49 protein-coding genes (1 of these 49 running past the window's edge) are annotated in these 54,155 nt (G+C 37.4%); 30 read left to right on the top strand and 19 right to left on the bottom strand.

What is annotated here, in order from left to right; all coding sequences use genetic code 11:
- The first annotated feature begins 422 nt into the window (after positions 1–422).
- The 13 genes from GJU39_RS04265 to GJU39_RS04205 all read left to right on the top strand — a co-directional run bounded on the left by GJU39_RS04265 (position 423) and on the right by GJU39_RS04205 (position 12,264).
- The gene (locus GJU39_RS04265; RefSeq protein WP_154279454.1) at positions 423–1,058 is read left to right on the top strand and encodes a hypothetical protein; all 636 of its coding nucleotides are present in this window, start codon (positions 423–425) and stop codon (positions 1,056–1,058) included.
- Positions 1,059–1,697: 639 nt separating this feature from the next.
- Positions 1,698–2,483 (top strand): sensor histidine kinase, encoded by a 786-nt coding sequence (locus GJU39_RS04260; RefSeq protein ID WP_154279453.1) that lies wholly within the window; start codon positions 1,698–1,700, stop codon positions 2,481–2,483.
- Complete coding sequence (locus GJU39_RS04255; RefSeq protein WP_154279452.1) at positions 2,480–3,112, top strand: response regulator transcription factor; 633 nt, start codon at positions 2,480–2,482, stop codon at positions 3,110–3,112. The genes GJU39_RS04260 and GJU39_RS04255 overlap by 4 nt, the downstream gene beginning before the upstream one ends.
- Positions 3,113–3,253: 141 nt before the next feature.
- Entirely contained in the window at positions 3,254–4,171 is a 918-nt protein-coding gene (locus tag GJU39_RS04250) for a glycerophosphodiester phosphodiesterase family protein (RefSeq protein ID WP_154279451.1), read from the top strand.
- Between the two features lie 97 nt (positions 4,172–4,268).
- On the top strand, positions 4,269–4,976 hold the full coding sequence (locus GJU39_RS04245; RefSeq protein ID WP_154279450.1) for an ATP-binding cassette domain-containing protein: 708 nt from the start codon (positions 4,269–4,271) through the stop codon (positions 4,974–4,976).
- Between the two features lie 3 nt (positions 4,977–4,979).
- The gene (locus GJU39_RS04240) at positions 4,980–5,513 is read left to right on the top strand and encodes a hypothetical protein (RefSeq protein WP_154279449.1); all 534 of its coding nucleotides are present in this window, start codon (positions 4,980–4,982) and stop codon (positions 5,511–5,513) included.
- A gap of 89 nt (positions 5,514–5,602) precedes the next feature.
- On the top strand, positions 5,603–6,301 hold the full coding sequence (locus GJU39_RS04235) for an outer membrane beta-barrel protein (protein WP_154279448.1): 699 nt from the start codon (positions 5,603–5,605) through the stop codon (positions 6,299–6,301).
- Between the two features lie 126 nt (positions 6,302–6,427).
- The gene (gene gldF, locus GJU39_RS04230) at positions 6,428–7,153 is read left to right on the top strand and encodes a gliding motility-associated ABC transporter permease subunit GldF (protein WP_154279447.1); all 726 of its coding nucleotides are present in this window, start codon (positions 6,428–6,430) and stop codon (positions 7,151–7,153) included.
- Positions 7,154–7,173: 20 nt separating this feature from the next.
- On the top strand, positions 7,174–8,838 hold the full coding sequence (gene gldG / locus GJU39_RS04225) for a gliding motility-associated ABC transporter substrate-binding protein GldG (protein WP_245227688.1): 1,665 nt from the start codon (positions 7,174–7,176) through the stop codon (positions 8,836–8,838).
- 33 nt (positions 8,839–8,871) lie between these two features.
- Positions 8,872–9,996, top strand: coding sequence for a DNA polymerase III subunit beta (gene dnaN, locus GJU39_RS04220; protein WP_154279445.1), 1,125 nt, complete (start codon positions 8,872–8,874; stop codon positions 9,994–9,996).
- Between the two features lie 79 nt (positions 9,997–10,075).
- Positions 10,076–10,750, top strand: a complete 675-nt coding sequence (locus GJU39_RS04215; protein ID WP_154279444.1) for a DUF4397 domain-containing protein — start codon at positions 10,076–10,078, stop codon at positions 10,748–10,750.
- A 59-nt stretch (positions 10,751–10,809) separates the two neighbouring features.
- Positions 10,810–11,508 carry a DUF4397 domain-containing protein gene (locus GJU39_RS04210; protein WP_154279443.1) on the top strand — a complete coding sequence of 233 codons (699 nt, stop codon included), beginning with the start codon at positions 10,810–10,812 and terminating at the stop codon, positions 11,506–11,508.
- A 72-nt stretch (positions 11,509–11,580) separates the two neighbouring features.
- Positions 11,581–12,264, top strand: coding sequence for a DedA family protein (locus GJU39_RS04205; protein ID WP_154279442.1), 684 nt, complete (start codon positions 11,581–11,583; stop codon positions 12,262–12,264).
- Positions 12,265–12,316: 52 nt separating this feature from the next.
- Here the strand turns inward: GJU39_RS04205 and GJU39_RS04200 are convergent, their stop codons facing one another.
- The 4 genes from GJU39_RS04200 to GJU39_RS04185 are packed head-to-tail and all read right to left on the bottom strand — an operon-like array spanning position 12,317 to position 18,029.
- The gene (locus GJU39_RS04200; protein WP_154279441.1) at positions 12,317–13,273 is read right to left on the bottom strand and encodes a zinc dependent phospholipase C family protein; all 957 of its coding nucleotides are present in this window, start codon (positions 13,271–13,273) and stop codon (positions 12,317–12,319) included.
- Between the two features lie 41 nt (positions 13,274–13,314).
- Positions 13,315–14,436: a suppressor of fused domain protein gene (locus GJU39_RS04195; protein WP_154279440.1), complete on the bottom strand. Its 1,122-nt coding sequence runs from the start codon at positions 14,434–14,436 to the stop codon at positions 13,315–13,317.
- A gap of 10 nt (positions 14,437–14,446) precedes the next feature.
- On the bottom strand, positions 14,447–15,679 hold the full coding sequence (locus GJU39_RS04190) for a DUF3999 domain-containing protein (protein ID WP_154279439.1): 1,233 nt from the start codon (positions 15,677–15,679) through the stop codon (positions 14,447–14,449).
- Positions 15,657–18,029 (bottom strand): DUF2339 domain-containing protein, encoded by a 2,373-nt coding sequence (locus tag GJU39_RS04185; RefSeq protein WP_154279438.1) that lies wholly within the window; start codon positions 18,027–18,029, stop codon positions 15,657–15,659. Before GJU39_RS04185 ends, GJU39_RS04190 begins: the two co-directional genes overlap by 23 nt.
- A 170-nt stretch (positions 18,030–18,199) precedes the next feature.
- Between GJU39_RS04185 and GJU39_RS04180 the strand changes: the two genes are divergently transcribed.
- Complete coding sequence (locus GJU39_RS04180; protein WP_154279437.1) at positions 18,200–18,631, top strand: DUF4395 domain-containing protein; 432 nt, start codon at positions 18,200–18,202, stop codon at positions 18,629–18,631.
- A gap of 10 nt (positions 18,632–18,641) precedes the next feature.
- Here GJU39_RS04180 and GJU39_RS04175 read toward each other — a convergent pair whose 3' ends face one another.
- On the bottom strand, positions 18,642–19,673 hold the full coding sequence (locus GJU39_RS04175) for an Atu2307/SP_0267 family LLM class monooxygenase (RefSeq protein WP_154279436.1): 1,032 nt from the start codon (positions 19,671–19,673) through the stop codon (positions 18,642–18,644).
- 189 nt (positions 19,674–19,862) lie between these two features.
- Entirely contained in the window at positions 19,863–21,719 is a 1,857-nt protein-coding gene (gene dnaK / locus GJU39_RS04170; protein ID WP_154279435.1) for a molecular chaperone DnaK, read from the bottom strand.
- Positions 21,720–21,970: 251 nt separating this feature from the next.
- Here dnaK and GJU39_RS04165 point away from each other — a divergent pair, with 251 nt between their 5' ends.
- Positions 21,971–24,706: a TonB-dependent receptor gene (locus GJU39_RS04165; RefSeq protein WP_154279434.1), complete on the top strand. Its 2,736-nt coding sequence runs from the start codon at positions 21,971–21,973 to the stop codon at positions 24,704–24,706.
- 239 nt (positions 24,707–24,945) lie between these two features.
- Here the strand turns inward: GJU39_RS04165 and GJU39_RS04160 are convergent, their stop codons facing one another.
- The 3 genes from GJU39_RS04160 to GJU39_RS04150 form a co-directional block, all read right to left on the bottom strand.
- Entirely contained in the window at positions 24,946–26,106 is a 1,161-nt protein-coding gene (locus GJU39_RS04160) for a PepSY-associated TM helix domain-containing protein (protein ID WP_154279433.1), read from the bottom strand.
- Between the two features lie 5 nt (positions 26,107–26,111).
- A complete protein-coding gene (locus GJU39_RS04155; protein ID WP_209437585.1) occupies positions 26,112–28,592 on the bottom strand; it encodes a TonB-dependent receptor in 2,481 nt (826 codons plus the stop codon).
- Between the two features lie 149 nt (positions 28,593–28,741).
- On the bottom strand, positions 28,742–29,974 hold the full coding sequence (locus GJU39_RS04150) for a glycosyltransferase (RefSeq protein ID WP_245227686.1): 1,233 nt from the start codon (positions 29,972–29,974) through the stop codon (positions 28,742–28,744).
- A 158-nt stretch (positions 29,975–30,132) separates the two neighbouring features.
- Between GJU39_RS04150 and miaE the strand changes: the two genes are divergently transcribed.
- Positions 30,133–30,714, top strand: coding sequence for a tRNA-(ms[2]io[6]A)-hydroxylase (gene miaE, locus GJU39_RS04145; RefSeq protein WP_154279431.1), 582 nt, complete (start codon positions 30,133–30,135; stop codon positions 30,712–30,714).
- Positions 30,715–30,738: 24 nt separating this feature from the next.
- Here miaE and GJU39_RS04140 read toward each other — a convergent pair whose 3' ends face one another.
- The 4 genes from GJU39_RS04140 to GJU39_RS04125 form a co-directional block, all read right to left on the bottom strand.
- Entirely contained in the window at positions 30,739–31,836 is a 1,098-nt protein-coding gene (locus GJU39_RS04140; protein WP_342448175.1) for a DUF3810 domain-containing protein, read from the bottom strand.
- Positions 31,836–32,084: a Txe/YoeB family addiction module toxin gene (locus GJU39_RS04135; RefSeq protein WP_154279430.1), complete on the bottom strand. Its 249-nt coding sequence runs from the start codon at positions 32,082–32,084 to the stop codon at positions 31,836–31,838. Before GJU39_RS04135 ends, GJU39_RS04140 begins: the two co-directional genes overlap by 1 nt.
- Before the next feature lie 60 nt (positions 32,085–32,144).
- Positions 32,145–32,345 (bottom strand): DUF2683 family protein, encoded by a 201-nt coding sequence (locus tag GJU39_RS04130; RefSeq protein WP_154279429.1) that lies wholly within the window; start codon positions 32,343–32,345, stop codon positions 32,145–32,147.
- 429 nt (positions 32,346–32,774) lie between these two features.
- A complete protein-coding gene (locus GJU39_RS04125) occupies positions 32,775–34,109 on the bottom strand; it encodes a dihydroorotase (RefSeq protein WP_154279428.1) in 1,335 nt (444 codons plus the stop codon).
- Positions 34,110–34,432: 323 nt separating this feature from the next.
- Between GJU39_RS04125 and GJU39_RS04120 the strand changes: the two genes are divergently transcribed.
- From GJU39_RS04120 to GJU39_RS04105, 4 genes are all read left to right on the top strand, one after another.
- Positions 34,433–35,779, top strand: a complete 1,347-nt coding sequence (locus GJU39_RS04120) for a DEAD/DEAH box helicase (RefSeq protein WP_154279427.1) — start codon at positions 34,433–34,435, stop codon at positions 35,777–35,779.
- A 95-nt stretch (positions 35,780–35,874) separates the two neighbouring features.
- The gene (locus tag GJU39_RS04115; RefSeq protein ID WP_154279426.1) at positions 35,875–36,144 is read left to right on the top strand and encodes a hypothetical protein; all 270 of its coding nucleotides are present in this window, start codon (positions 35,875–35,877) and stop codon (positions 36,142–36,144) included.
- 134 nt (positions 36,145–36,278) lie between these two features.
- Positions 36,279–36,614, top strand: coding sequence for a gliding motility protein GldC (gene gldC, locus GJU39_RS04110; protein WP_154279425.1), 336 nt, complete (start codon positions 36,279–36,281; stop codon positions 36,612–36,614).
- A gap of 172 nt (positions 36,615–36,786) precedes the next feature.
- Complete coding sequence (locus tag GJU39_RS04105) at positions 36,787–37,209, top strand: hypothetical protein (RefSeq protein WP_154279424.1); 423 nt, start codon at positions 36,787–36,789, stop codon at positions 37,207–37,209.
- A gap of 1,469 nt (positions 37,210–38,678) precedes the next feature.
- On the opposite strand, the gene GJU39_RS04100 is transcribed toward GJU39_RS04105, so the two are convergent.
- Together GJU39_RS04100 and GJU39_RS04095 are read right to left on the bottom strand one after the other, a co-directional pair.
- Positions 38,679–39,065: a cupin domain-containing protein gene (locus GJU39_RS04100; protein ID WP_154279423.1), complete on the bottom strand. Its 387-nt coding sequence runs from the start codon at positions 39,063–39,065 to the stop codon at positions 38,679–38,681.
- Between the two features lie 11 nt (positions 39,066–39,076).
- The gene (locus tag GJU39_RS04095) at positions 39,077–39,556 is read right to left on the bottom strand and encodes a methylated-DNA--[protein]-cysteine S-methyltransferase (protein WP_154279422.1); all 480 of its coding nucleotides are present in this window, start codon (positions 39,554–39,556) and stop codon (positions 39,077–39,079) included.
- A 214-nt stretch (positions 39,557–39,770) separates the two neighbouring features.
- Between GJU39_RS04095 and GJU39_RS04090 the strand changes: the two genes are divergently transcribed.
- The 4 genes from GJU39_RS04090 (at position 39,771) to GJU39_RS04075 (ending at position 42,965) form a co-directional block, all read left to right on the top strand.
- Positions 39,771–40,436: a heme exporter protein CcmB gene (locus GJU39_RS04090; protein ID WP_154279421.1), complete on the top strand. Its 666-nt coding sequence runs from the start codon at positions 39,771–39,773 to the stop codon at positions 40,434–40,436.
- Positions 40,437–40,529: 93 nt separating this feature from the next.
- Entirely contained in the window at positions 40,530–41,192 is a 663-nt protein-coding gene (ccsA, locus tag GJU39_RS04085) for a cytochrome c biogenesis protein CcsA (protein ID WP_154279420.1), read from the top strand.
- Positions 41,192–41,410, top strand: a complete 219-nt coding sequence (locus GJU39_RS04080; protein WP_154279419.1) for a CcmD family protein — start codon at positions 41,192–41,194, stop codon at positions 41,408–41,410. The genes ccsA and GJU39_RS04080 overlap by 1 nt, the downstream gene beginning before the upstream one ends.
- A 133-nt stretch (positions 41,411–41,543) precedes the next feature.
- Positions 41,544–42,965 carry a Glu/Leu/Phe/Val family dehydrogenase gene (locus tag GJU39_RS04075; protein WP_154279418.1) on the top strand — a complete coding sequence of 474 codons (1,422 nt, stop codon included), beginning with the start codon at positions 41,544–41,546 and terminating at the stop codon, positions 42,963–42,965.
- 221 nt (positions 42,966–43,186) lie between these two features.
- Here the strand turns inward: GJU39_RS04075 and GJU39_RS04070 are convergent, their stop codons facing one another.
- The 4 genes from GJU39_RS04070 to GJU39_RS04055 form a co-directional block, all read right to left on the bottom strand.
- Positions 43,187–44,791 carry a Na+/H+ antiporter gene (locus GJU39_RS04070; RefSeq protein ID WP_154279417.1) on the bottom strand — a complete coding sequence of 535 codons (1,605 nt, stop codon included), beginning with the start codon at positions 44,789–44,791 and terminating at the stop codon, positions 43,187–43,189.
- Between the two features lie 70 nt (positions 44,792–44,861).
- A complete protein-coding gene (locus GJU39_RS04065; protein ID WP_154279416.1) occupies positions 44,862–46,208 on the bottom strand; it encodes a hypothetical protein in 1,347 nt (448 codons plus the stop codon).
- A gap of 136 nt (positions 46,209–46,344) precedes the next feature.
- Positions 46,345–48,345, bottom strand: a complete 2,001-nt coding sequence (locus GJU39_RS04060) for a hypothetical protein (protein ID WP_154279415.1) — start codon at positions 48,343–48,345, stop codon at positions 46,345–46,347.
- A 1-nt stretch (position 48,346) separates the two neighbouring features.
- The gene (locus GJU39_RS04055; protein WP_154279414.1) at positions 48,347–49,027 is read right to left on the bottom strand and encodes a hypothetical protein; all 681 of its coding nucleotides are present in this window, start codon (positions 49,025–49,027) and stop codon (positions 48,347–48,349) included.
- A gap of 305 nt (positions 49,028–49,332) precedes the next feature.
- On the opposite strand from GJU39_RS04055, the gene GJU39_RS04050 reads away from it, so the two are divergent.
- From GJU39_RS04050 to GJU39_RS04025, 6 genes are all read left to right on the top strand, one after another.
- Positions 49,333–49,761 carry a cytochrome c maturation protein CcmE domain-containing protein gene (locus GJU39_RS04050; protein WP_154279413.1) on the top strand — a complete coding sequence of 143 codons (429 nt, stop codon included), beginning with the start codon at positions 49,333–49,335 and terminating at the stop codon, positions 49,759–49,761.
- Between the two features lie 9 nt (positions 49,762–49,770).
- Positions 49,771–52,239 carry a heme lyase CcmF/NrfE family subunit gene (locus tag GJU39_RS04045; RefSeq protein ID WP_154279412.1) on the top strand — a complete coding sequence of 823 codons (2,469 nt, stop codon included), beginning with the start codon at positions 49,771–49,773 and terminating at the stop codon, positions 52,237–52,239.
- Between the two features lie 2 nt (positions 52,240–52,241).
- The gene (locus GJU39_RS04040) at positions 52,242–53,006 is read left to right on the top strand and encodes a Rossmann-like and DUF2520 domain-containing protein (RefSeq protein WP_154279411.1); all 765 of its coding nucleotides are present in this window, start codon (positions 52,242–52,244) and stop codon (positions 53,004–53,006) included.
- A 40-nt stretch (positions 53,007–53,046) separates the two neighbouring features.
- Positions 53,047–53,379, top strand: coding sequence for a 2Fe-2S iron-sulfur cluster-binding protein (locus GJU39_RS04035; protein ID WP_154279410.1), 333 nt, complete (start codon positions 53,047–53,049; stop codon positions 53,377–53,379).
- Positions 53,380–53,453: 74 nt separating this feature from the next.
- Complete coding sequence (iscX, locus tag GJU39_RS04030; RefSeq protein WP_154279409.1) at positions 53,454–53,696, top strand: Fe-S cluster assembly protein IscX; 243 nt, start codon at positions 53,454–53,456, stop codon at positions 53,694–53,696.
- A gap of 65 nt (positions 53,697–53,761) precedes the next feature.
- A protein-coding gene (locus GJU39_RS04025; RefSeq protein WP_154279408.1) for a KdsC family phosphatase crosses the window boundary here: on the top strand, positions 53,762–54,155 show its 5' portion. 134 nt of this gene lie beyond the right edge of the window; the window shows 394 of its 528 coding nt (coding positions 1–394); it begins with the start codon at positions 53,762–53,764; the stop codon falls past the right edge of the window.

The raw sequence follows: 54,155 nt of genomic DNA, 5'->3' as shown, positions 1-54,155 counted from the left end.
AGCGGAATCTAAAGTAATGCTTCTCAAAAAAAATAATCTGACAATAAAAAAACCTCTAGTATACTATTGCAATTCCAGTTTGATCCTTCTGGTAGCAATACATGATATCTACCTGTGTACGCTACTTTTTCTTCTTTTTTCAATGTTTTGACATGGTTTTAAGGTTTTAAGTTTGCCTACTCTATTCAGGATTTTCGGCTTTTTCCCATTTGTATTTTTCAGCGCTATACAATACCCAAAATTGAAATAGTTATAGTGTAAAAAACGTAGTTAAATCACTAAAAATCAGTGTTAAAAGCAACAGAATAAAAAGTAGTAGAAACAACCATAAGAAATGGGGAAAACCCCATTATTAATCCTCAAAAGATTGATCACATTTGGTAATAAAACTTAACTTTAATTAAAACTCAAAAATGATGGAAATGCAAAATTTACCGGGTTATGCCATAGCGTTTTTATGTGGAACGATTGCGCTTTATACATTGCAAAAATTAACCGGTTACATTGATCAGGGTAAAAGAAAAGGACATCCTGCTACCTTAGATCCTAAAGTTATTCAGCAAATGGTTGATGAATATCGGAATAATCACTTAGCTGCAATTAATAAGGCTCTGGGGGTAAGTGATGCCTATTCTGTTTCATTTGGTTTAAAAACCCTTAAAAAATTTATTGCCGATATCGAATTTTATAGTAAAAAGGTAAATCCGCGGATCACTGATAATACATTAGGGATCCGTTTTTATTATGCTGCCTATCCAAAAGATACAGATTGGGGCAGTTTTGAAAACGAAAAGTCGATAGGAAAAGATTATGCACAGAAACATACGCTTATCATGATCCCAACTTTAAAAAAGAATAGCAATAGCGGAAGCTATCTGGATTATGATTTTAACCCTTTAGATCGCACTACTTTTCTGATAAAAGATAGAGACCAGGAACGGCCCATTACCTTAATGGCAATGAGTGCTGATCGCAGCGATAATCAATCGCATCAGGTAATGGCACAAAACCACGGACAACTTATTCCTCCGGCTCAGATAATTCAAGAATCTTATTAGGATTTAAGCAATGTTCAATTTTCAAACTTTTTTAAGCAATACTCTTTTATGGATTGAAGGATTAGCTGCAATAATTTCTCTCTTGGTTTGTTATAAAAATGTAACTAATAATTTTTGGAAATACTTTGCTTTCTATTTAGTGCTTATTTTTTGCTGTGAACTTTTTGGGAAATATGGAGGAAATTGGATCATGTTTTCAAAGGCAGCGTTTTACAATTATTTTGTAATTCCTTTACAATTTCTCTTTTTTTATTGGTTGTACGCCGTTAAATCTTTAAAAAAGCGGAGTTTGTTTATTATCCTGTCTTTACTGTATTTAATTTCATTTATTCCGAGCGAATTTTATTTCAAGGGAAGCAAAATAATCTTTTCATTTAACTATACATTCGGTTCCTTTATTTTAATGGTTTTAGTTATCATGGAGTATTATAATCAAATTACATCTTCAGATATCATTAATTTTAATAGAAATAGAATGTTTTATATTAATTTAGGAGTAACGCTATTTTATATAGGAACTTTACCCTTTTGGACATTCTATTACTTATTGGTAAACTATATCCAAATCTGGAATATTTATTTTGATTACTTCCTGATGTCAGGTATTGTAATGTATGTGTTATTCTCAATTTCATTTATATGGGGAAAACAGAACTCTTAATCACTATTATTCTTTTCAATTTGTTTTTTGTATTATTTGTGGTGGCCATTATGGTTTACATCAAAAAGTATAAACTGCGGAAAAGAGAATATCTGGATGAAATTAAAATTAAGAATGAAATTCATCAGAAAGAGATTCTAACCACACAATTGGAAATACAGCAGGCAACCATGCAGCAGATTGGCCGGGAATTGCACGATAATATCGGACAAAAATTAACTTTGGTAAGTCTTTACACGCAACAGCTTGTATATGAAAATAAAGTACCACAGGAAAATGAAAGGATTGAGCAGATTTATCAGATCATCAATTCATCATTACAGGATTTAAGAAGTTTATCAAAAAACCTAACCAACGATAATGTAATTGAAAATGAAATGGTAACTTTAATACAGGAAGAAGTAAACCATATTAATGCTTTAAAAAGATGTAAAGTAATTTTTGAACATAATTTCGAAAAAATCGACCTCGAATTTGTAAAAAAGAACGTGTTGTTAAGGATTACGCAGGAATTTCTTCAAAATAGCCTGAAACATGCGCAATGCAATAATATTATCATTCAGTTAAACTCGTATCCTGGTTTTTTATTAGCATTAGAAATAAAAGATGATGGCGTGGGATTTGATGATGCCAAAATAACCGCTGATGGTATTGGATTAAAAAACATGAAAAAAAGAGCCGAAATTATTGGTGGAAAGTTTACCCTGGAAAGCAAAGCTAATTTAGGTACTAAACTCACTATAACTTTAAATGGTCAGACATGAAAGTACCTATCGTTATTGTTGATGATCATATCCTTATTGCAAAGGCACTTCAAGGCATTATTAATAATTTTGCAGGTTTTGAGGTAATTTATGTCTGTGAAAATGGAAAAGATTTGATTGAAAAATTTGAGCGCAGGAATAAAATTCCGGATATTTTACTTTTAGACATCAGTATGCCCATTATGGATGGTTTTGAAACCGTAAGCTGGTTAAAGGAGCATTATCCGGATGTAAAAGTAATGGCGCTGAGTATGCAGGGCGAAGAAAAAAGTGTTATTAAAATGGTTAGCAACGGTGCTAAAGGCTATCTGTTAAAAAATGCGCACCCAATGGAGTTGGAAAATGCACTTACAAAACTAGATATTAACGGTTTTTTCTATCCTGACTGGGCCTCTAAAATTATCTTTTCCAGTTTAAATAAAGTAAAGGATGCTGAAATCAAAATTTCTGAAAGAGAAAAGGAGTTTTTAAAATATACCGTTACAGAACTTAATTATAAAGAAATAGCCGATAAAATGTTCTGTAGCCCCCGAACGGTAGAAAGCTATCGTGATCAGTTATGCGAAAAGCTGGAGCTTAAAACCCGTGTTGGGTTGGCTGTTTTTGCCATTAAAAATGGATTTGCTTAATTGTACTCATATTCAAAATCGGGTAAATTTTTTAGCTAAAAAATCAAAATAAAAAGCTACTGCTCCACGCTATTAGCTCCATCAACACCTAATGAACGATTTCACAATTGACTAATAAACAATTTACCTTACTTTTGAACCATGAAATTTCATCATCTCATTTTCTTGGGTTTCCTGGTAATTTTCTCTTCATGCAAGCAAGAAAAAGTTCAACACCATATTAAATTTAATAATACCGGAGAATTATATCAATTTCTGAAATGGACACCGGAAAATCGTTTTCCATTAATTAGTGCACACCGGGGTGGCCCAATGCCCGGCTTCCCGGAAAATTGTATTGAGACATTTGAAAATGCAACGACCTATAATCCAATGGTGATCGAATTTGATATTGCTTATAGTAAAGATTCGGTAATGGTAATTATGCACGATGATAACCTGGACCGAACCTCAACAGGAAAAGGCCCGATTGGAAATTATACCTACGAAGAACTTAAAGCTCTTAACCTGAAAGATGATAAAGGCACCGAAACAAGTTTCAAAATCCCAACGTTAGATAGTGTTTTAAGCTGGAGTAAGGGCAAAGTACTGTTAACAATCGACCTGAAAAAAGGAGTATCTTATGCGAAAGTGATTGAAAAAGTTAGGCAATATAAAGTAGAAAGTAATTCCATTATCATTACCTATAATGCAAATCAGGCGGAAGAAGTTCATCGCCTGGCGCCAGATTTAATGATTTCAGCATCTGTACAGAAAAAATCAGAGTTGAAAAGACTTAATGATTTAGGCATTCCAAATAATAGAATTGTCGCATTTGTTGGGGTCTCTGCACCTGATCAGGCATTATATGAGTTTTTACACCAAAAAGGAATCACCACTATATTGGGAACAATGGGCAATATCGACAAAAGTGCCATTGCAAGTCCGGCCAGAAATATCTATTACCATTTAGTAAATAATGGAGCAGATATTTTATCGGGGGATAATTTGCCGCAGGCATCAGAACAGCTTAATAAGTTCAGGTATAATAAAAAGATTACCTCACCTTATATCAATTAATATAAGAAATATTAATAATGCCCGGCTTCAAGCCCTGCGATTTAACTTATGCCTTTTCTGAAAAACCTACTGTTCATTGCGCTTAAACCATTAAAATATGAGTATTTCAGTTCAAAACTTATCTAAACATTACAATGGACAAAAAGCCGTTGATTCGATTAGTTTTGAGGCAAGACCAGGCCGTATTTTAGGCTTTCTTGGGCCAAATGGCGCCGGGAAATCGACCACAATGCGCATGCTTACCGGTTATTTAACGCCTACAAGTGGGGCGGCATCGGTTTCAGGTAAAAACATCGTCAGCCAATCTATCGAAGCCAAAAAAAATATTGGTTATCTGCCGGAAAATACGCCGCTTTATCCGGATATGTATGTAAAGGAGTTTCTTGGTTTTGTTGGCGAAACGTATGCGCCTGGTAACCTTTCTAAGCGGATTGAAGAAGTAATTAAACTGGTGGGCTTAACACCAGAGCAGCATAAAAAAATCGGGATGTTATCTAAGGGTTATCGCCAGCGGGTAGGGTTAGCACAAGCCATTATTCATAACCCAGAGGTACTAATTCTTGATGAGCCTACTTCAGGTCTGGATCCTAATCAGTTGGTAGACATCCGTGCATTGATTAAGGAACTGGGCAAGAATAAGACGGTAATCATTTCCACACATATTATGCAGGAGGTGGAAGCCATTTGTGACGATATCATCATTATTAGTAAAGGCAAAATAGTCGCCAATAACTCTTTGGAAGGGATCAAGAAAGCATACAATCAAGATTCGCTTGAAGATATTTTCAGAAAACTTACCTCCTGATTTATGTTTAGAATTTCATTTATCATTACTGCTTTTATTTTATCTGCCTCCCTTACATTGAAAGCACAAAATACTTCCGGTATAGACCTTGGACCAGAAATCAATTTACCGTCGGGCAATTTCTCGAATCTTTCCGGAATCGGATTGGGTTTTTCTGTAAAGGCGAGCTTTCCTGTTGCAAAAGATTTTGCCATTAGCATTAGCGGAGGTTACGCCAATTTTTTTGGAAAGCGTGCGTCAGTCCTTCGTCTTGCTGATTTAACATATGTGCCGTTAAAAGCGGGCTTGAAATATTATTTAAGCGAAACGTTTTATGCAGAAGGGCAATTGGGGGCAGGGTTAGCACTAAAAGACGGGCAGAAAACAGTGGTGATTTGGTCACCAGGTATTGGTAATCAGTTTAGCTTAAATAACGAAGATAAGCTTGATTTCGGAATCAGGTATGAAAGCTGGATTGGGCAAAATGATAAGCTTATCAGCGCAAACCGTACAAACGCTAAAGGCTTTGTGGGAATTAGGCTTGCTTATGTTTTTTAAATATAGCACATAGAGTCTTTTGTATTTAATTAACCTAAATTTCTTTCAATTCCAGTTTTTTTTCATAATTTTCTGTCAACTATAAAAACATGAAAAAGCTCTTCACTACACTATCCTTCCTGGCAATATTTGTTTCTGCATTCGCTCAAACCAAGCCAATTAAATTTGGCATTAAAGCCGGTGTTACATTCCCTACCATTTCAGCTAATAGTGGGGCCTCTGCTTATGATGGTCCGGAACCGGATTATAAAACAAATACCTCTTTCTATTTAGGCGGTACAGTTGATTTACCTGTTTCAGATTTGTTCTCTGTTCAACCTGGCTTAGCATTAATTGGAAAAGGAGCCAAAGCCCATGTTTATAATTCAAATTTCGAACCCGGACCAAACTTATATATTTTCGAAGGTTCTTATAAAGTAAATATAATGTATTTAGAAATCCCTGTTAATGCAGTTTTTAATTTTAATGTCGGCAACGGGAAAATCTTTTTTGGAGGTGGCCCATATTATGGATTTGGAATAGGCGGTAAAATAAAATATGAAGGAGTTACCACCGCTAACGGACGATCTGTTAATGAATCAACAAATTTTGATGTTAAATTTGGGGATAATGAAGATTTTAAAAGAGGGGATTTTGGATTTAATTTTTTAGCTGGTTATCAACTGAAAAATGGTTTTAATCTGCATGCAGGTTACGGTCTTGGTTTAACAACAATAATCGGAGGTCCGGCTAATTCCCATCAGGAAAAAAACAGGGTACTCTCTGCTGGGATTGGTTTCTCTTTATAGTTTTCGTAAAAAACGAGTGATTGCGATTTACTGATCGTATGTACAAATGTCATTTAGTGCGGCTTAAACCCTTTAGCACCTTTAATATGCAGGGATATTTAATTAACTTCGGCATTTTAACATCATATGTACGCAGTTTTTAAACGCGAGTTATTCAGTTTCTTAAGTTCAATGGTTGCCTATATTACCATCGGTATTTTCTTACTGGTATCTGGCCTATTGCTTTGGTTCTTTCCCGATACCTCTATTCTGGATTATGGCTATGCAGAAATGGGTGGTTTCTTTAGCTTGGTGCCGTATTTATTCATGTTTCTAATTCCGGCCATCACCATGAGGTCTTTCGCAGAAGAGCGCAGGGAAGGAACTTACGAACTTTTGATCACCCGGCCCATCACGCTTTGGCAAATCATATTTGCTAAATTTCTGGCCAGCCTGGTTTTGGTTTTTTTTGCTTTAATCCCAACATTGGTTTATTATTACTCGATATCAAAACTGGGTTTTCCAGAAGGGAATATCGATTCGGGAGCGGTAACCGGATCTTATATTGGCTTGTTTTTTCTTGGTGCCGCCTTTACGGCAATAGGAATCTTTGCCTCTTCGTTAACTAAAAATCAGGTAATCGCCTTCGTAGTTTGTGCCGCATTATGTGCCTTTGCCTTTTTAGGTTTTGATTATACCAGTCAGGTTTCTGCTTTAGGAAGCATTCAAGGTAATGTTTCCAGTTTCGGTATTAATCAGCATTATACTTCCATGAGCAGAGGAGTGCTTGATACCCGGGATTTATTATATTTTCTCAGTTTTACCATGCTGTTTTTATTATTTACCAGGTTAACAGTGGGAGGGAAGCGATAATGGGAGCGAACAAGAAATGGTTGAATATAATTTTACTGATCATCGGAATCATTGCCATTAATATTCTTGGGAAGTATATATTCTATCGTTTTGATTTTACAGAAGACCGGAGATTTACGTTGAGCGAAAAAACCAAATCCATTCTGGCGAACAACAAAAAGCCGATTAGGGTTACAGTTTTTTTGGATGGAGAATTGCCGCCAGCATTTAAACACCTTCAATCTGCTGTGAACGATGTACTAACTGATTATCAAGCTTATTCAACCGGAAATTTAAAAATTGTATTCGTAGATCCCCTGGGCGGATTGAGTCAGTCAGATCAGGATACAGTAATCAACAATTTATATGAAAGGGGTATTGAGGCGACCAATTTAAGTGTTAAAACCGATGCGGGATTAACGCAAAAACTGGTTTATCCGATGGCCATGATCGAAACTGATAATAAGGAATTCCCGGTTAAACTTTTTCAAAATTTAGATACCAGAGGCAGTTACGAAGATAATATCAACCGGGCAATTGAAAACCTGGAATATGTATTTACTTCAAGTTTGAAGAAAGTAATGGCAGGAAAAAATCCCCGTATTGGATTTACAGAATCAAATGGTGAACTGAATGATTTACAGGTGGGTGATGCCATTCGTACCCTTTCCGGTAGTTATGAAGTTGGTCGTGTAAATTTAAATACTATAGATAAAGCGGGTTTAGACAAGCTTAATATGCTCATCGTAGCGAAGCCGACTCAGTCTTTCACAGAAACGCAGAAATATAAAATCAATTACTTTGTAATGAATGGCGGTCGGGTACTTTGGAGTATCGATCAGGTGAAGGCAGAGCTGGATAGTTTAAGGGGAAGAAACGGACAATTGGCCGCCAATAGCAACCTGAATCTGGATGATATGCTCTTTATGTATGGTGCAAGAATCAATTACAATTTAATTGCCGATCCTGCGAACTGCGCTGAAATTCCCGTTTCTACCGGTATTGTCGGCGGTCAAAGTCAGATGGAATTATTACCATGGATTTTTTATCCTGTTTTGCTGCCGGATACGAGCCAAAGTGTAGTCAAGAAATTAGATGGCGTGAAGGCCGAGTTTCCGAGCACGGTAGATAGTATTGGCGTTAGGGGAGTAAAGAAGTCTTTCATTTTAAGCACCTCTGCATTTAATAAGGTTTACAATACGCCAAAGCCATTTAGTTTACAAATGGTGAGTGAACAACTGGATCCAAGATCTTTCCAAAGTGTGCCGCAACAGGTGGGTTTAATGCTTGAAGGAAGTTTTCCATCGGTTTTTGCAGGCAGACCATTACCTGCTACAATTGCATCGCCTTATACAATGGATGCAACCAGTAAGTCCACTAAAATGATCGTGCTTGGTGATGGCGATATTTTCCGGAATCAGGTTTCGGAGAGAGACGGTTCACCTTATCCTTTAGGTTTTGACCGCTATAGCCAGCGAACTTATGGAAACAAAGCATTGTTGCTGAATATTGTAGATTATTTTACTGATGATGATAACCTGATTATGCTTAGAAATAAAGAAGTAAAGATCAGGTTACTCGATAAAACGAAAATTAAGCTCGAACAAACCAAATGGCAATTTATAAATATTGTGTTTCCGTTGGTATTGTTAATATTCTTTGCGATTTTTCAACATTATTACCGTAAATACAAGTACGCTAAATAATTTTTATATTTTTGAAGAAGACTAAATGATATCATGAGATTTATTGTATCCACATCAACTTTATTAAAACACCTGCAAACTGTAAATGGTGCTTCCAGCAGCAGTACAGTTTTACCTATACTAGAAAATTTTCTTTTCGAAATTAAAGACGGAAACTTAACGATCTCAGCTACCGATTTACAAACCAGCATGACCACCTCATTAGCTGTTGAGTCAAAGGAAGAAGGTAAAGTGGCTGTTCCATCGAAAATTTTATTAGATACACTTAAAACATTACCAGATCAACCAATTGCTTTTAATATTGATGACACTACTTTTGCCATCGAAATTAGCGCAGGTGATGGTAAATATAAGTTGAGTGGAGAAAATGGTGATGATTTCCCTAAAATTCCGGTGGTAGAAAATGCCTCATCAGTTAATTTGCCAGCATCGGTTTTAACTGAAGCCATTACCAAAACTATTTTTGCGGTTAGTAACGATGAATTGCGTCCGGCAATGACGGGTGTATTTTGCCAGTTATCGCCTCAGCACATTACTTTCGTAGCAACGGATGCGCATAAACTGGTTCGCTACCGCCGTATGGATAGTAAGGCAGATAAGGCAACCTCATTTATTCTCCCCAAAAAAGCATTAACACTTTTAAAAGCTGCTTTGCCCTCTACAGACATTAACGTTTCAGTAGATTACAATGCAACAAGTGCTTTCTTTAAGTTTGATAACATTAATTTAGTGTGTCGTTTAATAGACGAGCGCTACCCAGATTATGAGGCAGTAATTCCGCAGAATAATCCAAATAAATTAGTGATAGACAGGGGTTTATTTTTAAATACCCTTCGTCGCGTAGTTATCTTTGCTAACAAAACCACGCATCAGGTACGATTAAAAATCAATGGTAGCGAACTTAATATTTCTTCAGAAGATTTAGATTTTGCTAACGAAGCTCATGAGCGTTTAAGCTGTCAGTACGATGGTGAAGATCTTGAAATAGGTTTCAATGCACGTTTCCTGATCGAAATGTTGACTAACCTAAGCGGTGATGAGGTTACATTAGAACTTTCCACTCCAAATAGAGCAGGTTTATTGATTCCTCAAACGAACGATGAAAATGAAGATGTATTGATGTTGGTAATGCCGGTAATGCTAAACAACAGCTACTAATCTACTAAGGTTTTAGTTTAAATATTAAAAATGGCTTGGTTTTTGACCAGGCCATTTATGTTTATAACCAAACCAGCTTATGAAACGCTATTCTAACCACCTCACATTCATCTTACTTTCTGTAATTCTGTTTACGGGATTTACATCGTGTAAAAAAACTGATCCAAATCCCGAGGTAAAAGGCGAATCGAAAGTGAAGTTTGTAAATGCAGTGCAGGCTGTGTCTGTGCAGGATATCTCCATTGATGGTGAAAAGGTTTCTAACGCAACCCTGGCCTTCACAGAATCTACTGATTATTTAAAACTGGTATCAGGAGATAGAAGTGTGAAATTTATGAGCACAAATAATCCGGAAACAGTAAGCGCCGTAAAGTATACGCCTTCCATCACTTACACCACATTTTTAGTCAGCAACCGGGCAGGTGTTAAAGAGATTCTGTCTTACGAAGACAATTTGAGTAATACTGAAGCCGGAAAAGCAAAAATTAAGCTCATCAATTTAACCCCGTTTTTTACTACTGGCATTAACGTTAGCGTACAGGCAGGAACGCTCTTTGTGAACAGTTTACAGTATAAAGATGCATCTGCCTATTTTTCTGTTGATGCAGATTTAAACCTCAGTTATAACGTTGTAGGCTCCGGAACAACAAGAATCATAGATAACTCCAACTTTGTAGCCGGTAAAATTTATACAGTCTGGTTTAGTGGCAATACAGCTGCAACTTTACAGGCCCATGTGATCACAGATAATTAATTGCCTGTTTTAATATGGTTTCTGCTATCTTTACGTTTTAATTGTGTTTATACATATTTATGAAGAAAAAATCGTTTTTAATTCCTAAACTATTCCTTTTAGCTGTCGCGACTATTTTCATCAGTTCTTGCATAAAAAACGACAATTTCATTAAAGGGGATGCCAAAATCAGGGTTTTTCATGCTTCTTCTTTAGATACAACACAGAACTTTTTTGAAAATGGCAGACCGCTGGGTTCCGCTACGGTAACGGGTTCTAACAGCAGTTATGTTGTTGTAGCCGGAGATTCCACTTACAAAATAACATCAAGAAATATTGATGGAACAACCGATTTGGCAAGTCTCGATAATCAACGACTGGAGATAGGCAGAAATTATTCAGTGTTTCTAACCAGGAAAACGCCTACAGCGCCTCCTAGCTTGATCTTTAAAGAAGATCAGGTTAGAGTTGATACCACCGTTGCCAAACTTGTATTTATGCATTTAGGTTATACGTTAACCTCTCCTGTGATTATAACAGATGAAGGAGCCAGTTTCGGAAGATTTACAATGAACTACAATGATATCATAGAAAAGACAATAAAGGTAGATAAACTAACTAAAATTTCCTTCGCGCTTACTACGCCAACGCTCACTAACCCTCCACCAGCTGTTACGGTAATTGATGCTACAACGGTAATAAAAGGTAAAACCTACGTGGTATTGATTGATGGTACAAAGGCAGGTGATCTTCAAAAGCGAGTGATTGCTAATAATTAATACAAAAGATTATTGCTATAAAAAAACAGTTAATCGCTTTCATATTCATACTTTTGCCCAAAATAATATAAATTGGATTTACTACATCAACTTCTAGATTTTATACTTCATATTGACGTTCATCTAGCGCAAATCGTTAACGATTATCAAACCTGGACATACCTTATTCTCTTTCTGATTATTTTTGCAGAAACCGGCTTAGTAGTTTTACCTTTCTTACCTGGAGACTCTCTATTGTTTGCAATGGGTGCTTTAATTGCCGGAGAGCATGAAACCGGATTAAGCATCTGGTTAATGTTGGTTATCTTAATTGTAGCTGCAATTTTAGGGAACACTGTAAACTTTAAGTTAGGAAGTGTGTTAGGAGCGGGCGTTTTCAAAGAAAAGAATAAGATCTTAAAACTAAAATACTACGAGCAATCTCACGAATTTTTTGAAAAGCATGGTGGAAAAGCGATTATCTTCAGCCGCTTTTTGCCTATTTTCAGAACAATTGCACCTTTCGTAGCGGGGATAGCAAAAATGCCTTTCGGTCGCTTTACCTACTTTAACATAATTGGTGGTGTAGCATGGATCGTTGCTTTATTATTAGGCGGATTTGTTCTTGGACAAATCCCGGTAATTAAAAATAATTTCGAACTCGTTATTGTGTTCATCGCTGTGGTAACCTTCGTTCCGGCCATATGGGCTGCTGTAAAAAGCCGTATGCAACCTAAAAAAATCGAAGAAATTATTGAAGGTGACGATAAAAAATAAATAACTTAAACACAAACAGTAAGATTCATTTCTTACCGTTTGTGCTTTTAGATTAAATTTCTCTCCCGATGATAGTGCCTTTTTGATATTTCTTTTCTGTCTCCGATTCTTCCTTTCTGACATCAGGCTCAAGCTCAGTCTTAATCAGGTTTTTAAGTTCAGGCTGGCCTGCATCTACCCAGGCTGAAAACCAAAAATTTCCGATTTCTAATATTGCAGACCGCATCTGTTTTTCTACCATGTTATTCATTTTATCGTGGTAAGCTTTCGAATAAGCAATAGAATACTGCTTTAAAACTAAGTTGTTTCGTTCTGAGAAGCTATATTTTTGATCAGATGGAAAGGAAGCAGCAAGTTGAGCCTCAAAGGTTAATACCGTATCAACCAGACTATGTGTATGCCTTAAAATTTTCCAGGTCTCTTTCAAAGGGTTTTCTAGATAACTTGCCCGGCCAACAACGTAATTGTATTTTGTAGAAAATAACTCTGGTAACCTGCTTTCCCAAAAAGCATGTATGCCAACCTGGTTCGTTAACTGCCCGTTATGATTTGATGTGGTATGCAGCGGAACATGTGCATCACCGATATAATGACCCAAGTCTGCAGAGTATTTTAAGATTTTGATGGAATCCCGCGTTTTAAATGCCTTTACCAGGCTGTAATAGGTCCGCTGGATTTGCCAGGGCAGGATACCATTTGCGCTCAACGATTTCGACCCATATTTTGCCAGAGCATCGTTCCACTTCTCCGGAATGCTGTCTATACTTTTCTCATAATTCTCAACGTCCAGATAGTGCCGCGGCGGTTCCAGTGTATCTGCATACCTGCGTTTATCTGGATCTACGGCATGCTCGGTAACATATTTGATGTTCTTTTTGTAGAAACCAATCATGCCGGATGGTAAAGTGAAAATGGCGAGGTTATTGATCCTTTGATGTGCAAAGAAACCCCAGGATGTACAAAGAAATAGCGGGATGATTAACGCTGTTAAAATCGCTAATCGTTTCATGCCCTAATATAAAAAAAATATTGCGGATGATTTATTCCGATCTAATTTAAATCAATCTCATTTCGGTAGATATTAAAAATTTCTGATCCTATTCTATCTAATTTTTCATGGAAGGGTTCAAATCCATTGTCCATAATATAGATTCTTTCATTTTCAGTAATGGGTACCATCCATAATATATTCACTTGGCTACCCCGGTAATCATCAAGTTCTATATCAGGTAGATTAGTTAAATGCTTTACCAGTACTACAGATGTCATCTTGGTATTACTGAGAACATTAAATGTAACGGTGTGTCCATTTCCAAACCAAGAGATTCTTTTCCATGGAATGCTTGCCTGGCCACTAATCCAACTTCCGATGAGGTTAAGTTCTTCTTGAGGCAGACCAGCATTTAAGAGTAAGCCTAACTCTATTCTGTTAGTCTCATGAGGATGTTCATTATACATTTCAACTGTTGGCATAGGTAGTAGTGAAAGGCCTACGGTTACAAATACGTCCTTAACTTCTCCTTTTTTTAAGAATAAGCCTCTGGGCGGCCACTCATTGCCATCTATCGCGAAATATTGATCACTATTACCTAAATTATTTTCATATTGTTGAAGTAATTGGGGTTGAATAATCTGAAATGGATTAATTTTCTGATCCCACAATTGCCAGTATTCTTTTGCCTTTTCGACTCTTTCTAACAAGGCATTAGAAGATTTAAGTTCCCAGCCATATTCTCCTTCTCCAACAGAATCTCTGGTATAACCCGAAAAACCATTTATACCTGCCCAGGATGGAATAATGGTAATAACTTGTCCCTTTTCCATTAAAGCCGCCCCGTCTCCTTCTTCAAACCAAACAATTTCCAAATCGTTTATCTGCAAAGGTGTCTGTCCTTCCGGAAATTTGCAGTATGCTTTGCTCAACATTGGTGGAATTCCTTCTTCTAACTGTTTTAAATCCGTATCAATCGGGGCTTCATCCAGATTTCTGATCCAGCATGCTTTAACCCCGAAATCGGAATCCTCATCACCCCACAAATAAAAATAAGCTACCTGGTTATCCTGCTCAACAATGGCATTAATCGGACAACTCGGACTTCTCAACTCTATGAGTACTTTTGGCTCTTCTCTCTTTGGAGAATCTGAACCAAATAACTTTTTTAAAAAACTCATTTTAATAATATTAATTCTTCAACATTTTAAAAGAAAACCAACCTAACAGCACAATGATTATGGTCATTAGTACCCAGAGCCAAATCTTATTTTCAAATAATGGTTTTTCTGTTTTAATTGTATAAGCCGGATTTTTTTCTTCATTTCCAACAGAAACAGTGGTTAAGTTTGTAGGAATTTTTTTCTCAAATTTTTCAATTTCATAACTAGGAGCAGTGGACTTTTCGTTGCCATAATAGATCGCATAATTAGCTTTAAGATCCTCAAAGCGTGCAATAATTTCATAAGCATTACCCTTTAATTCTAAATTGCTAATTCGTAAAGGCTTGTTATCATTATTCTGGATGGTTATTCTAAGTTTTGAGGTGATGGTATTAGGAAAAGAAAATGCAGTTTCTTCAAGCGAGCTGATGGTGCCATCATAAATCCCGGTGTAGTTATACTGCATTCCTTTTTCGCTTTTAAAACTATCTGTTGCAGCTTCGATTTTAAAAGAACGATAAAAGTCAAAATCACTTTGCGCTTTCAGTTTCAGGTAGGAAAGCGGTACAGGATTCTTTAAGTTCACCTCTATAACCGTTTGTTTCTGCACAGCATCATTTGATAAATGATAATTTAACGAATTTGCCTGTTTATAAACTCCGCCAACCGTATCGGTTTTGTTCAGCTTTGCTGCAATCAGATGGGGATGAACGTTGCATTTGATTGCAATCCGGAAATACTGATACTTCGCATCGGGAAACTTAAGTTTAGTGAATTTATAATCTGTATCAGTATTCTGAATAGACAGAATCCGGTAGTTTTTCAAAATGCCGAACCACTCTTTATTATCATTACTCCCCGCTAATGTTACCTGCCAATCGAAATTAGTTTGTTTAAAACTTAGGTTAATTTGATTAATTGTGCTTCCGGCAGGCGCTTGAAACGTATAGTAAAATCCATTTTCATTGGTGCTTTGATTGATCTGTTTAAAAGAAACCTCTTTTGTATTAATCTGATCAGCGCGCTGTTTAAGCAGGTAAGGAACTTCAACAGTATCTTTGCCACTTACACCAAAAATTCTAAGATCTTCGAAGCCTGCATTTGCATTTTTATAAAGTTCATCAGGCAGCGAGATGCTGTGCCAGATCGTATTTACGCCGCTAATTTGTCGTTTAAACTTATAAATATTGGTTTGTGCATTAGCAATTGCAATGCAGAAGAGTAAAGGTAGGAGCAGCTTAATTTTCTTTTTGAACATCATCAGTTATTAAATGTTTATACTTGTTGTAAAGGAAAGAAATGATGAGTAACAATATTCCAAGCGATACGAAAACGATTGTTTTGGAAATGGTACTGAGGTAGGCCATATCGTAAATAAAGAGTTTTACGAGGGTAATGACAAACAAAACCATTGCGCCAATACGTAAATGTTTTTTGTTTTTTGCTATTCCTATACTAATCAGGAACAAAGAATAAATGCCCCAAACCATGCTTAATCCAAGTTTGTAACTATCTGTTAATCCTGATAGTGATAAAATGTTAATTAATTCGCTGCTGATAATCCATAATAACGAAATATAAATCAGGGAATCGAACATAATTTTTGAATCGATGTTCAAAAGGCCAGATTTCATCAACTTATAACACTGAAAAATTAGCAGTGCGAAGAATGCGATGCTGAGATAACGGATGCCAATATTGAATGAACTGATCACAAAATAGTTATTTTCGTTAGATAGATAGGCCTCTCTAAGGTCGCTTAACAGATATAAGCCATGCGTTAAAAATGCGACTATTGTAACCAGATTGATTACCAGATTAGCAACGGCTAGTTCACGGATTCTGAGCTTTTTGATATTTACGAAAGTTAATAACGACACGAAAATCAAGGTGTAGATATAAATCCATGCGGTGTTTAATTTTTCGAAATTATAGTTGTATTGATAATTGTCGAAGTTTGTTTTAGCGTTCGGAGTGGTGTTAATTTTCGTTAGTTCAATTTGGGTGTTAAAATAATTCGAAATCTCTATCCTAAAGGTTAGATAAGTAACCAGCAATAAAACAGTTGGAATGAAATAAGTTAAAATTTGTCTCATCCATGGCCATTCTACAGGTTGTTCAACGGATTTTTTGCCTACATAATAAATCCAGCTAAAGCCTGCAATAAAAATTGCCGCTGTTAAAAACAGTACATTAAATATTGGAGTGATGGGAGCACCAGTGTTGTAGTAACTTCCATAAGATTCCCAATCCTGGATTAAACTGAAGAATGCAATAAAGATTAATGGGAATGATAATTTTTCATAGATTGAAATCAATTTAACCCTGCCCAGATAAAATAATACCGCTGCTTCAACCGTCCAGAAAATGGTTACCCAGCCGCCGTTTAACTGTACTGGAATAGCCAGCGTTATAAATGTAATAACGACTGCCAGAATCAGGTAGAAAAGGTTTTTATCGGCCAGTTTTCTTTTGTAGATAATCACACTTACCACAAAGTGGATTACCGCATTGGCCAGCGTAAATAAGCCTAATAATTCTACACTATTTTTATTTTCAGAAAGTATCAGGTATCCAATTCCATAGTAAATAAAGGCGTTCAAAAGAATCAGTACGACATCACTCAAGCCAAAAATTTCTTTTTTACTTACTTTATAAGCGAGATTTGTGATATAAAATGTAACGAAGAATATTGCAGAGAATAACAATGATAAAAGAAAGAAGTTCTTGTCGCTACTTAAATCTAGCCGCCACGCAAGAAATATAATCCACGTTAAAGCAAAAGATGCATATAGTAGCGGCTTCCAATATTTCCTGAAACTTAAGATTAAGATACCAATGTTAATAATGGCCATATAAGTAAAGAGCACCGCAACTTGTCCGGAACCATTGCTTAATAAGAAAGGAACGGCATAGGCACCAACCAAACCGATGTGTGCAATAACCTGCTTGTTATATTTAATGGCTGCAATAACTGTAAATGAGGTGAAGACCACCATCAGTGCGAAGGCTAAAGGCTGGGGGATGAGCGAATAAAAATCGTAAGCGGCATAAGTGATGAAATACATAATTGCGATCGCACCGCTAACTAAAACAGCAGAAAAATTTTCATATTTAGCTTTCAGCTTGATGGCAAAAGCCATTAAACCTGCACCTACAGCATAACCCAATATAATTCGGGTAAGCGGACTGATCATCTCGTGATCGATGGCATATTTTGCACCAATGGCTACCCCGATGATTAAAATTAGAATACCAATTTTGCTAATCAGATTTTCGCCAATGAACTTTTCAAAATCAGACTTGACTAAGTTTTCACGTTTAAATTTATCTGCAAAGTTAGGTTCCTGTCTGTCTTTTCTCTCTGGTAAAACCACTGGCCTGAATGGTGGTGGCGTAACATTTGGAATTTCAGCAGCAGGTGGGATAATGCTCGGAGCTGTCGGAACGACATTTTCGACTGTTTTCGTGATCGGAGGGCTATACCCGGGGGATTGCAATGCGCTTACCTCATCCCTTAAGGCTTTAATTTCTTCCTCAAACCCCTGCTGACGGAGTAATAAATTTTCTAGCTTAACTAATAACAGATTTAACTTTTTCGAATCATCCATGCTATATTTTTATTGCGTTATTTAGTTTTTTAAATATAGGAATGAAACTTACAAACAAAAGAATTAATATCATCAGCTGGATAGTTTGAGGATAGATATTAGTGCAGTAAATACCGGAATTTGGTTGAGGCCTGGTAGAAAAAGAATATCTTTAGATCAAAATATTTAAGATGGAAATTTCCTGTCCGATATCAGCTGAACGTGTGAATGAAAATGTGATCAGGATAATCGCTTTTATGGTTGCTTTGATCGCAATCTCTTGTTTAATATCATCAAATTACTGGGCGATTATATTATTGTTAGTTGATTTTGCAGCAAGGGCGTTTGGCTCTGGAAATTTTAGCCTGTTAAAGTTGTTAGCGCTTCAAATTGCTAAAATTCTGGCTTTAAAACCGCAGATGAAAGACCTGGCACCAAAGAAGTTCGCCGCAACTTTGGGCTTTGGATTTAGCTTACTGATTACGGCGATGTTCCTGTTTAATTTTTCTATTATGGCAATGGCCTTAACTTCAGTGATGACAATTTTTGCCTTGCTGGAGAGCCTTTTTGCAGTTTGTGTAGGCTGTTACGTTTACAGCTTTATTCAAACGTTTAAAGAGTGAAAGTTTAAATTTATTGCTTAAGCGCTTTTCTAACTGCCGGCGCAATTTTATTGCCAAAAATCTCAATTGATTTCATCATTGCTGTGTGCGATGGGCCGCCAACATCCATATGTGCAGAGAAACGGGTTAAGCCAAAAGTTTCTTCCATGGCCAGTATTTTATCTACAGATTCGTTCGCATCTCCTATAATTAAAGCTCCATCAGCACTTCTTCCTGCCTCAAACTGGTTTCTTTGAAATGGTGCCCATCCACGTGTTTTGCCAATTCTATTCATTTGTGCAGAATAGAGCGGGAAGTAATAGTCTGACACATCCTGACTATTTTCTCCAAATAGTGAATGCATATGTACCCCTACTTCAAATTTGGCCATATCATGACCGTAAGCCTGATAAACTTTTTTGTAATAATCGAAAAGTGGCTTGAATTGAATAGGCTGTCCACCAATAATGGCAAACATTACCGGTAAGCCCAATCTCCCGGCTCGTTCTACAGATTCTGGCGTTCCACCAACTGCTACCCAGATTTTCAAATGATCATTCACCGCTCTGGGCAAAACTTCCTGATTAACCAGGCTGGCTCTGAATTTGCCTTTCCAGTTAACTTTCTTTTCGCTGTTTATTTTTAAGAGTAATTCTAGTTTTTCTTCATAAAGTTCATCGTAATCCTGAAGGTCGTAGCCAAATAATGGAAATGATTCAATGAAACTTCCGCGGCCAGCCATTAATTCTGCACGGCCGTTTGAGATTAAATCTATCGTTGCAAAATTTTGATAAAGCTTTACCGGATCAGACGAGCTTAAAACAGAAACTGCACTGCTTAACTTAATGTTTTTTGTTACAGTGGCTGCTGCTGCTAAAATAATCTCAGGACTCGAAACGGCATAATCCGGACGATGGTGTTCGCCAATGCCATAAAAATCCAAACCCACTTCATCCATGAGTTTTATTTCTTCTATAATTTCCTGAAGTCTTTGTTGTGCAGGTTGGATTTCTCCTGTTGCATTAATTTGCAAATCCCCGAACATACCGATACCTAATTCCATAATGCTAAATTTGTTTAACAAAGTTAGTGGATTGAGGTTTGAAAAGTTTTGATGTATGGTAAGAAAGTTGAAGTAGAAATAATCAATAATCGTCGTGAAGCCATGGTTCGTGTCTCCACGAACCATTCACATTATGCAGGGAATTGTTTAAACAGCTAAGTAAATGCCTACTGTGAATTGCCAACTTAATTATTCTATCTTCTTACCCTTCATGGCTGTAGAAATCGCCGCATCCATTACACGTTCGGCAAACGGACGTGTAAATTCGTTTAGTTCATCTGCTTTTTTAAGGATTGTATCCTTATCTGCGCCAGCTAAAGCGGTTCTTAAAGCTTCAATATGAATTTTGGTTTCCGAAATTTCTTCTTCGGTCAGGTGTTCAGCGTGTTTTTCAATGAAACGGTCGGCGGTATAAAGCAATTGTTCGCCCTCACTTCTTGCCTCAATCAGCATCCGTTGTTCCACATCACTTTTAGCATGCGTAATGCTATCGATCAACATTTTTTCAACGGTATCATCACTCAACCCGTAGCTTGGCGTAATTTCGATTTCCTGTTTCACACCAGAACGAAGTTCAATGGCCTGAACCGTTAAAATTCCGTCAGCATTTAACAGAAAATTAATATCGACCTTAGGCAAGCCCGCCGGCATCGCAGGGATACCTCTTAAGTCGAATTCAGCCAGTTTGCGGTTTTCCTTCACCAAATCGCGTTCTCCCTGGTAAACTGAAATCTTCATGTTTACTTGTCCATCAATCGAGGTGGTATACTGGCGACCGGCCTTCGTTGGTACTTTACTATTTCTTGCGATGATCACGTCCATTAAGCCACCCATGGTTTCGATTCCCAAAGAGAGCGGTGTAACATCAAGCAGTAAAATATCAGAGCGATTTCCTGCCAGTACATCAGCCTGAATGGCAGCGCCAAGAGCCACAACCTCATCCGGATTAATATTATCCTGAGGCGCTTTGCCAAAGAAATTTTCCACCTGCTGTTTCACAAACGGTGTTCGGGTAGAGCCACCAACCAGAATCACTTCATCAATATCTGCTGCTGTTAAATCTGCATCTTTCAAAGCATTTTTACACGCGGTGATGGTTTCTTCAACTTTTGTAGAAATGAGTTTTTCGAACGTTTGCTTATCCAGTGTACACCAGATTTCGCCAATCTTTTCATTGTATAAATTTTGAGTAGATAAAGCTCTTTTCGCCGCTTCGGCTTGTAAGCGCAGGGTTTGCATTAAAATATTATCTTCTGCCAATACCTTAATATCTAAATTATTTTTTTCTATCCAGTGGTTTAATATAGCGTTATCAAAATCATCACCACCTAAATAAGTATTTCCATTTGTAGAGAGTACTTCGAAAATTCCATTTTGGATTTGAAGAATAGAAACATCAAAGGTTCCGCCGCCTAAATCATAAACAGCGATGGTTTTTTGTTGCGAAGGATCTAGGCCAATACCATAAGCTAAACTGGCTGCGGTGGGTTCATTTACAATCCGCATCACATCTAAACCGGCAAGTTTACCTGCATCGCGGGTAGCCTGGCGCTGACTATCATTGAAATAGGCAGGCACAGTGATTACTGCTCTGTTTACGGGGGTTTTTAATGCATGTTCCGCTCTTGCTTTCAGCTCTTTTAAAATTTCTGCTGATAATTCAATAGGCGTGTAGAAGCGATTGCCTGCCTGGATTTTCACCAAAGCATCGCTATCATCATCAATGATTTTATAGGAGAAGATGGAAGCATGATCTGCTACATCTTTGTAAGAACGACCCAGTAATCTTTTAACAGAGAAAATCGTGTTGGCCGGGTCGGTAGTTAAAAATTCTTTCGCTTCATTACCAACGATAGCTTCATTTTGGCTATTAAAATAAACTACAGATGGCACCAATAAGCCTTTTCCGGCATCGTTTATCACCTGTGGATTTTTATCGGGATTGATGAATGCAACCAAACTGTTTGTGGTGCCTAAATCGATTCCAACTATTACTTCTTCCTTTTGAAACGAACCTGTAGCAAGGTTAATTGAGATTTTTGCCATGGGGCGAATTTACACAATTGTTGTTTTAAAATTGTTGGAATGTTGTAAAGTTGAAAGGTTGTGAAGTTGCAATTTTAGAACATTGCGAAGTTGGATGGTTGAAATTGAAATCATTTCTATTATGAAAATCGAAATCAAAGTTTGAACGCTATTATTGTTTATAGCTGGTGAAATAATGCGTTTATTCCTATGTGTTTTGTCTATTTAGTTGTGTTTTATGTATATATTTAGCTTAAATTAATAATAAATCTATGAAAAAACGACTACTTAGTGTTTTATTTGTCTTATTTATGCTATCTATTACCTCATTTGCGCAAATTATTGTAAAAGGTAAGGTGGTAACAGCTAAAGGTGAGGGGTTGATTGGTGCTTCTATAAAAGAAAAGGGTTCTAATAAGGGTACATCCTCAGATTTAAATGGTGATTTTCAGATTTCTGTTTCAAATAATGCCATTTTAATCGTGAGCGCGGTTGGTTATGCACCCAAAGAAGTACAGGCAAACTCCAGTCAGTTAACCATTACCTTAACGGAAAGTGCTGAGAACTTAACTGACTTAGTAGTGGTCGGTACGCGTGGCAAAGCTCGTTCTTCTATCTTGACACCGGTACCTGTCGATGTGATCAGGATAAATCAGGTAAACATGCCAACCGCTAAGATGGATTTAACCTCTATATTAAACTCCGCATCGCCATCTTTCAATTTTAATAAACAAAGTGGTTCTGATGGGGCAGATCAAATCGACTTAGCTACGCTGAGAGGCTTGGGGCCAGATCAAACCTTGGTTTTGGTAAATGGAAAACGCCGTCACCAAACAGCTTTTGTAGCGGTGTTTGGCACCAGAGGAAGAGGGAATTCCGGAACGGATTTAAATGCCATTCCTGAATCATCCATAGATCGGGTAGAGATTCTTAGAGATGGGGCATCGGCACAGTACGGCTCTGATGCAATTGCAGGCGTAATCAATTTAATCTTAAAAAAAGATGTAGGTACTTTGAGTTTTAACACCGGTTATTCAGGCTATTACGACCCGAAATTCAATACGCATTATGGTAAAGAACTTGGCCAGTATCGGCACAGTGGTGCAATAGATGGTAACGCTTTATCTGTTGGTGCAAACTATGGGGTGGCATTAGGGAAAAACAATGGTTTCATTAATTTTTCCGGCAATTTCTTTAAGAATGGTAAAACTTTCAGACAAAATTTGAATACAGATTTGAGCACGAAAGATGGCTTGCCAATTAATACCGTAAGGCGCTCCACGGGTGATGGTTCTGTAACATCAGGTGGGTTAATGTACAATATGGAAATACCGATTGCCAATACTAAAACCATTATTTACTCTTTTGGCGGGGGAAATGCAAAGTCATCTGAGGCTTATGCTTATACCAGAAATTTCTCAGAAAGGCCCGAACGTTTTCCTGATGGTGTGATTGGAAATCCAATTTTGCAAACCACAATTGATGGAGAAACTTATTTCGATCCGATTATCCAAACTAAAATTCAGGATATTTCCTTTGCAGCTGGTATAAAAGGTATTTGGGGTAAAGATTGGAACTGGGATTTGAGCAATACTTTAGGGCGGAATAATTTTCATTTTTATGGTGATCAAACATTTAATGCCTCTCTTGGTGCCGGAAAAACCCATTTTGATGATGGTGGTTTCTCCTTTTTACAGAATACCGTCAACTTCAACCTAAGCAAGGTGATCCCTACAGTTGCCTCCGGATTAAACCTGGCTTTTGGCCTGGAGCACAGGTACGAAGCTTATGAGATTTTTGCAGGTGAGCCTGATTCTTATGCAAACTATAATGCTGATAAGGCAACTGGTGCACAAGGTTTCCCTGGTTACCAGCCAGCAGATGAGGTTAATGCAAATCGTTCGAATGTTGCTGCCTATGTGGACGCAGAATTAGACGCAACTGATAAATGGTTGCTTGGCGTAGCCGTAAGGGCAGAAAATTATAGTGACTTTGGTTTCACCAGCAACTATAAATTTGCTACCCGGTATAAATTAACCAATAATTTTAATGTTCGTGGATCTCTAAGTACCGGTTTTAGGGCGCCATCTTTACAACAAATTAATTTTAGCAATACCTTTACCAATGTGCAGGGGGGGAATGTTTTCGAAGTGAAAATTGCCCCAAATTATAGCCCTATCACTAAAGCGGCAGGTATTCCCGATTTAAAACAAGAAAAATCAGTTAATGCCAGTTTAGGTTTCTCATGGAAACCAGTTTCTAATGTAACCGTAACGCTAGATGGATATCGTATCAACATAAAAGACAGAGTAGTGCTATCGGGTCAGTTCGATGAAAGTATCCCTGCCCTAAAGCCTATCTTAAATCAGTTAAACGTCACACAGGCACAGTTTTTTGCCAATGCAGTAAATACGACCAATTATGGTCTGGATCTGGTAGTCGACTATAACAAAAAGTTTGATAATAAAAGCATTAGGGTACTCTTTACCGGAAACCTGAATCGTTTGAATATCGATCAAATCAATATCCCTTCAGTATTAAGTGGTTCTTATGAAAATCAACAGGCATTTTTCAGTGATAGGGAACAGGCTTATATTAAAGCTTCGGCGCCTCCGGTTAAGTTAGGTTTAAACCTAGATTACGGCTTTGGAAACTGGATGGTTGGCACACACTTTTTGTATTATGGCAAAATCTCTATCTTAGGTTATGGCTACGAAAACACTTATCCTCCTTTAGTTGCTTTGGATAATGATCCTAATACAACCGTTTTAGAGCAATTTAATTATTCTGGAAAAATGGTTTCAGACCTTTACGGTTCTTATAAATTCTCGAAAAGAGTGACTGTTTTCTTTGGAGCTGATAATGTTTTTAATGTTCATCCTGATTTAGGTTATGTACAAGGTGCCAAACTCTCTGCTTACGATGGCGAAACAGGTGGTGCATGGGATGCGGTTCAAATGGGTTTTAACGGACGCAGATTGTTTACTAAACTGGCTTTCAATTTCTAAACATTAAGAAGTTGTTTCAATTTCGATTGGTAATTTCATTTGTCATGCTGAGCCTGTCGACGCACGTTTAACAAAGGTCTTCGATAAACTCAGACTGACGAGCAGCCAAATTTAAACAGATTCTAAGCTTTTTTTAAAAACACAGGCCTTTAAGTTATTTAAGGCCTGTGTTTTTGTTTAAGACAAGGGTTTCTTCTGCTTGAATTAAACCTATTGATGTGAAAAAATTGAGGGAATTTTTACTTCGTTTTAGATACCACCTTTTTCTTATTGTTTTTTCCCAACCAGATTAAAAAGCCAGTTGTAGGCAAAGTGGCAATGATTAAGGCTGCCAGGAAGGCCAGGATTTTAGTCGGCCATCCAAATATACCTCCATCATGGATATCGAGATTAGAATTTCGCCACTTCATGCCAAGCGACTTATCCTGATGCAACATTTTGTCAAACAGCATTCCGGTGTTCGGATTGAAATATAAATAGCTAAGTCCCCGCCAGGCATCTCCACTGTTGATGATTTGAACGGTAGCCATCATGCTGATCTTTTCTTCTTCCGGATAATTAAGCAGGATGATTTTAAAATTCCCATGATTCAATTTTAGAATGGTATTTAATGCAATGTTGCTCGCTTCTTTTGTTTTTACTTCGCCTGGAAGCTGAACATATTCTTTAACCAGATTAGGTCTTTTGGATGTTCCGAGAGATTTATAAATACCGAGTTCCCACCACCTGAACGACCAAACTAAACCTGTAATAACGATAATGAGTGCGAACGGGATTACATAGAAGCCAAATGTGCTGTGCAAATCCCAGTTGAGGCGTTTAAATTTAGCATTCCATTTAACTGTTAACCGTTGTTTTAAATTCCTGAGCTTTTTAGGAAGCCAGATCACAAATCCGGTAATAATGATAATTAAAAACATCAGTACCGAAGACCCGACAATGATACTTCCTACTTGCTTGTTTAACAATAAGAACTGATGGGTCATCCTGACAAGCCTGAAAAATTCATACTTGCGATTCACTATGCCATTAACCTTGCCGGTAAATTGATTAATATAAACATCTTTATTGTAGGCTACCTGATCAAGGTAGAAAATAGATTTGGATTTCTTATTGGCTTTATTCGCGGAGAAAACATAGGCATGTTGGTCTGACTTAACCTCGAGCAAATTAATTTTTTCGCCCTTAGGAAGTGCCTTTTGTGCATTTTCTTCTAAAACGTATAGCGGCATCGGTTTTCCCCCTGCCTTTACGTAAACTAAATCTTGATGAAAAACATTAAATAACTCCTCTTCGAAAACGAAAATACAGCCGGTAATAGAGACGATTGTGATAATCAACCCGCTGATCAGGCCGAGCCATAGATGCAGAAATGCTGCTATTTTCTTAAATTTTTTCAAGACAATTAATTAAAGGTATAACCCAAAGTAAATAGATAATTTGATGGCGTACCCGGGAACAATCTGATATAATCGTATCCGCCAACCCAATGTACCTTGTTTGTGATGTTGTTCATATTAAATTGAACCTGCACTTTACCAATGTTGTAATAAAGCGCTGCATTAAATAAAGTATAACTTGGAATGGTTTGGGTTAAGTTTTGAGAAAGGGTTCTGGAATCTACGTAATTTGAACCCCCACCAATACCCAGGCCTTTCAAGGTGCCATTAACAAAATTATATTTTAGCCAGACGTTGGCTGTATTATTTGGTGCATTAGGTTTTTGTACGCCAATTTCTGCGGCGATTGGGCTTTCTGTAATATAGGCCCTGTTGTATGAATAAGATGCCAGTATGCTTAACTGAGGGATAACCCGACCAATCAGATCAAATTCTATCCCCCTGGATCTTTCTTCGCCAACGGCACGTAAAAGATCTGGCTGACCTGCTACATTTGCCGGGTAAGTTACATTTTTCTGTTTAATCTGGTAAATGGCAGCAGAAGCCGTTAAGCGGTTATCCAGCCAGCTGGTCTTCGCACCAAATTCAATCATATCGCTTTCCAGCGGATCAAACGGGCCGCCTGCATTTGGATTTGAAAGGGTGGAAGCCGTTTGGGGCGTGTAACCCATTACATATGTACCATATAGGTTAATATTTTGGGTAGCGGAATAAACCAAACCGAATCTTGGCAAGAGTGCTTTTGAATGTGTTTTGGCTTCATTAGGTTTGAGGTAATTAGCGAAATCTGTATAATATTCGTAGCGTAAACCAATTAAAGCCTGCAGCTTTCCTAATTTAATATTGTCCTGTACATATCCGGCATGAAGGAAATAATAAGTGGGATCAAACGCTGCCTGAACAAAAAAGTTTTTACTATCATCCTGCAGCCTTTGTGAAGCCATCACATCATTTAAATTAAACGATGGTACGTTAGGAACCAGTAAATTGTTAACCACGAGGAAACGTTTAATGTAGTTGGTCGGATCCTTATCATAATCAGACTTTACAAAACTAATTGACCCGGTGTTTGTAGCATTACGATAGTTAGATGCTGTAAGTTGTGAAGCACCAACCGGGAGTTTTTCACTAGCATAATCATATCCGGCAACAATGGTTTGTTCTATTTTGCCTGTTTTAATTTTATAATTGATAAAGCCTGAAAAGTTGTCAACGTACCTTTTACGAATCCTGTTGAAAATCTGCATGGCAACCAGATTGTCTACCGCTTTTCCGGTAGCGTCTAAAGCATAACTATTAGCGCTTCTGTGCTCATATAGGTCTTCACTGTATCCGGTTTTCATGTAAGATGCAGTAAAATTCAGGTTATCACTGAAACGGTGATTTAATGAAAGCGACACATTGTAAGTTTTTTCATTTAAACGGTCGTTCCCGGTATTTAAAGAGGTAGACTGAGGGGTAGAATACAGATTCCCGGTTCCAAATACCGACTGGCCTCTATCTAAACGGCTTTTCGAATCATTATAAACCAGATCGAAATTCAGGCTTGTGTTTTTTGAAGGTAGAAAAGTGAGTGATGGCGCAATAACCACATTCTTATCAAATTGTAAATCACGGAATGAATTTGCATCCTCATATCCGAAATTTAAACGATAAAGCAATGTACTATCTTTATTTGCTGGTCCGGTTACATCTGCAAGTGCACGAAAAGTGTTGTAACTTCCCATAGAAAGGCTTAGTGATTTACGGGTTTCTGCCAGAGGTTTTTTAGTAACGCGGTTAAGTACGCCACCCGGACTCGCATTTCCATACAGTGCTGATGACGGCCCTTTTAACACTTCAACCCGTTCCAGGTAATTGGCCAAAGGCTGTTTCCAGAAACCTGTGCTGCTGCGCATGCCATTGATTAATTGGGTGTTACTGCCTCCGTTTATTCTGAATCCACGGATGGTAATATCATCATAAAAACTGAACTGATTTACACCGCTAAAGTTTTTTACCACATCGCCAACCCGTACGGCTCCCTGATCTGCAATTAATTCTTTACTGGCATAAGAAACAGACTGCGGTAAATCTTTTAATAGAATTTCAGATTTACTCCCAATAAATGTAGCAGTGTTTTTATAAGTTTTTTCCTTCCTTCCTGTAATTTCAACCTGTTGTAAATCTGATTTCGTTGTTGACAGGCTAATATTTAAGGTGATCTTACCGCGGTTCAGATTAATATTTCTGCTGGTCGTAATATAACCAACATAGCTAAATTTTATTGTTTGAGAGGTTTTGCTTACAGATAAGGTAAAATTACCGTTGTTGTCTGTAGTGGTTTTTTCATTACCATTATTAGAATATACATTCACCCCAGGGATAACATCTCCTGATTCATCGGTTACTTTACCGTTAATGGTAACTAATTCTTGAGCAGAGACAAGGGCATAAACGCCCATAAAAATGATCAGGAATGATAATTTTTTGTAAATATGGCACATCGGTTCTGTTTGGTTTTATTTAGACTAAATTTAAATAATGCGCAAATCTAGAATATATTCTGGAAATGTTCCAAACGAAATTGAAAAATATTATTGGCGGTGGAGGATAGGGTTGTAGTTCCCTTGATAGAAATGTTTAATCAGGATGATTATTTATGCTTGTTTTTTTCTTCAATCCAGAGTGACATGTATTTGGTATGTTGAATTGCCTGGTGATTTAAAATCTGGCCAAAAAAGTTGTTTTGACGATGTGTTGTTAATTGCGTTAGCAAGTCATTAATTCTGGAAGTGAAATCTGCAGCAAAATGATGTAAATTGTACCGTTGGTTAATAATCTGGACGCCCTTTATTTGCGCAGAAGTCCACAAGGCTTTATCAGTGTATAATGCTATCGACTTTTCTACAAAAGTTTGCAGATTATCTTCTACAAAACCGTTCCAATCCAGTTCGCCTTTCATTGCTTCTGCGCCAATTTGCGTGGTTACAGATGGAGTTCCCACTTGCATAGCATCAATAAATTTTCCTTTAACGCCAGCGCCAAACTGAATGGGAGCGAGTAGTATTTTATGTTGTGAGAGGGTTTCACGAGCATTTTGAGCTCTACCTTTAATAAAGAATTTTTCCTTTTTATTCTCTAATTGTAATACTTTTTGCGAAGCATAGGAACCATATATATTTAAATTAGCACCAGGGATTTTTTTTCTTAAGGCTGGCCAGATGCTGTTTTTTAAGGTTTGCACAGTGTTCCAGTTTGGTTCATGAAGAAAATTTCCAATAAAAACGAAGTCTGCTCTTTGCTCAAATGGAATCCAGTCTGCGGCTATTTCCGGCGTTATCTCCTCTTCGAGAAAGGGTAAATAATGAAGAATCGAACCGTCGACTTTAAATTGCTGTGTTAAGATTTTCATCTCTGCCTCAGAAATGATTAGTGATAAATCGCTGCGTAAAATGGAGGCAATCTCTCTTTTTGCTAAATCTGAGAATAAATCTGTAGCGGTTTGTTTTTTAATGCTTTGTTCCCGTGCATTTCTTAAAAAATGAAGGTCCTCTGTGTCTAAAATTTTCAGTGCATCCGGGCATTCCTGTTGAACGCGCCACCCATATTGCTCTTCAATCATGAATCTATCGAATAACACAAGACCCGGATTTAAGTCTTTTACAAATGAGTTAAAGCTACTATCATTTAATTTAATTTCATGTTCAACAACATTTCTTCCGGTGAAGTCGAAACTGAAATCGCTTTTTAAAGCCGCACAGGCGAAGATAATCTGATAGTCGTTGCTTAAGAATAAATCGATCAATTGAATCATTCTCGTTCCTGCTGCAGATGAAGTGGGTTCTGGCCAGACTAATCCAATAATCAATAATTTTTTAGCACTCATATTCATTGACCTGCAAAATAAGTGCTTTTTTTTGACTCCCGCAGATAAATGTGATTTTCGAAGATTACAACCTAAAATTTTCATTCATCTTCTAAATCTGTGGGAGATATTAACGTTTGCTAAATATTATTAATTTTGCAACTCAATACAAAGCACACATGTTAGGATTAAAATTGTTGACAGACCCGCGTTGGGCAAATATTGCGGAATCAAATCTTGAAGAAATTTTATCTGATCATGCCTGGTGCGAACAGAAAGCCGCAACAAACGCAATCACTTTAATCACGCAGAACTCCGAACATCAGGATCTTGTTGAAGAATTAACGGCAATTGCCATTGAAGAAATGCAGCATTTCCAAATGGTAATTGATATTATTAAGCAACGGGGTTATACTTTAAGTCGGGAGCGCAAAGATGATTATGTTGGACGGTTGGTCAAATTTAGCAAGAAAGATGGCAGTCGCAATCAATCTTTTATCGATCGGCTCTTATTTGCAGCAATGATTGAAGCAAGAAGCTGTGAGCGCTTTCGTGTACTTTCCTTAAACATCAAAGATGAAGAACTCGCTACATTTTACCATGAATTAATGGTTTCTGAAGCCGGACATTATACCACTTTTTTAAACTTCGCCCGTAAATATACCATCGATGTAGATGTAGATAAACGTTGGAAAGAGTGGCTGGAATTTGAAGGTGAATTGATTCAAAGTTTTGGAACGAAAGAGGCGATACATGGGTAAGAGCTAAATGTTGAAAGTTATAAGTTATAAGTCTGGGTGCTTAGCCTTTGAAGCTTTAACTTTCGACTCATTCCTATGAATATTCCACAACCAGATTACAATATCCTGATAGCTGTCGATGCCTTTTTTCTGGTTATTCAGTTTTAAAAAGCGATCAAAAGCGGCATCCATGTAACCAAACATTTGTCCGTTATATTTCCGCCAGAATTCTTTCTCTGTTTTAAAATCGGCTAAAACCTGCGGAAGCAATTTATCATGCAAGGCCTGATACTGTGCAGGAGACTTCATTCTGATTTCGAATAAAATATAACGCAGCATTTCGTAACTGGCAGCGTATTGGTAGTTCAGGTCCGGACTGCTGCTTGCCGTTAAATAACCCAATAGATTGGCTTCATCTTCATAAGCAATGCCCAATTGGTGGGCAATTTCATGACAGGAGACATAAGGCTTAACAAAATCAGGGAGGTTCATATTCATATTGGCTTCTCCAGACAATGGTGCATAATAGCCTTCAATTCCAACTTTACTGATGATCCAGGGATTTAAAACGGCTTTTAAACAAGGATTTGAATATTTAAATACCGAGTTTTTCTTTTCCATTAAATCGTAAGCTGATGCTGATTTTATTTCCAGTTCTTTTATTGAATAAATCGGTGTTTTAGGTTGTCTCAGTTTTAAATTATTAGTCTTCTTAATAAAGTAATCTGCCAGCAAGACTAATTCCTTAACGGTATATTTTTCATTTCCGATTTTGAGTGCTTCGCTGATGCTCGGGCGACTGTAATTTAACCCCCAAACGATTTTGAAAATGATATAAAGTATTAAAAAGAAGTTTAAAACCTGTAATGGAACGGTAATCCGATGTGATTTAATTAAAGTTGTTCTCCTTTTGTAAAACCGGATGATTTTATAAAGTACGTATCCAATAAGCAAGGCATAAATTATATCACCTATAGCAAATGGAAATATTGATGAGATGAACCTGAGGGCTGAAGATATATAAGGATAGAAAACTGTGGAATAATAATTGTCTACTGCGGCTGGAAATAAACCAAAAAGGAAAATTAGGCTAGAAAGGCCAATTAATATGACCGATTGGATTAGGATAGAACGTTTAGTCACTATTTGTAATGTCCTTTTAGTGAATAAACAAAAATATAATTATTAATAACTTCATAAACAATTCGATGCTCTTCGTTTATTCTTCTAGACCATTTGCCGGAAAGTTTATGCTTTAAAGCCTCTGGTTTCCCTAATCCAGTAAAAGGATGAAGTATCATGTCTGCAATAGTATTTCTATTCTTTTTTGAACGATTTTGTTGCCAAAATTTAAAGTCTGTTATCGCTTGCTCGTATAATTCTATCTGCATATCAAATTATTAATTGAATAAATTGGGATGCAAGAATTAAAGGGGGGATTTAAAGGGGTGTTATTTCCACATATCTTGAACATTGATTTTAAGACCGGGTTTTTCGGATTTTCTTGCCTTTTCACTGCTCAAAATTTTCTCAACAAATTCCCGATTATAGGGGCTATTTTCGGTTTCAAAATCAATTTTCAAAACTTTCATGACTGCTTTTAAAGCGATTGCTTCTTCTTCGTTTTTAGGATGGGCAATTAATGTTTCCATTTGATTATAGTCTTGTTATAGCAAATATAGCAAAACTATAATTTGAAATGGCAGATTAGGTTAATAGTTTTAAGTCTTCAATATACTGGAAATGCTTTTGGTTGAGGTATTAAAGTTTAGGTTATGTGCAACTGCTGTTGCTGCAATAAATAAATCAGTTTTATCTATACTTTTGCGTTTCAGCTTATTTTGAATGTCTACTGCCGCGAGCGCTGCGTCTCCATCGAAAGGAAATACAATGAGGTTCTTCTAATGTATGAGAACTTTTTTTATAGTTTTTTTTAACGATTTTACAAAACCAGCGACTTCCTCTTTCAGATTTGAAGGAAGTGAAGAAATCTCGGCGTATAACTGTAAATTGCTCATATTTATAAACTTAACAAACTAATTTACGTAATTATTTTTAATTTTAGTAATTAGAGCAGAACCTTATCTCGCAAAAGTTAGTCGCTTCCCAATCTGATCCGTCGTAAATCTTCCTTTCAGGTAGGCTAAATTTCCAGAGACAAAAGTATGTGTTACGCTGGCCTGAAAAGTATCTCCATCAAAAGGGCTCCAGCCACATTTATAAAAATTGTTTAAGGTGGTTACCTTCCAGGAATCTTTTAAGTCTACCAAAACCAAATCTGCCCAATAACCTTCGCGGATAAATCCGCGTTTTTCAATATCAAAGCAAATGGCCAGATTGTGAGCTGTTTTTTCTACAATCTTCTCCAGTGAGATTTTTCCTTGTAAATGCATTTCCAACAACGCAGGCAATGCATGCTGAACCAAAGGTCCGCCTGAAGGTGCCGAAGCATAAGGTTGCTGTTTTTCTTCTAAAGTATGCGGGGCATGGTCGGTTGCAATTACATCAATATTATCATTCAATACACCCTGAAGCACTCCACTTTGATCAGCCTCAGTTTTTACAGCCGGATTCCATTTAATGAAATTACCTTTTGTTGCATAGTCTTTATCATTAAACCAAAGGTGATGAATACAGGCTTCGGCAGTAATTTTTTTATCTTTTAATGGGATGGTGTTATCAAACAATGCAATTTCTTTCGCAGTTGAAATATGGAGGATATGCAACCGGGTTTGATACCGCTTCGCCAATTCTACGGCTAACGATGAAGATTTATAACAAGCTTCCGCACTTCGGATCAGTGGATGCATATCTATAGTTAAATCATCGCCATATTTAGCTTTATATTCTGCTAAATTCTTACGAATAGTTGCTTCATCTTCACAATGTGTGGCTACTAATATTGGTGCTTTGCTGAAAATATTTTCTAATGTTTTCTCATTGTCAACCAGCATATTCCCAGTAGAAGAGCCCATAAAAACCTTAATGCCACAAACATTTTTAGCGTCGGTTTTAAGCACTTCTTCGATGTTATCATTACTGGCACCCATGTAAAATGAGTAATTTGCTAATGATGTTTCAGCTGCAATTGCATATTTATCAGCTAATAACTCTTGTGTCAAGGTGTTCGGAACGGTATTTGGCATTTCCATAAAAGAGGTAATTCCGCCAGCGACAGCAGCCATACTTTCGGTAAAAATATCTGCTTTATGGGTTAAACCGGGCTCCCGAAAATGAACCTGATCATCAATCATGCCTGGTAAAAGGTATTGTCCTTCGGCATTAATTTCCTGTGCCTCAGGTGCTGAAAGATTCTGACCAATTTTGGCAATTAATCCATCTTTAATTAATACATCAGCTACAAATTTTTGTCCTTCGTTTACTATTGTGGCGGCTTTTATCAGGTAAGAATTCATGGTTTCAAAGGTAGTAAATTAGTATCAAGTAGGAAGTATCAAGTATCGAGTAGCAAGTATCGAGTAGCAAGTATCGAGTAGCAAGATTGGGCGGATGAAAGGTAGGAGTGGAGTTGGATGTTGCTGGCTGGAATTAAATAAACCTGACAGCAGCGGGCACGAAGTGTAACGAAGTAAAGCGAATGGCAGGGCTATTTCATCAGAAGGGTTACTGAAATTGCTTTACCCAAAATCCCCAGAATGAAACTTTGATTTTACAATTGGTTTAAACCTTCTACCTTACGCCTTCAAACCCTCAACCTTAATCACTATCTTTGTGCGCTATGGCAAAATCGTTCGAAGAATTTAAGTTAAACAGGCAAATTTTAAATGCAGTTGCCGATGCAGGTTATACCGTTGCCACTCCAATTCAGGAAAAAGCGATTGCACCTGTATTATCCGGGCAAGATATTTTCGGTATTGCAGAAACCGGAACAGGTAAAACTGCAGCTTTTGTTTTGCCGATTTTAATGCAATTGAAATATGCTCAGGGCGAAAATCCGAGGGCTCTGATTTTATCGCCTACGCGTGAGTTAGCGATGCAAATTGCAGAACAAGTGAAGTTATTTTCTACTTATACTGATTTGCGTTCGCTGGTAATTTTCGGCGGTATTGGTCCGAAAACACAAAAGGAACAAATTGCTAAAGGCGTTGATATTTTGATTGCAACACCAGGAAGATTTCTCGATCTTTATTTAGCAGGCGACATCAATACGCAAAGCTTAAAGTTTTTAGTGTTGGATGAAGCTGATAAAATGATGGATATGGGCTTTATCGGATCGATCCACAGGATTTTAGAAATTGTGCCCCGGAAACGTCAGAATTTACTGTTCTCTGCAACAATGAGTGATTTGGTGCAGAAAATTGCTGGTGATTTCTTAAATAATCCAATGGTTATTGAAGCCTCAGCGCAAGCTACACCGGCAGCCAATGTAACGCAGGCTTTATATTATGTTCCAAATTTTAAAACTAAAATTAACTTACTTCAGCACCTGTTGAAGAATGATGAGGCTTTTAGCCGCCTGATCATTTTCTGTAAAACGAAAACAGTAGCTGATAATATTTTCAGCTTTATTGAGCGCAGATATGGTGCGGGGAACGTACGTGTAATTCATGCCAATAAAGGACAAAATACCAGAATCAACTCAATTAATAGTTTTAAGGAAGGAAATATCCGTGTTTTAGTGGCAACAGATGTAGCCAGTAGGGGAATTGATGTGAGCGATGTGAGTCACGTAATTAATTTTGATGTGCCGATTATCATCGAAGATTATGTACACAGAATCGGACGTACAGGCAGGGCTTTCTCGAAAGGGGATGCGATAACTTTTGCAACAGATGCAGAGAAATACTATATCCGTAAAATTGAAAAATTAATTCGCCAGTATATTCCGGTTGCTGAAATTCCGGAAGGTGTTTATATTGATGAAACACCTTATGAGGAGCGCCAGCATATTGCCAAGGAGATTGATATGCAAAAGCGGAAGGAGGACCCTGATTTTAAAGGTGCTTTCCATGAAAAGAAGCATGCTGCAGCAATAGAGAAAAAGGTTCGGGAGAAAGCGAAAGAAAAAGCAGGAAAAGAAGTGAAATCATTTAAAAAGGGTAAGAAATTCGATAAGAAAAAATAGTGTAAACTGAGGCAATCTGAATAAATTAAAATTTTTAAAGTAATTGTTTTGACGGTGATATGCTTCCGATGAAAAACAACAATAGATAATAGCAAATGAAACTTCGGATTACACCTTTAAATATAATTGGTGCAGGCGCAGCGGTTACTGCTTGCTATCTGTTCTTAAATCCAAATGCTTCGTACCCAAACATCAATATAAACGGCTTAGTTGCCTGGGGCCTGGGAATATTAGTGGTAGTTACTTTTGTTACGGATTTAGTTTTTCGTTTCGCACTGAAAGACCTGAAAAGAATTTGGATCATAGAATCTATCTTTCTGGTGATTACTGTAATTTTGATCGTCATCATTCAAAAGGTAAGGTAATTAACAGGTCAAAAAAAATGAGAAAAAGTAATCTCTGTAATCAACGCATCTGTGTAATCAAATTAAATAGCATCTTTGCAACCGAAAAAATAACCGATACTTTTTAGTAATGCCATCGGTTTAATTAATTTAAAATGAAAACAGCAGAAATTAAACTAACAGTTGAGTTAGACGACGCAAATAATCCAGATAATATCCTTTGGGAAAGTACGGACTCTGGAAATGCAGATAAAGTACCGGCAAAGGCAATGTTTCTATCTGTATGGGATCATAACTATAAAAACACGCTGAAAATAGACTTATGGACTAAAGATATGCCTGTTGATGAGATGAAACGTTTCTTTTACGAAACTTTACAAACCATGGGAGATAGCTTTTTAAAGGCTACAAATGAAACTTTAATTGTTGAAGACCTACGTGATTATTGCGCACACTTCGCAGAGAAAATGGGGATTGTAGAAGGGCAGTAGCGGACTTTTCGTTTTTCGTCTGTCGTTTGGCGTTGGTGGTTATTGTTAGTTTAATATTGATTTGTGGATTTTTTTCTATTGATCATTTGTAGACTGAGATTATATTATTCTAAATTCCCTCAACAATCAGATAGAAATCTTGTTATTTACTCAAACTGTGAAAATATAAAATATGTTAATCTTAAATAAATTCAGGGCTTTAGTTGGTATTTTGCTTTGCATTATTGCCAGTTTTTGTCCGATGTTAAAAGTGCCGATTAAAGGAAACTGGAATTTGTATCAATCTGATGCGCGTTTATTTTTGATTACATACGCCATTATAGTAATCTCAGTACTTTTCTTTTTCATTAGAAAAGCCAGCGCTTTTAGGTTCATGAGTTTTGTAATGGCAATTTGGTATGTGCTCGCTGTTGTTGCGGTTTATTTTACGGCTAACAATTATACCAAGTATGGCTTTGCTAACAAATTAATTGGCAAGGTTGTTCACTTTCAATGGGGTTGGATTGTGTTTTTAGTCGGCGTTTTATTTATGCTGTTTAGCACTAAGCGTGGCGACAAAATTGTTGCAGCAACTAATCCGGAAATTGTGAAGTAAGTTTGCTGTCCTCATATCCTTGCGCTTTGTCGCAAAACACAATTTCATCAGGAGTTTTTTCTGCATGGTTTGATTGCAACTCATGATGAATAGAAATTTATAATCTTGAAGGGCAGCAACTACGTAAGACTCATCATCCTCTAGTTTACCAGTAAATTTTACATCCTGAGTTAACTGATGCAACTTGCATTTTGCTTTCTTTGTCACTTTTCTTTTCAATGAAGTTTTTTTACCACCTGGGTCACCAAGTTTTATATCTAGGAAATAGCAGAAACCCCATCTTCATGTTCTCCGTGCCCTTTCCTTGTGTTCTCTATGGTTAATATTTATAGCTATATTTCCTAATCAGCTAACTGTAGAAAACCCATACTTTGCTTTCTTTGCGCCTTCTCTCTGCAATTAAGTCTTTTTACCACCGAGGTCACCGAGTTTTACACCGAGAAAATAGGAGGAATTCATCTTCATGTTCTCTGTGCCCTTTCTTTGTGTTCTCTGTGGTTAATAATTTACAGCTATATTTCATAGTCAGCTAAATGTAGAAACCCATACTTTGATTTCTTTGTCACTTCTCTTTGCAATTAAGTTTTTACCACCGGGGTCACCGAGTTTTACACCGAAGAAATAGGAGGAACGCATCTTCATGTTCTCTGTGCCCTCTCTTTGTGTTCTCTGTGGTTAATATTTACAGCTATATTTCATAGTCAGCTAAATGTAGAAACCCATACTTTGCTTTCTTTGCGCCTTCTCTCTGCAATTAAGTTTTTTTACCACAGGGGTCACCGAGTTTTATATCTAGGAAATAAGAGAAACCCATCTTCATGTTCTCTGTGCCCTCTCTTTGTGTTCTCTGTGGTTAATAATTTTCAGCTATATTTCATAGTCAGCTAACTTGTAGAAACCCATACTTTGCTTTCTTTGCGCCTTCTCTCTGCGATTAAGTTTTTTACCACCGAGGTCACCGAGTTTTACACCGAGAATATAGGAGGAACCCATCTTCATGTTCTCTGTGCCCTCTCTTTGTGTTCTCTGTGGTTAATATTTACAGCTATATTTCATAGTCAGCTAACTGTAGAGACCCATACTTTGCTTTCTTTGCGTCTTCTCTTTGCAATTAAGTTTTTTTACCACCGGGGTCACCGAGTTTTACACCGAAGAAATAGGAGGAACGCATCTTCATGTTCTCTGTGGTTAATATTTATAGCTATATTTTCTAACCAGCTAACTGTAGAAAACCCATACTTTGCTTTCTTTGCGCCTTCTCTCTGCAATTAAGTTTTTTTACCACCGGGGTCACCGAGTTTTACACCGAGAAAATAGAAGGAATTCATCTTCATGTTCTCTGTGCCCTCTCTTTGTGTTCTCTGTGGTTAATTTTCTAATCAGCTAACTGTAGAAAACCCATACTTTGCTTTCTTTGCGCCTTCCCTTTGCGACCTTTGCGGTTAAACCTATAATCCCACACTTTAAAACTAATCCACTATAAAAAGATCATCGGTATCATCATCTAGCGGGATATAGATTCTTACCCATTCATCGCCATCTCCAATTTCCCAGGTATGGCCACTTCCGCGCGTATCATTGGCGATTAGAATGATTCCAGGTTCAATCATAAACGTCTCACCGTTCGTTGTACCAAACTTTAATTTCCCTTTTAAGGTGATAACATATTGCCTCCGAGGCGCCGGATGAGGTATTCCTTCCAAAGCAGAAACATTCGTTTTGGCGAAAAAGAAACTGGCTTTAATATTCCTAAGGACTGGAATCCTTCCAATCTCAAATGCGCAATCATCATTTTCAATATTAATCAGCCTGATGGCTTTTAGGTAATCTTTTGTTTCGGCTTTTTCTGAAGTCATCTTTAATATTATTAAAATTTAAGTGTCGTTTGTCCTTTTTGAGCAATCTCTCTTTCATGTTCCAGTAGCCACTGTTTCCGCCACAAACCACCCGCGTAACCAACCAGTTTGCCACTGCTTCCAATCACCCGGTGACAGGGAATTACGATGGCAATATTATTTTTTCCATTTGCGGCGGCAATGGCCCGAATGGCTAATGGCTTGTGTTCAGAAAACTTGGCATAGGAAATTGTTTCGCCATATGGAATGCTGAGCAAATTCTGCCAAACCTCCTGCTGAAATTCGGTTCCCTTTTGCTTTATTGGAAAATCAAAACCCTTTAAATCTCCTTTGAAGTATTGTGCTAACTGACTTGCAACTTTTTTGGTTAATTCATTTTCTGATAATCCTGCTACATCTGTTTCCGTAAAGGTAACAGTATGAACAAAGTCATCATCAGCAAGGATGGTTAATTTGCCAACAGGCGATTCTGTCACTGATGCGTATTTCATATTCTATTTACAACTGTTAACATCTAAACTAATGCCTAAGCCTATGTAAAACCTAATCCGTATTTATTTTTCATTTCAGGTAAAACCAAGGACGGGTTGCACAAAAAAAAAGCCCGTTAGCGTTAATCTCTCCAAGTTAAATGTTGAAACAATATTACAACAATCCAACAAAATTACACTGCGATAATTTATCAATAAAAGTATCTTTGCGGTTATGCAACTGGCCAAAGAGGTTAAATATTTAATCCATAAGGAAGTACTGTTAGAGTGGCGCTCCAAATATACCATCAATGGAATTCTATTATATGTAGTTTCTACCATTTTTACTTGTTACTTATCTTTCGTAAGTCTGGGTGATAAGCTTGCATGGAATGCTTTATTCTGGATTATTATTCTTTTTGCATCAATAAACGGTGTTTCTAAAAGTTTTCTACAGGAAACTAAAGGTCAGCAGTTATATAATTATATACTTGCTAGCCCTGCGGCAATATTAATCTCAAAAACAGTTTATAATATCGTGTTGATGCTGGTTTTAACAACCATCGCATTGGGTTTTTATACTATGGTCTTCGATACTTTCACTCCGCCAGATTTATTACTTTACTACGTGGCCGTCGTCATGGGAAGCATCAGTTTTTCAACTGTTTTTACAATGGTTTCAGCCATAGCAAGTAAAGCCGGTAATGGGGGAATGCTGATGGCTATTCTCAGCTTTCCAATTATCATTCCTGTGCTAATTCTTTTAATAAAATTAGCTAAAAATGCTGTGGACGGCTTGCCGTGGGAGAATAGTTACGATGAAATTGGGATGTTGCTGTTGGTAAATGTATTAACAGTTGCTACCTCTTTATTGTTATTTCCTTACCTTTGGAGGGATTAAATGGAATGATAGAATTATAGAATGAGTGAGTGATAGAATGGGAAGGAAACATTTAATAATTCAAAATTCACTCATTCAAAATTAAAATAATATATGAATAAAATTTGGTGGAAAATCCTGGGATCGATGTTAGTGATTTATACTGCAATAGCAGGGTTACTACTTGGCGTTCCACGGTTACCTATTATCAATGAATCAATCAGAAACCTATACTTCCACGTGCCAATGTGGTTCGCTATGATTGTTTTGTTTTCCATATCTGTTTTCTATAGCATAAAATCGTTAAGCACTAAAAGCGAAACCGATGATTTGAAAGCAGTAGAAAGTGTAAACGCCGGGATTATTTTTGGTCTTCTGGGCTTGGTTACTGGTGCCATTTGGGCGAAGTATACCTGGGGGCAATTTTGGAGTTTCGATCCAAAACAAAATTTCGCCGCCATTTCAGTATTACTTTATTTTGCTTATTTAATTCTTCGCAACGCGATAGATGAAGAGCAAAAAAGGGCTAAAATTTCTGCCATTTACAACATCTTTGCTTTCCCGATGATGGTGGTTTTACTTTTCGTTTTACCCCGTTTAAAAGATTCATTACACCCGGGTAATGGTGGCAATCCAGGGTTTAACAGCTATGATTTAGATAGCCGCATGCGCATGGTATTTTATCCTGCCTGTTTAGGGTGGATCATCATCGGCTACTGGGTTTATACCATTCGCTTCAGAATACGTTCAATAGAAAACAATCAACAACATAATTAATGAAAAAGGTACTTTTCTCTCTCCTGTTAATGCTGGCTACAATGCAATTATTTGCACAAGATAATGGTGTAGAAATGGCAGATAAGTTGCGTAGCGATGGTAAAATATACGTTGTAGTTGTCTGTATAGTTATCATTTTAGTCGGTTTATTGGCTTATCTTTTCTCTATTGATAAAAGATTAAAAAAAATAGAAAAAGAAAACACAGGCAAAAACTAAGCTTAAACGTTTTAAAGCTATTTTTTCGGTCATTTTCAATTGGTGTTTCCTTTACACTAAGTATTTTTTCATTTGGATATATGCAGTTTTTTTAGGCAATTTTGCGGCATACTTAATTCATAAAAAATAAATAATGGCTAATCTAGCAGACGAGAACAAGTTTTTTGCAGATGTATGCAAGAACTTTGACAGTGCGGCTCAATTCACCAACCATCCCGATGGTTTATTGAACCAGATTAAAGCGTGTAATAGTGTGTATCGTTTCCAATTTCCAATTCGCAGAGGAAACGGTTTTGAAGTGATTGATGCATGGCGTGTAGAGCATTCGCATCACATGAGTCCAACCAAAGGCGGTATTCGTTACAGCGAGATGGTTAATGAGGATGAGGTGATGGCACTTGCAGCCTTGATGACATACAAATGTGCAATCGTAAATGTACCTTTCGGAGGTGCAAAAGGTGGAATTAAAATTAACACCAAACAATATAGCGTAGCCGAGTTAGAAACCATCACTCGTCGTTACACCACAGAATTAATCAAGAAGAATTTTATTGGTCCTGGTATTGACGTTCCTGCGCCGGATTATGGATCAGGCGAACGTGAAATGAGCTGGATTGCTGATACTTATATGACGATGAATCCTGGTCAGTTGGATGCATTAGGTTGTGTAACAGGTAAACCGATCGCTTTACACGGTATCCGTGGTCGTAAAGAAGCTACCGGTCGTGGTGTTGCTTATGCCGTGCGCGAGTGTGTGGATGTTGCTGAAGATATGGCTAAAATCGGCTTAAAAGCTGGTTTAGGAGATAAAAGAGTAATCGTTCAGGGCTTGGGGAATGTAGGTTACCATTCTGCAAAATTCCTTGCAGAATTTGGGGCAACAATTGTTGGTTTGTGTGAGTACGAAGGTGCAATCTACAATGCTAACGGTTTAAATGTTGATGAAGTTTTTGCTCATCGCAAAAATACAGGTTCTATTTTAGGTTTCCCTGGTGCTACCGATTTTAGAAATTCTATGGAAGGGTTAGAGCAAGATTGCGATATCATCGTTCCGGCGGCTTTAGAAAACCAGTTTACTGAACTTAATATTCGCAACGTAAAGGCAAAAATTATTGCTGAAGGTGCTAACGGACCGACTACGCCAGAGGCCGAAGCAATCTTCACTGAAATGGGTGGAATCATCATTCCGGATATGTATTGTAATGCCGGTGGTGTTACAGTTTCTTACTTCGAATGGTTAAAAAATCTTTCTCACGTAGCATTCGGACGGATGGAAAACCGGTATGCGGCGAATTCAAACGCAAACTTAATTGCTACTTTAGAAAACTTAACAGGCAAAACGATTCTTCCTGAACACCGCTTAATGATTGTTAAAGGTGCATCTGAAATGGAATTGGTAAACTCCGGTTTAGAAGATACCATGATTCATTCTTACCACGAGATTCGTGAAACCTTAAGAGTAAAACCTGGCACACAAACATTAAGAACTGCAGCTTTCGTAAATTCGATTGATAAAATTGCCGTTTCTTACATGAACTTAGGCGTTTGGCCATAGTAGTTTAAAGATAAAAGTTTAAAGCTGAAAATCCTTGCAGATGTATAATTTGCAAGGGTTTTTTTATTTGGAAATGAATGGTCCGGTGTTTTGTGGGCTAAGTTCAGTCCCGCTAATGCTTCAAGCACCAAAAAAAAATCGGTGGCTTTCCACTTATATCGGGTTTATAAACATCAGTTTGTGTAGCGAGCGCTATATCAATCACCATTTAATACTGAATCCTATGAGGTGATGCTCAATTCTTCCAAATCTAATCGCCACTCTTCTTTTCTGATAATATCATCATCGTAGCTTTTATTGCCTTTTAAATGATGAAGTTCATCACGCTGAACCTGAATTAAATCAAGAACAATTTCATTATACGCTTTCAGGTCAACAGTGTTAATTTCTCCTTTTTTAAACGCGTGGAGGGTCTCTTTCTTTTCGTTCAATGAGTGCTGTAATTCAGCTTTTAAGTTCACCATTAACTCATTATGGGTACATTGATATTGATAATTGGCTACCAGCTTTTCCAGTGAGAGATCAATCAGCTTCAATTTAATCTGGCTGATTTGCTCCTGTTCAGAAAGCTTGTGTTTCGCTTCCGGGATTTTCAGCAATTTAATAAATAGGGGTAACGTTAAGCCTTGAACAACAAGGGTTACAAAAATCACGACGAAAGTAATGAACAAAATCAGGTTTCTTAATGGAAAAGGAATTTGTTCCGAAATCATCACTGGGATGGAAAGCGCGGCGGCCAAAGATACCACACCCCTCATGCCGGCATAAACAATCACTAAAGAAGAGTGCCACGTAAGATCCTGATAACGAATTCTACTTTTTTTGTTGAGTACCCGGGTAATGCTGGAAGTAGAGAAAAGCCATACAAAGCGAACAAGGAGCGCCAAAACACTAATTCCAACGCCATATCCAATTGCCTGTCCTATTGGATAATCAGGCCCCAATCCGGCCACAATATCTGGCAACGCCAAGCCTATTAAAATAAAGACTACACCGTTTAGTAGGAAAATCAGTGCAGACCAAACAGAGACTGTTTTTATTCTGGAGTTGGAAGTGAGAATTACATGCGATTGACTGGAAAGCAATAATCCGCCAGAAACTACTGCCATTACACCAGAGGCTTCAAAATGCTCTGCAACGATGTACATAAAGTAGGGGGTAAGCAAAGTGAGGACGGTATCAATATTTTCTGTGGTCGGTAGCCATCGGTGAATGGCGTAAAATATGCCGCCAATCGCCAAGCCGATAATTATGCCAAGCCCTGCAACGGATACAAAGTTTACAGCAGCATCTTGCAAAATGAAAGTCCCGGTGGTTACGGTGGCCAGTGCGAATTTAAATACAATTAAACTGGAAGCATCGTTTACTAAACTTTCGCCTTCAAGCAATGCGCTTACCGTTTTCGGAATTTTCATGCCCTTAAGCACTGCTGCTGCGGCTACCGCATCTGGTGGAGATACAATTCCGCCAAGTAAAAAACCAAGCGCTAAGGTAAAGCCCGGAATAAATGCAACTGAGGCATAAGCAACGGCCACAGAAGTAATAAACACCAATCCAACTGCCATTAAAAAGATAGCACCTTTATATTCCCAAAAAGCCTTCCATGAGGTAAACCAGGCGGCTTCGTAGAGCAGGGGAGGCAGAAATAGGAGGAAGACAATGTTTGGATCGATCTTGATGTGGGGCATTCCCGGAATAAAACCAATAAATAAACCAGCAAGAACCAAAAAGATCGGATAAGAAATTTTGAGCTTTTGGCCCACCATTACCAAAATGGTTACGCCAAGCAATAGTACCAGGATGAGAATTAAATTATCGTGTAGCATGTAAAAGAGATGATGCTCTAAATATCAGAAATATAAAAGAAAATTGAGATGAAAAGAACAGATTTGAACCTTAAAAATCTTTCAATAACTGATACAAAGAATTGATGTCGCCATTAATTAAAGTGAGTTTTCCATTTAATTGTACCTGATGCGGATTTACAGCCTTACCTTTCATGGTTAGTTTGCTGAAAGATTTTAGGTATCGGTTTGCTCCGGGTATAACTGATTGAGTATTTAATTTCTTAAAATTCACATCAAGGGAAAAGAAATCTGTTGAGCGCTCTTTTTTAGTATCAGCTTTAAGATTGTTATTTGTTCCCAAAAGAAATTGCTGATTATCGCCCCCGACAAAAGCCTGATAAAGTGGAAATACCAATTTGTCAACTGTGCCGCTATCCAGATTAATAATTTTTTGCCGACTCAGGTAGTTTTTCAAGCCAGTGGCCTCTGCAGCAATATTCAAAGTGAAATTTGGAACCTCTTTTTTCTGCAGTGTTATCTTTTCAACCTTTTCAAAATCATCATTATATTCATAAGTAATAATGGAGTCGGTTTGAGGTATGCTATTCGTCCACTCAAAATCCACATAACCCTTGTAATATTTAAGTAAGCTATCCCGCGCTATGGTAGCGTTTTTAAATCGATATGTTTTATCTGCTATTGTTGGAAAGTCTGCATTTAGCCAGATACTGGCGGTGCTTTCTTCGTTAAACGTTCTATGTTCAGGCTGGGCGGCAGGAATAATTGCTTCAGTGGGAAAATTTGCATTAAAATTAATCGCTCCGGTACTAAAATCAGTGGTGAAGGTATTCTTATTATCGCTATAGGCAATGTGGTGTGTTAGGCCATTCATGGTATTGAATCTACTTTCACTAAGTTTCACAAAGTTTTCTTGTGTCAAGAGTTTAATTAATATCGGCTCAAAGCTTACCATCTCGCTGGATACTACAATTGCTGCCGCTTCATTATTGTAGCAGATTGCCATGTTGCCTAAACTTGAACTTGCAAAGCTGATCCCGTTTTGTTTCTTTAAAATTTTAAATCCGAGCGTGTGTTTTATAAAGCTTTCAAAATCGATGAGTGATTTAATCTCCAGTCGCGTAAAAACTGCTGTTTTGGGCTGGTTTTGTAAAAAGTAAAAGTATATGCTTGCTGGTATTTTTAGGCCGCTGGCAAGTTTGCTTCTTCCGGTAGTAGGTTTTTGCTTATCATTTGATTTTAAATAAAAACCAGGGTTAGAAATCAGGTTTGCCGCCAGACTTTTAAACACTTCATCTACGCTGATCTTCAATACCGAAACTGCATTACGCGGAATGGAAACCTGGTTTGCCTGATATTGCCGGTATTTAAAAAGGGCAACAAAAAAAATAAGCAGTGATAGAATTATCACTGCTGTTATTTTAAAAAATTTCCTCATAGTTTATTCAATAATGATTTTGCCACGGAATCACGAAAGCCGAGAAATATTTTTCCGTGGCTTCGGCGTTTCCGTAGCAACTGTTTTTAGTAATCAATTAAACTGTCAATTGAGAACTGCCAACTGAAAAACCGGATTACTTCGATGCATTTTCAATCAATGTAAACAAATATTTTAAAGCATTTTCGTGCCCGTTAGGAATTTCTGCGCTAATATCTGCAGAAACCAGGTTCCCTTTAATAGGATTTGATTTCATATATACATTTCCCATTTTACCCAATGTCTCGTTAAATTTCTTTGCTGTTTCTTCACCACCAAATTCCTGGTCAGGTACTTTCCCTACTAAATTTTTCGCGTTAAATAAGAAGCTGAAATTATTCTTGCTCAACAGGCTTTTATGCGTTTTGCTGATGTTTGCGCGGAAATTATTGTTGCTAATACTTTTCATTTCCGTTAAAGAGTTTCCGAAAAACACAATATTATCTTTTATCATAAAATAAATATCAACCGGACTTTTCTTTTCTTCAATTTTATAAATGTTGTTGTCAACGCTCACACGTTGCTTGTTTACACCATATTTAATTAGCTTATTCATTAAGCGGTGATCTTCTGAAGAGAACATGAAAAGGAAATCTGGCATGGTTTCTTTTTTCGTTTTCGTTACCTCGGTTTGGTTGTAATCTTCATCATATTCGTACGCAGTGTAAGTTACATCGCGGGTATTTAAGCCGTTGATGATAAATAAGGCATCACCCTTAACCACTTTGCTTACGGCCTCTTCATCCAGGAGCAGTGTGAATAAATCAGTACCCAAAGAAATTTCTTCATCCATTCGGCCACCCAGAAAAGAACCATAGGTTTGTTGCATCAGCTTTGGAAACTCTTCTAAATAGGCTTTGGTATCAATGGCATACCCCATAAATCCAATTGCTTTTTCGCTATCTACGTAGTTCAGGAATTTTTTATTGATTTTCCTGTTCATGATTTTTTTGTAAGAATCTGCCTGATCTTTTGCCAACTCCAGGCCTGTAGAAATGCGGAAACTTTTATCATCCATAAATAATTTAGCAGTTAAACTGCCATAGCCTTTCATAAGCCCTGCTTTACCATAAGTGCCAAATTCTGGGGAGATGGAATTATAAACATCCTGCAAGCTCGAAACCCAAACTTCAGCAATGGCATTTTTATCTAAGCTGCTGTTGTAAGATTTATTGCTTTCAATAGATTCGTAGTTTGTGTTGAAGATTTTATCTGCCTGAGCGCTGATCCACACCAGTGTTAAAGCTTTAGTTTTAGCATCCTGTTCTGCTTTTTCTTTTTGATATTCATCATACTGATCCGGATCGGTTGCATAAGCATCCATACCAACAGAATCCTTTACTGCGTAGTCGTCAACATCTATTTGCTCCGCTAATTTCACTTTTTTACGTTTAACAGCTGTCTTTTTCTTTCCTGCTTTCTTTTTTGAACTGACTTTTTTCTTTGCAGATTTTTTTTGAACCTTTGCTTTTACAACCGGGGGCGCAATTACAGTTTCAACCATTGGTTCCTCCGTCGTTACGTATGTCGAATCAGTAACAATAGTAGCACTATCTGTTAATACATCACTGCCCTGATATCGAAGATCTTTGATGCCATATTTTGCAGATTTAAGCGAATCGGCAAAGAAAGAACTTTTTATGCTTCCGGTTACGAAATACATCATGTTGTTGTTCCACTTAATAATGCTGGTGCTATCCGGTAAAATCATCGTTCTTGTTTCACCGTCAAGCGTAAACTTTTTCTCTTTATCGTTAATTAAACTTTCAAATTTGGTTGCATCCTTAATGGGAATCAGAAAGCAATTGTAAGTAATACTATCGCTCAGCTGATTAAAATAATACATGTTCTTCTCCAGGTTGATGCCGAAGTCTTCAATGCTTGTAAAGTTTTTATCGAGCGATTTAGAAGTTTCTGTTAGCAATTTTTTACCTACAAAAGATTCATTAAAATCTTTTACAAACATGAGTTTAAATACATTGTCGCCTTTAATAGTGGCAACAGTAAAGGCGTTTGCAGGGATTTTCTTTGCTAAATCCTGAGCATAATTTTGAATGCTAAAGAACAGCAAAGCGAGCGCAAAAAGGAGTTTTTTCATTTTATTTTGATAGTTGTATTTGATTGGAAACATTAATTTTTCCGTTGATTAAATTGGTGATACTGCTTTTAAGCATCACTGCTTTTTTTGTTTTCGATAGGTTTGATGCCGGGTTGGTTACATTTGTTACGGGTGATTCAAATCTATAAATGCTGGTGTACATTGCTCCGTTAAAAACGGCTTTATCCTGGTTTTTCAATTTGTTGAATTCAGATTTCGCAGTCGTTACTGCCTGATATCTTCTGGCAAACGTTTTGGTAGCTTTGTTATAACTGTAAGAAGATGTATTGGTTGCCTTTATTTTTTGCCTGGCCAGAATGTTCCTGGTTATGTTATTAATATTCGATACCTCTTTGAAAGTAAAACTGATGGTTGCGATGTAATTGGTAAAGTCGCTGGTGCTTTTTACATTCGAAATTCCTTCAGATTTTTTAAGGTAGGCAACCGCTTCGGCGAGTTCTTGTTGAATTTTTTGTTTACTGGGTACTTTATATCCCTGCACACTATCCAGAAGCATTACAGAGGCTACTTTAGTTTTACTTTGGCTCAGATTAATGGTAAGCACCACATCTCCGGTGCCATTGTTGCGCATATTAATTTCTTCAATAATTTCGAAGCAGGATGATAAAGTTGGAATTAGAAGAATAAAGAAAAGGAGCTTATAGCACTGCTTAACATTCATATCTGTAGAAATGGGCTAATTATAGTCTTAAAAAACAATTATCTGATCGTCAAACTTAATCATTTAACTGAAATTTTAAGACGTCTTTTTTCGGTAAAGTGTAATTAGTCATACACCTTTAGCGGTACGTGGGCAATTGGTAAGATTTTTAAATGATGGATTGTGTTCGGTGATTTATCAAACATTTTAACCATGGTTTTCGATAATCAGCTAATTGTCAATATAACGACACGAAAACGGTAAAAGAATGTTCGCTAAGGCTATTTTTCTATCTTTGTTGCCAGCTTTTACCACAACAACACAACATGAAAAAAAGTGCAATCATTGGATTAATTACTATCGCAATTTCTATAGGGATCTTATTTAGCTTAAATGCAAATACAGACACTTATTCAAATTTTAAAGAGGCAACCAGTTCTCAAAAGGAAGAGCATGTAATGGGATATTGGGAGAAATCTAAAGGAATGTATTATGATGCGGCTAAAGATGCCAATCATTTTGCTTTCCATATGAAAGATGAAAAAGGTGAAATCAGAGAGGTAGTTTACAATGGTACTAAGCCTCAGGATTTTGAAAAATCTGAGAAGCTGGTATTGATTGGTAAAATGGATGGAGAGAAATTTTATGCTTCAAAAATTTTAATGAAATGCCCGTCTAAATATAACGATAACCTGGTTGAAGTCAATCAGAATGGCAAGGTTGATACTGTTGGTAAGTACGGCGAAAAAATATAACTAATTTTAATGGATATTCAATTTGTAGGCGAAAACCTGTTACCGGGTAAAATCGGGCAGTTTTTCATTGTGCTGGCGTTTAGTGCCTCATTACTTTCAACCCTATCATATTTCTTTGCCAGTCGCGATAAAGAATTGCAGGATAAATCCTGGAGAAATCTTGGAAGAATTGGTTTTTTAATCAATTTCGCTTCCATTATTGGTATCGGTGTAACCCTGTTTTATTTAATTTTAGGCCATTATAACGAATATAGCTATGTTTATTTCCATTCTTCAAAAGCACTACCTGTTTATTATATAGTATCTGCTTTTTGGGAAGGACAAGAGGGGAGTTTCTGGCTTTGGGCATTTTGGCAATCATTTTTAGGTGCGCTTTTAATCTGGAAAGCAAAAACCTGGGAGCGCCCGGTAATGACAGTTGTGGCCTTTTCACAAGTGTTTCTGACTTCAATGTTATTAGGTGTAGAAATTTTTGGTGAGCGCATTGGTAGTTCTCCATTTATCCTATTGAGAGATGCTGTTGATTTGAAAGCCATGGCTCCGGTTGTTTTTGCTAATCCGGAAAACTTTAAAGATTATCTCAAATTCATCACCGATGGTAGAGGATTAAACCCACTATTACAAAACTATTGGATGGTCATTCACCCGCCAACGTTATTCCTGGGTTTCGCGAGTATGGTTGTTCCATTTGCATACGGTGTTGCTGCGCTGTGGCAGAAAAGATATAAAGAATGGATTAAACCGGCATTGCCATGGACGCTTTTTGCAGTAATGGTTCTGGGAACTGGTATTATCATGGGTTCATTCTGGGCTTATGAGGCTTTAAACTTCGGTGGTTTCTGGGCCTGGGATCCGGTAGAAAATGCTTCGTTAATTCCCTGGCTAACCTTAATTGGTGCAGTACACGTAATGATTGCGTATAAAAATACCGGTCATGCCTATTTCACCGCAATTGCATTGGTATTCTTAAGTTTCTTATTGGTGCTTTATGCATCATTCTTAACCAGAAGCGGAATTTTAGGCGATACCTCAGTGCACTCATTTACGGATATGGGAATGTTTGGTCACCTGATCCTTTATAACGTTGTGTTTGCGGTAATTGCAGTAGCACTTATTGTGGTAAGATGGAAAGAATTACCCATCACTACCAAAGATGAGGAAACCTATTCAAGAGAATTCTGGATGTTTATTGGTGCCTTAGTGGTAACTGTTGCTTGTATACAGGTGATTTTCTCTACATCAGTTCCGGTATTCAATAAGGCTTTTGGAACAAACTTCTCTCCGCCAATTGATGCAGTAAAATATTACAATCAATGGCAGGCCCCTTTTGCCGTTTTAATTACTTTGATTTCTGGTTTTTCACAATACTTAAAATACAAACGTACCGATCCGCGTAAATTCTACAGCAGTTTAATTTCTGCAATTTTATTTGCATTGGTATTAACAGCAGGTTTGGTTTGGGTGGCAGATATCTACACCAATACCATGTATATCTTAATTACATTCAGTTGTGTATTTGCAGTATTATCAAACGCTGCAATTCTATATCAGGCTTTTGGTGGCAAAGCAAAATTAGCTGGTTCTGCGGTTGCCCATATTGGTTTTGCCTTTTTGATTTTGGGTGCTTTGATTTCAGCAGCAACGAATAAGCCAATATCTATTAATGCCAATAATTTTATTCCGGTAAAGGATTTTGAAAAAACGGAAAAACCTGGTGAAAACATCATGTTATACAAAAACGAACCTAAAGAAATGGGCAAGTATACGGTAACATATGTAAGTGATACTACCGAGGCTCCTAATACAATTTATACGCTGAACTTCAAGGTATTAGATAAGGTAACAGGGAAAGTTAAAGAAGACTTCAACTTACATCCTCATGTTCAGGATAACGAGAAGATGGGGCTGATTGCTTCTCCGGATACCAAGCATTATTTAACGTATGATGTTTACACCCACATCACCAGTGCGGCAATTAAGCAGGAAAGTCATGGTGATCACGAAGGTCATTCTGACGATGAAAATTACAAAGCACCGAGAATTGTTAAAGTTTCTGCAGGCGATACAATCCATACTTCGAGTGGTGTAGTTACGGTAAAAGCGCTTAACAATAAGCCGGTGGCGAAAGATTTAGTCTTAGCCCAGGGAGATTATGCAGTGGGTTTACCTTTAGAAATTAATTCGGCTGGTAAAATTTATAATGCAGAGCCAATGTTCTTAATTAAAGGAAATAATACATTTGATTTTGCCCGTAAAGTGGAAGGACTGGATCTTAAATTCCGTTTCTCTAAAGTTTTACCTGAGGAGAAAAAAGTAGAATTACAGATCTTCGAAAAACCACAGCAAGCGAAAGACTGGGTTGTTTTTAAAGCAATTGAATTTCCATTCATCAATTTATATTGGGCGGGAACGATCGTGATGGTAGTTGGTTTCTTACTTTCAATTTTTAGAAGAAGAAAAGAGGCAAAAATCGCATAGGAATGAAGATTGTTCTATTAGGTTCGGGAAATGTAGCAACACATCTGGCTCAGGCTTTTGTAGCCAAGGGCGAGGAAATTGTGCAGGTCTTCAGCCAGAACCTAAACAATGCTAAAATATTAACAGATGGCGTAGGTGGTGAACCGATTGATGATCTGGCTGCGATTAATTACACCGCCGATTTATATATTATCGCGGTTAAAGATGATGCAATAGAAAGTATTGCAAATGGGTTAAGCTTGGTAAATGGCCTTGTTGTTCATACATCCGGCACAACTGATCTCCATACATTATCATCAAAAGTAAAACATGCCGGGGTTTTTTACCCTTTGCAAACGTTTTCGAAAACCAGGGAAGTTTCTTTTGATCAGATTCCATTGTGCGTTGAAGCCACTGATGACATACAATTAAGTATCTTACGAAATCTGGCTTTAAAATTAAGCACTCAGGTTTACCAGATGGATGGGAACCAGCGAAAAGTATTGCATTTAGCAGCCGTTTTTGCGTGTAATTTTCCTAATCATCTTTATGCCCTGGCGAATCAATTGCTTCAGCAACATCAACTGGATTTTGAAATCATCAGGCCTTTAATTAAAGAAACCGCCGATAAGGTAATGGTTAATTTACCCGAAAATATGCAGACCGGGCCAGCGCTGAGGGCAGATGAAACGACTTTAAATAAGCATTTTAGCATGTTAAATAACATGCCCGAACTGCAGAATATTTATCAAACTTTAAGTGATAGCATAAAATTAATGCCTAAATAGCATATTTACCGCTTGAGCTTATTACTTTTGCAACACAATTATGAGCATTTTTAAACTAAAAATAAATTTTGAAGAGGCCGATCACGAGTCTTTAGAGTTACCCATTGCTGCCGGAGAGTCTGTACTAGACGTATGCCTGGATAACGGAATCGATCTTCAGCACAATTGTGGTGGCGTTTGTGGCTGCAGTACCTGCCACGTCTACGTAACTAAAGGAATGGATAATATTGAGGAAATTTCTGATAAAGAGGAAGATTTTATCGATAGAGCTGTCCGTCCGAGAATTACATCCCGCCTTGGTTGCCAATGTGTTGTCATTAATGGCGATATTGAAGTAACTATTCCAGATCAGTCTGGTTTTATGGGGCATTAGATTAGTCCTTGAGTCCAGAGTCTTTAGTCAGGAGTCCGAAACTTTATTACATTTAAACTTTACAACAAAACAGTATGAACAACGATAAATTTGCATTGCCTTTTTACTGGAACGATTATGAAGATATTGCAATGTCTTTGTATGAGAAATTTGGTGATGACTTTACAGAAGCTAAAATCTACCGGGTCCGTTTCACCGAACTTTTAGAATGGGTTTTAGAACTTCCAAATTTTAAAGGTACCCGTGAAGAAAGTAGTGAAGGGCATTTGGAGCAAATTCAATCTGCCTGGGTTTACGAATGGAGAGATAATCAGTAATTAAGTCCTGAGTTCGGAGTCCTTAGTCATGAGTCGGTTCCTAACGCCTAACGTCCTACGCACAAATGTTTCTCCAAAAGCTTAAAGAAATTACCACTTTCATTTTTGATGTTGATGGCGTATTAACCGATGGTTCTGTCCAGGTAACGGATAACGGGCAATCGCTACGCACTTTCAATATCAAAGATGGCTATGCCATGCAGCTCGCCGTTAAGAAAGGATATCACCTCTGCATTATTTCCGGTGGCGATGGTATTGCCATGGGGAGGCGTTTTTTCAACCTGGGGATAACGGATGTTTTCCTGGGAGCCGGAGATAAAGTTTCGATCTATAAACAATATTTAAAAGACAAAAACATTACTGCGGCTGAAGTGCTCTATATGGGCGATGACATTCCGGATTTAAAAGTAATGAAGCTGGTTGGGCTACCAACTTGCCCTGCCGATGCGGTAGCGGAAA

Origin of the sequence: Pedobacter petrophilus, from assembly GCF_009674725.1 — a bacterium.
Taxonomy (GTDB): Bacteria; Bacteroidota; Bacteroidia; order Sphingobacteriales; family Sphingobacteriaceae; genus Pedobacter; species Pedobacter petrophilus.
This window is presented reverse-complemented; position numbering and strand designations above follow the sequence as displayed.

Bases quoted from the DNA above. Each gene is read 5' to 3' on its own strand.
- GJU39_RS04265 (WP_154279454.1), top strand. From the start codon at position 423: ATGCAAAATTTACCGGGTTATGCCATAGCGTTTTTATGTGGAACGATT.
- GJU39_RS04260 (WP_154279453.1), top strand. From the start codon at position 1,698: ATGGGGAAAACAGAACTCTTAATCACTATTATTCTTTTCAATTTGTTT.
- GJU39_RS04255 (WP_154279452.1), top strand. From the start codon at position 2,480: ATGAAAGTACCTATCGTTATTGTTGATGATCATATCCTTATTGCAAAG.
- GJU39_RS04250 (WP_154279451.1), top strand. From the start codon at position 3,254: ATGAAATTTCATCATCTCATTTTCTTGGGTTTCCTGGTAATTTTCTCT.
- GJU39_RS04245 (WP_154279450.1), top strand. From the start codon at position 4,269: ATGAGTATTTCAGTTCAAAACTTATCTAAACATTACAATGGACAAAAA.
- GJU39_RS04240 (WP_154279449.1), top strand. From the start codon at position 4,980: ATGTTTAGAATTTCATTTATCATTACTGCTTTTATTTTATCTGCCTCC.
- GJU39_RS04235 (WP_154279448.1), top strand. From the start codon at position 5,603: ATGAAAAAGCTCTTCACTACACTATCCTTCCTGGCAATATTTGTTTCT.
- gldF (WP_154279447.1), top strand. From the start codon at position 6,428: ATGTACGCAGTTTTTAAACGCGAGTTATTCAGTTTCTTAAGTTCAATG.
- dnaN (WP_154279445.1), top strand. From the start codon at position 8,872: ATGAGATTTATTGTATCCACATCAACTTTATTAAAACACCTGCAAACT.
- GJU39_RS04215 (WP_154279444.1), top strand. From the start codon at position 10,076: ATGAAACGCTATTCTAACCACCTCACATTCATCTTACTTTCTGTAATT.
- GJU39_RS04210 (WP_154279443.1), top strand. From the start codon at position 10,810: ATGAAGAAAAAATCGTTTTTAATTCCTAAACTATTCCTTTTAGCTGTC.
- GJU39_RS04200 (WP_154279441.1), bottom strand. From the start codon at position 13,273: ATGAAACGATTAGCGATTTTAACAGCGTTAATCATCCCGCTATTTCTT.
- GJU39_RS04195 (WP_154279440.1), bottom strand. From the start codon at position 14,436: ATGAGTTTTTTAAAAAAGTTATTTGGTTCAGATTCTCCAAAGAGAGAA.
- GJU39_RS04190 (WP_154279439.1), bottom strand. From the start codon at position 15,679: ATGATGTTCAAAAAGAAAATTAAGCTGCTCCTACCTTTACTCTTCTGC.
- GJU39_RS04185 (WP_154279438.1), bottom strand. From the start codon at position 18,029: ATGGATGATTCGAAAAAGTTAAATCTGTTATTAGTTAAGCTAGAAAAT.
- GJU39_RS04180 (WP_154279437.1), top strand. From the start codon at position 18,200: ATGGAAATTTCCTGTCCGATATCAGCTGAACGTGTGAATGAAAATGTG.
- GJU39_RS04175 (WP_154279436.1), bottom strand. From the start codon at position 19,673: ATGGAATTAGGTATCGGTATGTTCGGGGATTTGCAAATTAATGCAACA.
- dnaK (WP_154279435.1), bottom strand. From the start codon at position 21,719: ATGGCAAAAATCTCAATTAACCTTGCTACAGGTTCGTTTCAAAAGGAA.
- GJU39_RS04165 (WP_154279434.1), top strand. From the start codon at position 21,971: ATGAAAAAACGACTACTTAGTGTTTTATTTGTCTTATTTATGCTATCT.
- GJU39_RS04155 (WP_209437585.1), bottom strand. From the start codon at position 28,592: ATGTGCCATATTTACAAAAAATTATCATTCCTGATCATTTTTATGGGC.
- GJU39_RS04150 (WP_245227686.1), bottom strand. From the start codon at position 29,974: ATGAGTGCTAAAAAATTATTGATTATTGGATTAGTCTGGCCAGAACCC.
- miaE (WP_154279431.1), top strand. From the start codon at position 30,133: ATGTTAGGATTAAAATTGTTGACAGACCCGCGTTGGGCAAATATTGCG.
- GJU39_RS04135 (WP_154279430.1), bottom strand. From the start codon at position 32,084: ATGCAGATAGAATTATACGAGCAAGCGATAACAGACTTTAAATTTTGG.
- GJU39_RS04130 (WP_154279429.1), bottom strand. From the start codon at position 32,345: ATGGAAACATTAATTGCCCATCCTAAAAACGAAGAAGAAGCAATCGCT.
- GJU39_RS04125 (WP_154279428.1), bottom strand. From the start codon at position 34,109: ATGAATTCTTACCTGATAAAAGCCGCCACAATAGTAAACGAAGGACAA.
- GJU39_RS04120 (WP_154279427.1), top strand. From the start codon at position 34,433: ATGGCAAAATCGTTCGAAGAATTTAAGTTAAACAGGCAAATTTTAAAT.
- GJU39_RS04115 (WP_154279426.1), top strand. From the start codon at position 35,875: ATGAAACTTCGGATTACACCTTTAAATATAATTGGTGCAGGCGCAGCG.
- gldC (WP_154279425.1), top strand. From the start codon at position 36,279: ATGAAAACAGCAGAAATTAAACTAACAGTTGAGTTAGACGACGCAAAT.
- GJU39_RS04105 (WP_154279424.1), top strand. From the start codon at position 36,787: ATGTTAATCTTAAATAAATTCAGGGCTTTAGTTGGTATTTTGCTTTGC.
- GJU39_RS04100 (WP_154279423.1), bottom strand. From the start codon at position 39,065: ATGACTTCAGAAAAAGCCGAAACAAAAGATTACCTAAAAGCCATCAGG.
- GJU39_RS04095 (WP_154279422.1), bottom strand. From the start codon at position 39,556: ATGAAATACGCATCAGTGACAGAATCGCCTGTTGGCAAATTAACCATC.
- GJU39_RS04090 (WP_154279421.1), top strand. From the start codon at position 39,771: ATGCAACTGGCCAAAGAGGTTAAATATTTAATCCATAAGGAAGTACTG.
- ccsA (WP_154279420.1), top strand. From the start codon at position 40,530: ATGAATAAAATTTGGTGGAAAATCCTGGGATCGATGTTAGTGATTTAT.
- GJU39_RS04080 (WP_154279419.1), top strand. From the start codon at position 41,192: ATGAAAAAGGTACTTTTCTCTCTCCTGTTAATGCTGGCTACAATGCAA.
- GJU39_RS04075 (WP_154279418.1), top strand. From the start codon at position 41,544: ATGGCTAATCTAGCAGACGAGAACAAGTTTTTTGCAGATGTATGCAAG.
- GJU39_RS04070 (WP_154279417.1), bottom strand. From the start codon at position 44,791: ATGCTACACGATAATTTAATTCTCATCCTGGTACTATTGCTTGGCGTA.
- GJU39_RS04065 (WP_154279416.1), bottom strand. From the start codon at position 46,208: ATGAGGAAATTTTTTAAAATAACAGCAGTGATAATTCTATCACTGCTT.
- GJU39_RS04060 (WP_154279415.1), bottom strand. From the start codon at position 48,345: ATGAAAAAACTCCTTTTTGCGCTCGCTTTGCTGTTCTTTAGCATTCAA.
- GJU39_RS04055 (WP_154279414.1), bottom strand. From the start codon at position 49,027: ATGAATGTTAAGCAGTGCTATAAGCTCCTTTTCTTTATTCTTCTAATT.
- GJU39_RS04050 (WP_154279413.1), top strand. From the start codon at position 49,333: ATGAAAAAAAGTGCAATCATTGGATTAATTACTATCGCAATTTCTATA.
- GJU39_RS04045 (WP_154279412.1), top strand. From the start codon at position 49,771: ATGGATATTCAATTTGTAGGCGAAAACCTGTTACCGGGTAAAATCGGG.
- GJU39_RS04040 (WP_154279411.1), top strand. From the start codon at position 52,242: ATGAAGATTGTTCTATTAGGTTCGGGAAATGTAGCAACACATCTGGCT.
- GJU39_RS04035 (WP_154279410.1), top strand. From the start codon at position 53,047: ATGAGCATTTTTAAACTAAAAATAAATTTTGAAGAGGCCGATCACGAG.
- iscX (WP_154279409.1), top strand. From the start codon at position 53,454: ATGAACAACGATAAATTTGCATTGCCTTTTTACTGGAACGATTATGAA.